The following is a 56,904-nucleotide window of genomic DNA, read 5'->3' as shown; positions in this document are numbered from 1 at the left end:
CTTGCTGGTGATGACGATGCCGCCCGCCAGCGCATTGAGGCCCTGAATCGTCGATTGGGACCGCGCAGCACCTCGACCTGCTGGACGTCCCACATGTCGGTGGGGCCGCCATAGAGCGCCCAGTGCGGAATCGGCGCGCCATCGACATAGACGCTGGCGGCATCCGCCTGCCCGCCCGCGCCAACGCCGGTGTTGCTGACGCCGCGAATCGTGAAGCCGGCCGCGCCATAGGTTTCGGAAAGATTGGCCGTGCGGTTGTAGACGTCCTGGATCGTGATCAGGGCTTCCTTCTCGATCCGCTCGGGCGTGACGACGGCGATGCTGGTCGGCGTCTGCTGCAACGTGCGCGTGCTCTTTTCGCCGGTGACGATGATCTCGCCCGGCGTCGTCGCCTCCTCGTCCACCGCCGGAGCCGTATCGGCCCAGGCGGGTGCGGCAAACGCGACGATGGCAACGCTGGAAAGCAGTGCGAAAAACCGGCTCATGGATCCCCCTGTTCACTCAGGGCGGTCCATATCCGGAAGCTAACGCAAGTCAATCGCAATTAGTGGCCGGAATCGGGACGCCCTGCATATCGGCGATCCGGCGCCGTCGCACGCCTCCCATGCCCTCGCGGCGAGGTGTCATCGACATGTTATGATGGAAATGGCGACCCCGGCGTGACTCGAACACGCAACATCCTGCTTAGAAGGCAGGTGCTCTATCCAGTTGAGCTACGGGGCCGCTGGAGCAATCCGGGCGTGGCCATAACCGGTTTCGCGGCCGCGCGAAACCGTCTGTGGCGCGACCGGGTGAACGATCGCGCCACGGCTGGCCCGGACGGTCCTTATTCCGCGGCGACTGCGGCGGCTTCCGCCTCGGCATCGCTGAGCGGATGTTCGAGGCGGGAGACCATCTCCTTCGGGCAGACCTGCCAGAAATGGCCGCGCCAGCGATCCCAATCATCGAGGATGATGTTGGACCATTTGCTGTCCGTCGCCACCGCATGCTCGGCGATCAGGGCCTTGAGGCGGGTTTCCCAATAAGTGGAGGCCAGCCGCTGCCAGACGATGCTTTCCGGGTTCGCCCGCGACGCGAAGTCGCCATGCTCATCCAGCACGAAGGCCATGCCGCCCGTCATCCCCGCGCCGAAATTCTGGCCGACGCGGCCGAGGATCACGGCGGTGCCGCCGGTCATATATTCGCAGCCGTTGGCGCCGCAGCCTTCGACCACCACGGTCGCGCCCGAATTGCGGACGGCGAAGCGCTCGCCCGCCTGGCCGGCCGCATAGAGGCGGCCCGAGGTGGCGCCGTAGAGCACGGTGTTGCCGAGGATCGTGTTCGACCGGCTTTCCAGCGGCGAGGAGACGGTAGGCCGCACGGTGATGATCGCCCCCGAAAGCCCCTTGCCGACATAGTCGTTGGCGTCGCCGAACACTTCGAGCGTCAGCCCCTTGGCCGCGAAGGCGCCGAGCGACTGGCCGGCCGATCCGCGCAGGCGGACATGGACGTGGCCGTCGGCGAGCTTCTCCATGCCGAAGCGGCGGACGATTTCCGACGAGAAGCGCGTGCCGACCGCGCGGTGCGTGTTGCGCACCGTATAGGTGAGCTGCATCTTTTCACCGCGCTCGAACACGGCCTTCGCGTCCGCGATCATCTGCGCGTCGAGGCTGTCCGGCACCTCGTTGCGGAAGGTGGGGNTGTTGAAGCGGCGCTTGTCGTCGTCCGCATCCACCTTGGCCAGCACCGGGTTCAGATCGAGATCGTCGAGATGCTCGGCACCGCGGCTGACCTGGCGGAGCAGCTCGGTGCGGCCGATCACCTCGTCGAGCGAGCGGACGCCCAGCTTGGCGAGAATCTCGCGCACTTCCTCGGCGATGAAGGTCATCAGGTTGATGACCTTTTCCGGGGATCCGACGAACTTCTTCCGCAGCGCCTCGTCCTGCGTGCAGACGCCGACCGGGCAGGTGTTCGAATGGCACTGGCGGACCATGATGCAGCCCATCGCCACCAGGCTGAGCGTGCCGATGCCGAATTCTTCGGCCCCCAGGATCGCGGCGATCACGATATCCCGCCCGGTCTTGAGCCCGCCGTCGGTGCGCAGCTTCACCCTATGGCGCAGGCCGTTGAGGGTGAGCACCTGGTTCGCCTCGGTCAGCCCCATTTCCCAGGGCGTGCCCGCGAACTTCACCGAGGTCTGCGGAGACGCGCCGGTGCCGCCGACATGGCCCGAGACGAGGATCACGTCCGCATGCGCCTTGGCGACGCCGGCCGCGACCGTGCCGATGCCCGCCTGGCTGACCAGTTTCACGCAGACCCGCGCGCGCGGGTTGATCTGCTTCAGATCGTAGATGAGCTGGGCCAGATCCTCGATGGAATAGATGTCGTGGTGCGGCGGCGGCGAGATGAGCGTGACGCCCGGCGTCGAGTGGCGCAGCTTGGCGATCTGCGCGGTCACCTTGAAGCCGGGAAGCTGGCCGCCCTCGCCGGGCTTGGCGCCCTGGGCGACCTTGATCTCGATCTCCTCGGCCGCGTTCAGATATTCCGCCGTCACGCCGAAGCGGCCCGAGGCGATCTGCTTGATGACCGAGTTGGCGTTGTCGCCATTCTCATAGGGCGTGTAGCGAGACTTGTCCTCGCCGCCCTCGCCCGACACCGCCTTCGCGCCGATCCGGTTCATCGCGATCGCCAGCGTCTCATGCGCTTCGGGCGACAGCGCGCCGAGCGACATGCCGGGGGTGACGAAGCGCTTGCGGATCTCGGTTATCGCCTCGACCGAATCGATCGGGATCGCCTCGCGCGCCCAGTTGAACTCCAGCAGATCGCGCAGATAGACGGGCGGCATATCCTTCACGCCGCGCGCGAATTGCAGATAGGTGGAATAGCTGTCGGTCGCGACCGCCGTCTGCAGCAGGTGCATCAGCTGGGCGGAATAAGCGTGCGCCTCCCCGCCGTTGCGCTGGCGGTAGAAGCCACCGATCGGCAGCGTGGTGACGGCTTCGTCGAAGGCCGCGTCGTGGCGCAGCTTCGCCGAGAGCTGGAGCGAGGCATAGCCTTCGCCCGAGATCTTGGCCGGCATGCCGGGGAAAAGATCGTTGACCAGCGCGCGGGAGAGGCCGACAGCCTCGAAATTGTAGCCGCCGCGATAGCTGGAGATCACGGCGATCCCCATCTTCGACATGATCTTGAGCAGGCCGTCGTCGATCGCCTTGCGCTGCCGCTTCAGGCAATCCTCCAGCGAAAGATCGCCGAACAGGCCGCGCGCATGGCGATCGGCGATCGCCGCCTCGGCCAGATAGGCGTTCACCGTGGTCGCGCCGACGCCGATCAGCACCGCGAAATAATGGGTGTCGAGGCATTCGGCCGAGCGCACGTTGATCGACGCGTAGGAGCGCAGCCCCTTGCGGACGAGATGGGTGTGGACGGCGGCGGCGGCCAGCACCATCGCGATCGCAATGCGATCCGGCCCGACATTCTCATCGGTGAGGAACAGCTCGGTCCGGCCCTCGCGCACGGCCTTCTCCGCCTCGGCGCGGACATGGGCGATCGCCTGGCGGAGCGAATCCGGCCCGCCATCGACCGGATAGGTGCAATCGATCTCCGCCGCGTGGCGGCCGAAATGGCCCTTCAGCCGCGCCCAGTCGGAACAGCTGAGCACGGGCGAATCCAGCACCAGCACATTGCCCTGCTGCGCCTCGACATCGAGGATGTTGGCAAGGTTGCCGAACCGCGTCTTGAGCGACATCACCTGCGTTTCGCGCAGGGAATCGATCGGCGGGTTGGTGACCTGGCTGAAATTCTGGCGGAAGAAGTGGCTGACGAGCCGCGGCTTGTCCGAGATGACGGCCAGCGGCGTATCGTCGCCCATCGATCCGATCGCTTCCTTGGCGTCCTCCACCTGGGGCGCCAGGATCAGCTCCATATCCTCCAGCGTCTGGCCGGCGGCGACCTGGCGGCGGGTCAATTCCGCGCGATCATAGACGGGCCGCGCATCGGCGGCTTCGGGCAGATCATCGATCGACAGGAAATTGCGGACCCATTCGCCATAGGGCTGTTCGGCCGCGATACGATCCTTGATCGCGCGGTCGTCGTAGAGCCTGCCTTCTTCCAGATCGATCGCGATCATCTGGCCGGGCCCCATCCGCCCCTTCCGCACGATCGAGCTTTCGGGCACGACGACCATGCCGGTTTCCGATCCCACGATCAGCAGATTGTCCGCCGTCTGCGTGGTGCGCAGCGGGCGGAGCGCGTTGCGGTCGACGCCCGCCACGGCCCAGCGGCCATCCGTCATCGCCAGCGCGGCCGGGCCGTCCCACGGCTCCATCACCGAGGCGAGATAGGAATACATGTCGGCATGGGGCTGCGGGATATCCGCTTCCTGCCAGGCTTCGGGCACCAGCATCAGCTTGGCGGTCGGCGCGTCGCGGCCCGAACGGCAGATCGCCTCGAACACGGCGTCGAGCGCGGCGGTATCGGAGGCGCCCGCCGGGATCAGCGGCTTGATCTCCTCCGAATATTCGCCGAAGGCCAGCGAGGCCATCTTGATCTCGTGGCTCTTCATCCAGTTCTTGTTGCCGCGGATCGTGTTGATCTCGCCATTATGGGCGAGGTTGCGGAACGGCTGGGCCAGCCACCATTGCGGGAAGGTGTTGGTGGAATAACGCTGGTGGAAGATCGCGACGCGGCTGACGAAGCGCTCGTCCTTGAGGTCCGGGTAGAAGACCGAAAGCTCCTCCGCCAGGAACAGACCCTTATAGACGATCGAGCGGCACGACAGCGAGCAGGCGTAGAAGCCCTGGATCTGCGCCTCGATCACCTTGCGTTCGATGCGGCGGCGGATGAGGTAGAGCTTCTTTTCGAACTCCGCCTCGTCCATCTCCTCCGGCAGCGGGCCGGCGATCATGATCTGCTCGATCTCCGGCCGGGTGGCCTGCGCCTTTTCGCCGATCACCGACACGTCGACCGGCACCTGCCGCCAGCCATAGATGGTGTAGCCGAAATCGATGATCTCGGATTCGACGATGGTGCGGCAGGTTTCCTGCGCGGCGAGATCGGTGCGCGGCAGGAAGATCATGCCGACGGCGAGCCGGTTGGGCAGCGGGCGGTGGCCCGAAGCCTCGATCGCATCGTCGAAGAAGCGCACCGGCAGGTCGACATGGATGCCGGCGCCATCGCCCGTCTTGCCGTCCGCATCGACGGCGCCGCGATGCCACACTGCCTTCAACGCATCGATCGCAGCCGTGACGACGCGGCGGGAGGCCTTGCCGTCCGTCGCCGCGACCAGGCCGACGCCGCAGGCATCGCCTTCCATGTCAGGGTGATACATGCCGTCGGCGGCGAGGCGCGCGCGCTCGGCATCGAGGACGGGGTTCGGCTGGTCGTAGGTCGTCATCATCTCATCCCCTCAGGGGTATCATCTGGCTCGGCCCGCCGGTTCAGGCGGCCACCTTCTCGCGCGCCGCGCCGGCCTTCGCCTTCAGGAAAGCGTGCATCCGGTCGGCCACGTCGCGGCCGTCGCGGATCGCCCAGACCACGAGGCTGGCACCGCGAACGATATCGCCGGCGGCGAACACGCCTTCCAGGCTGGTCTGCATCGTCTTGTGATCGACGCGCAGCGTGCCCCAGCGGGTGACGGAAAGCTCGTCCACGCCGAACGCCCTGGGCAGATCCTCCGGATCGAAGCCCAGCGCCTTGACGACGAGGTCCGCCTCCAGCCGGAATTCGCTGCCGGGGTCCGGCTCCGGCGCGCGGCGGCCCGAGGCGTCCGGCTGGCCGAGGCGCATCTTCGTCGCGCGGACGGCCGAGACGCGGCCGCCCTCCCCGTCCGCCTCGAACGCTTCGGGCGCGGAGAGCCAGACGAACTCGACGCCTTCCTCCTCGGCATTGGCGACTTCGCGCTGCGAACCGGGCATGTTCGCCCGGTCGCGGCGGTAGAGGCACTTCACCGACTTCGCGCCCTGGCGGATCGCCGTGCGCACGCAATCCATCGCCGTATCGCCGCCGCCGATGACGACGACGTTGCGGCCGGCGGCGTTCAGGCTGCCATCCTCGAACGCCGGGACTTCATCGCCGAAGCTCTTGCGGTTGGAGGCGATGAGATAATCGAGCGCGTCGACCACGCCGTCCGATCCCACGCCCGGCGCCTTGATGGCGCGCGGCTTGTAGACGCCGGTGGCGATCAGCAGGGCATCGTGGCGCTCGCGCAGCTCGGCCATGCCCGCATCGCGGCCGACCTCGAACCCCATGTGGAAACGGATGCCGGCTTCGACCAGCCGGGCGACGCGGCGCATCACCACCGGCTTTTCCAGCTTGAAGCCGGGGATGCCGTAGGTAAGCAGGCCGCCGGCGCGATCGTGCCGATCGTAGACATGGACCTCATAACCGCGCGCGCGCAGCAGCTCCGCCGCCGTAAGGCCCGCCGGGCCGGCACCGATGATGCCGACCGACTGGCCGCGATCGGGAAGCGGCCGGATCGGCTCCACCCAGCCTTCCGCCCAGGCGGTGTCGGTGATGAATTTTTCCACCGATCCGATGGTGACGGCGCCATGGCCCGAAAATTCGATGACGCAATTGCCCTCGCACAGCCGATCCTGCGGGCAGATGCGGCCGCAAATCTCCGGCATGGTGGAGGTGGCGTTCGACAGCTCATAGGCTTCGCGCAGCCGGCCTTCCGCCGTCAGCCGCAGCCAATCGGGGATGTGATTGTGGAGCGGGCAATGCGTGGAGCAATAAGGCACGCCGCATTGCGAGCAACGCGACGCCTGCTCCTCCGCCTTCACCATCTCATATTTGCGCGCGATCTCGCCGAAATCCGCGCTGCGCTCTCCCGCCGGGCGCTTGGCCGGATAATCCTGCCCCACCCGGACGAACTTGAGCATGGGGTTATCCGCCATGAACCGTTCTCCTCGAACGGCCCATGACTCATCGAAAGGGCGGAGTCACGTCGAATTTGCGATATAGGTTAGTGTTGATGACCTATTATTTCGACATTCCGTTCGTCCCGGGCGACATCACGTCAAGAGAGCCTTCAAACAAGGTCCGTATCGGCCTTATCTCACCAGCAGCCAGACCAGGGCGATGCCGCCGGCGACGATCCGGTACCAGGCGAAGGGCGCGAAACCATATTTGCTGACAATGCCGATGAACCAGCGGATCACCACGAGAGCGACGATGAAGGAGACGACGAAGCCCACTGCGATCGCCAGCCAGTCGTCGCTGCCGAGCGCGCCGCCGCTCTTGTAGAGATCGTAGCCCGAGGCGGCGAGCATCGTGGGCACGGCGAGGAAGAAGCTGAACTCGGCGGCCGTCCGGCGCTCCACACCCAGGCCCAGCGCGCCCATGATCGTGGCGCCCGAGCGGCTGACGCCGGGGATCATCGACAGGCACTGGACGAAGCCGATGCCCAGCGCCGTCTTCCACCCCATCTCCTCCACGCTGTGGGTGGAAGGCGCGCGCACCAGCCGCTCGATGACGAGGATGGCGACACCGCCGACGATCAGCGCGACCGCCACGATCACCGGCGTCTCCAGCATCGCCTTCACGACCTTGTAGACCATCAGCCCGATCACGGCGGACGGCAGGAAGCCGAGCGCGATGTTGCGGGCGAAGGCGATGGCGCGCGCGTCGCCGCGGACGAGGCCCGCCAGCACATCCCAGAAGCGCCGCCAGTAGAGCACGATCACCGCCAGGATCGCGCCGAGCTGGATGACGATCTCGAACGTGCCGGCGGCGGCCGAGTTGAAGCCCAGCAGCTCGCCGGCAAGGATGAGGTGGCCGGTGGAGGAGACCGGGAGGAATTCCGTGACCCCCTCGACGATGCCGAGGAGGATGACGACGATCAGCGCGGGAAGCATCAGCGGGGGCGTCTTTCGGCCGGGCGGGCCGCCGTGGCGACAGCCGCGATGGGGGAATGCGGGTGAAAAGCAGGGCGGGGCGCGGCCGAAGCCCCGCCCCTGCCCGATCAGGCCGGCTGCTTGGCGAAGCGGCCGTGGCGACGATACTGGACCAGCCAGCCGGGGGCGACGGCTTCCAGCGGGGCCGGCTTGATGCCGAACGCCTCGAAGCCCTCCGCGCCGCCGGCGGCGACATTATCCTTCTGCAGCATCAGCCACTGGTCCCAGGTGATCGGCGCGCCGGGCGCCCAGCCGCCGAGCCGCGCCATCAGCCGGGCCGCGCCATCGGGGATCGACAGGATCGCGGGATCGCGGCCCGCCGCCTTGGCGATCCAGGCGTTGAGATCGGCCATGGAGAGCGTTTCCGGGCCGCCCAGCTCGAAGGTGCGGCCGGCGAAGCGCGCGGGATCGAGCGCCGCCGCCGCGATCGCGCGGGCGACATCGGCGACGAACACCGGCTGCAGCTTCACGCCGCCGCGAATCACCGGCAGCACCGGCATGCGCGCCATCTGGGCGAATCGGTTCACGAAATGATCATCCGGCCCGAAGATGATCGACGGGCGCAGGACGGTCGCCTGCGGGAAAACAGCGCGCACCGCCGCCTCGCCCTGGCCCTTGCTCCGCGCGTAACGGGATTCGGCATCCGCGTCGGCGCCGATCGCGGAGACATGCACCAGCGCGCCCACGCCCGCATCGCGCGCGGCCTCCGCCACGTTGCGCGCGCCGCCGATGTGCACGGCCTCGAAATCGCCCTTCAGGATGCCGACGAGATTGATCACCGCATCCGATCCCTGGACCGCGCGCGCGACGCTCTCGGCGCGGGTGATATCGGCGGCGGCGAACTGCGTCTGCCCCAGCCCGCCCAGCGGCTTGATGAAGAAAGCCCGCTTGGGATCACGCTCCGCCAGGAGCACGCGGGCGCCGGCCTTCAGCAATTCCTGCGCGACATAACGGCCGAGAAAGCCGGCGCCGCCGAACAGGGTAACAAGTGCAGTCATGTCCCGATTCCCGAGTTTTGGAAAAAATTTCGTTCGCAACCGCAATGCCGCCCATGGCGGCTGTTGACAAGCACCGACAGCCTCCCCTAAAGGCCGCCGCCTACCCCGTGCCCAGATGGCGGAATTGGTAGACGCACCAGCTTCAGGTGCTGGCGATCGCAAGGTCGTGGAGGTTCGAGTCCTCTTCTGGGCACCATTTCGGTCCAAAAGCCCGAGTCCCTAGCACCGCCGCCTCTACGCCAGAGGCGGCGGTGAGGGTCCGCAGCAATTCGGTGCGCGTGCCGAGGATTCGCACGTCCGTCTTGCTATGGACCTCGACCCGCTGAGCCACGGCCCGCACATGATTTCGGGCATAGGAACCGTCGTCATGGCGCAGCTTATGCTTGGCGGCCAGCGCGAAGGCGTGAAGGCTCTCGACCGTGATCTCCGGGCTGATCCGCTCAATATGCGCAACCGCGCGCTCGGCATCCCCTCTGGCCTGGTCGCGGATGGCGGTCAGCTCCGCGATGCGTCCCTTGAGCGATGGATCGCCCATATCGACCAGTCCATTCTCGATCGCCTCATAGAGCCGCGAGAGCTTGGTATCCGCCTCCGTCGCCCGCCGTTCCATCTCGGCGACATGCTGGCGGCGCTCAGTCACCCATTCTTCCCGCCGGTCGATAAGCTGGTCCATCATCACTCCGAGCCGTACGGGATCGAGCAGGCGCTTTTCCAGATGCTCGATCACCGCCTCGTTCAGCCGGTCCATCGGGAGCGAGACGCCGGGACAGCCCGTCTTTCCCTTCGTGGCCTTGGTGGCGCAGGTATAGTAACGATACTCCTGACCGCTCCGGCTGGTGCCCGTGCGCAACGTAATCGCGGCACCGCAGCAGGCGCAGAAGCAGATGCCCGTCAGAAGCGTCGATCCGCCTACCGCGCGCGGCGGCATCATCTTCGGGCTGCGCGCCTTCAATGATCGCTGCACGGCCTCGAACTCGGGCACGGTGACGATCGGCGGCACTTCCATGATGGCGTGCTCGGCCTCGGGTTTGTGACGCTTCTTCTTGACCTCATAGGTGTTGAAGCGGTGCTGGCCGATATATGTCGTCCGCGTGAGCACCTGATGCACCATGCCCTTGCCCCAGCGCCCGCCATAGCGGGTGCGGATATTGTTCTCGTTGAGCCAACACGCGATCGCCATGACCCCAACCGGCCCGCGTCCATCGGGGCCTTCCAGCGCCAGACGGAAAATCCGGCGCACAGTCTCGGCATGGATCGGGTCGATTTCCAGCTTCTTCTTGATCTTCGTGCCCCGTTGCTCCGCCTCGACCACGCGGTAGCCGATCGGCGGGCGGGCGCCGTTCCAGAAACCCTGGCGCGCGTTCTCGTTCATGGCGCGCAGCGTATGCTTGGCGGTTTCCTTCGACTGATATTCATCGAACAGCGTCATGATCTTTCGCATCATCTCGCTTGCGGGATCATCGCCGAGAACCTGCGTGATGGAGACAAGCTGGACACCATTCTTCGCCAGCTTGCGGACATAGAACTCGAACTGGAACTGATCGCGGAAAAAGCGCGAGAAGCTATGCACGACCACCACGTCGAACGCTGGAGGCTTCTCCATCGCCGCGTCCATCATCTCCTGGAAAGCAGGGCGACGGTCATCGGTGCCGGTAACGCCCGGCTCGACGAACTCGGCTGCGACTTCCCAGCTTTTTGACAGGCAATATCCCTCAAGCTGGCGGCGCTGATCGGGGATCGACAGGTCATGGTCCGCCTGGCGTGGCGTGGAAACGCGCAGATAGAGCGCGGCGCGAGCGGTCGCCACGACTGGCGGCTCCTCGGTTTCGGCGGGGGCGACAATCGCCATGACACCATCCTTTCATCAATCTGCGGCCCAGAGCGGCGACCGCGACTACATTTTTTCCAGTCCTCGCAGCGCCGAGGACGCCAGCAGGAACATCCGGTTCGGCCGCCGCGGGAACGGCACAAAGCCAAGGCCCTCGTAGAATGCCGCCGCGCGTTCATCCTTGGCATCGACGATGATGGCCAACACAGCCAGCGTCTCGGCGGCGCCGAGAATGCGTCGTATCGCATCCACCGCCAGCACTTCACCGAAGCCCTTGCCACGCATCCGAACGTCCCGCGCAAGGCGTCCGATCAGCGCCGCTGGATAACCGCTCTCGTAGCGCGGCAACTTCCGCGCGATTTCCTCCGGCAATTCGCCCAGTTCCAGCTTGAAGGCGCTCAGGCTGTAGAAGCCAACGACGCCCAGCTCCGAATCCGTGGCGACGAAGACGCGCGCGACATCGCGGCGGTCGTCCTGACCGGCGCGTCGTCGGAACCAGCCATCCAGATCGGCCTGCCCGCAAGAAAAGCGCGACCGATCATGGTGCTTGCCGAGAGCTTCGAAGACGATCGCCAATCGTCAACCCACGAGATCGCGGTGACGGCGCATGGCCGCGATAAGCCGCTCGGACGGCTCCGGGGGGTTCATCAGCGCCTCGAAGAAGGCATCCCGATCTGCGCCGGACAGCACCAGGCGTTGATGCTCGTCCAGCACGCGCCGTGCGCCTTCATAGGCCAGATCGCCGGCCGTCAGGCCAGTGACCGCCGTCGCCTGTTGAATCAAATCCTTGGCCGAGGCGCTTACGCGCAGCTCGATCCGCTCGCGCTTGATCTCGCGCTCCGGTTTCCGGCGTTTCTGAACGGCTGACATGCCCGATCTCCTTTGACCAAAAATGTACGGCATAATACCGTGCCAGTCAACTTCGCCGAAGCGCACCGGCCGCATCATCCGATCGTAGAAACAGGGGGCAGCAGGGACGATTTTCATCATGGCAGCGACCCGAACAGGGCGTCCAGTTCCTCGCGAAAAGCGCCTTCGATGACGCGCAGTTCGGCATCGCCGATGGGAACCTGCTCGGGCCAGTCGTCGATGACGACGATCGGCGTGCTGGTGGCGCTCCTGCGCGCCGACGCGCGCGTCGGCTGCGGCTGCATGTAGTCGTGCAGGTCTTCCAGCCCTTGCGACCAGCCGCGGGGTGCGCGGCGGCGACGTTTGCGAGAGAGTGCCATATGCTCAAGCTGCCGCGCATCTCCCGGGAATCCAGCAAAATCGCCCTCGGGCGCACACATGTCGGACCCGTAGCGGCGGCGGCGGGATTCGGCGCACGGCGGCGCGAGGCGGAGAAAGCGAAGCGTAGCGTAGCAGAGATACGTGCTCGCGGCGGGATCGCGGATGCCGTGCGCATCCCGGTTTGCTATCCTCCCGCACATGGACTCGCGGACGGACATCGACACCGACAGAATCGACGAGGCGGTGCTTGCCCTGCTGTGGCTCAACCTCAGCACCACCGGCACGGCCTGGAAAGGCTTCGACTGGAATGCGATGGATCGACTGCACGAACGCGGGCTGATCTCCGATCCGGCGCGCAAGGCTAAGTCGGTGCATCTGACCGACGAAGGCATGGCCGAGGCCGAGCGCCTGTTCAACGCGCTGTTCGCTCGCCCCAGAATCCTGCCACGCCGATGCGAAAGCCATAACCCGGCCATCGCTGCCGGCTCCGCTGAAATGCCGGGTGCATCATTGTCTCCCGTCCTGCCTGCCCGACCGACCCTCGCGGCCTCCCTCATGGCTTGATCTGATCGTGTCCACCTGGCGGCGCAACGGCGCCGGGCAACTTTTTTCCGCCGCCTTCGGCTTTGCATCGCGAAGCAAAAAAGCTGCCCTTCGGCCGTCCCTGGGCCGCAAGCCCACCCCGCCGCGCAAGCGCGACGGGAACCCCGGGCAGCGATGCGCAGCCGACTGTCCCCGATCTTCGACACGCCACGAGGCCGCGAAGGGCGCGGTCCCGAGTCAAGAAAGGACAGACGATATGATCTGCGGAAACTTCACGGCGACCGATCGCGGCTTCCACGGCGAAATCCGGTTTTTCGGCCTCAGCGAGAAGGTGGAAATCCTTCGGATCGACGACAAGGCAAGCGACAAGTCGCCCGACTATCGCATCGTCGCCGCCGACGATGAGCGCATCGAATTCGGTGTGGGCTGGCTAAAGGCCACCAAGGACCAGAAGCCTTACGCTTCACTCAAGCTCAATCCGGTCCTGGCGCCTGACGTTCATCTTCGGCTTGTCTCGACCGAGACAACCGGCAAGTTCGAGCTGAAGGTCGACTGATCGCGAGAGCGTCCCGCCAGCAATGGCGGGGCGCTCCCTTTCCGGTCCCGGACGGATCTTCGCTATATCCGCCAGCGCCGATCACCCTGGTGGCCCGCCGCGCAATGATCGAAATCCTGGGCCGGGGCTGACCGGGCAGGGATCGGCCTGATGGCCGAGCCGGTATCCCGGCTATCATTTGCGTGAGCGGAAAAGAGGGCGGGACAGGCCCGCGGAGTGAGCCCGCCCAAGCGGGCAGGTTTTCCCGTGCGCCGCCAGAGCGGCGATCGTTGCTAAGGACGTTGTCCTCGCGCCGGTCAAGGGAAGTGGAACCGTCCGGGGCGGTATCCCCACCTTCCGCGCTTCGCTTGTGCAGGCGGGTGATTCCCCTCCGCCCCGGCCGCCCTTGCCCCGTTGCTACCCTTGGCTCGCCGCCGGGCAGAAGTTCAGGCGCGGCATTCCGCTTCGCTGAACTTCAGACCCAAAGGATTTGAGACATGACCAGCAAGGCACAGGCTCCCCGCAATGTGATCTTCAACGGTGATTGCATCGACGTGATGCAGGCTTTCGATAGCGGCACGGTGGATTTCATTCTGACCGATCCGCCCTATGTGACCCGCTACCGGGACCGCCAGGGCCGGAAGGTCGCCAATGACGATAACGGCCGGTGGCTTCGTCCGGCTTTCCGCGAGATGCACCGCGTCCTGAAGGATGGCGGCTTTGCGGTTTCCTTCTATGGCTGGAACAAGGTGGATTTGTTCATGGAAGCATGGAAGGCGGCGGGTTTCCGCGTCGTCGGCCATCTTGTGTTTCGCAAGCGTTATGCGTCGTCGGCCCGCTTTCTCCGCTATGAGCACGAACAGGCTTATTTGCTCGCAAAGGGCAACCCGGCCCGGCCCGCGCGTCCTATCCCCGATGTTCTGGATTTCCCCTATTCGGGCAACCGCCTTCACCCCACGCAAAAGCCGGTTGAGGCGCTGACTCCGTTGATCGAGGCTTTCACGCAGCCGGGCGAGCTTGTCCTGGACCCGTTCAGCGGCAGCGGCTCGACACTGGCGGCAGCCCAGCAGCTCGGTCGCGACTGGACCGGCATCGAACTGGATAACGGCCACTACCACACCGCCAGCAAGCGGCTTGCCGCGCGGCAGCATCACCGGGCGGCCGCATAGGCCGTCCCTCTCTCCCGCAACCCGGAGGCAAGACCATGACGGATATTATCAGAACCTTCCCCCCTGAGCGGATGCCCAGGACCATCACCACGCCGGAAGGGGTGACCTACTATCGCACCAGATATACAGGCGAGACCATTGAAGGAGCGAGGCAATACGGGATCGAACCAGGATGGACGACCTACGAATACTGGATCAGTCCGGGCGACGACAGCAGGCGTCTTTACGCGATCAGTCCGACGCAGTTCTGGCTTGAATGAAGGCGTCGGCGGGCAAGCCCGGCTCGCAGGGGGCCGGGCTTGCCACTACGCGTTAAGGTCCGCTCGGCCGTCATGGCGCGCGCTCGCCGGGCGTCGCCCGGCTCGCAAGAGACAGTAGCCAGAACGGCATCCCCGTCCTAAGAAGGATGTGGGCCGCTACGCGGCGGCCTGGGGTTGGTAGCCCCACGTTTAGCGGTTTGGCGTCGGCCGTGACGGCGCCGCCATCCTTGACCACATGGTCGGGGAGCCTGTGACGTATGCAACAGGCTTCCGGGCTAAAGGTCACAGGGCCGATTGAACGCGGTTTACCACTCCCCGATCAGGGTCAGGAGCAAGTTTGCGGGGGCGCACCGCAGACTAACCGCTTCTCGCGCGGATGCCGACCGTTGCGGAGGACGCGCGGAGCCATGCCCGCCGCGCGCATGGAATCGTCTCCGTTTCGGTCTAAAAGGTTAACGGGGTTGGAGGAACGGGGGCGTCATGACCGGCAAACATTTCGCGGATCGCGCGCCCGACGCGTCGCGGCTCACCGCCTATGACGAGGATCACCTCGCCGACTATATCCGCCTGCTTGATGCGGACGACGATGGCGCCGACTGGTCCGATGCAGCCGCGCTCGTTTTCGGAATCGATCCCGCTGCGGAACCCGATCGCGCGAAGGCGATGCACGCCAGCCATCTCGCACGCGCGCGCTGGATGACCGAAGTGGGCTACGCATATCTGCTCGGCCCGCGCGCCACCGAATAGGTTAACATTCGGACCGAAATGGATTTTTTTGGCCGTGGATTCCGATGCGCGGCCGGCATCGCCCGGCGCGGCCTTCGCGCTGTCGGGACAAAGCGCTTCTACTGATCCTCGATGATCCAGACTCCGCACAATGAGCGGCTGGAGAGGATGATTCCATGCCGAAAACGCCCAAAGGGCGCGTGCGGCGTGCCGGCCGTGCGCCGGACACGCCGGGACGATCCGATTTCGCCGCCGCGTTCCTGCAACGCAACCGCCAGTATCGCGCCGACCAGGCGCGTCTGAACCGCGACGCTGCGGCGAACGAACGAATGGCGTTTGCCCGTCGATGGGGGTTATCCTTTCGCCTATCAGCCCGATGAACTGTCGAACACGGTGATCTGGCGACCGGAATTGACCGCCGTCACCGTAATTCTCGACGCCGCGCCGGAAGGATATGCCGGCGCAAAGGCGATCGACCCGTTGACGCTCGGCGCGCTGCTCGCCGACCGGGCCGGGATCGAAGGCCGCCATATCGTCGTGGCAGACGCGGCCGGCGAGCATCGGCTGTGGCTACGCGATCCGACGCCCGGCCAGCCGCTTGCTGCGATCGTCCCGCTCGACAAGGACTTTCTCAAGCGCATCCTCAGCTTGCTGCGCTTCCATCGCTTCCTGTCTGGAAAGCGGGCTGGCCCATTGCCACGCGGATGGCCACTCACCGCGATTCGGGCGGCCCGGCTCGAACTGATGCTTCGCGCGCTCGATCTGCGTCTCGGCGGGGCGACCTATCGCGAAATCGCGATCGCGCTCGGCAAGAGCGAAGCCGCGCATCTTTCGGCGTCCGACTTCAAGAACTCGGACGTCCGATCCTTTGTTTATCGCCTGGTGCGCGACGCCACCGCCATGATGAAGGGCGACTACCGCAAGCTGTTGCGCTTCCGCTGATCGCGCCGGCCGCGCGACCACCTCCAAGGGGGTGGGCACATCGGCGCGGTTACGAATCTTCGTTCCCCACCCTGCCGTGAGCACTTCGCCATGATCGCCTCCTGCCAGTCCGCTTCGCAGGAGACGCCCCTTGTCCAGACCGCCCGTCACCCTTCCGCCCCGCTTCCTGCGGACGCCCGAAGCGGCGCGCTTCCTCGGCCTTTCCGGCCGCACGCTTGAGAAGCACCGCTATTTCGGAAGCGGTCCGGCCTATCGCCGGATCGGCGGACGGGTGGTCTATTCGGTGGACGATCTGCGCGCCTGGGCCGACCTCGGCACCAAATATTCCACGTCCGACCCCGGCCAGAACGATCTCATGCCGCAGCGGGATGCGGCGATCACGCAGAGCCGCCGATGACGCCGCACGCAGCCCCCCGTTCGGGCGAGCGCGCCCAGCTCGCGCTGTTTCCGTCTCTCGGCGGAGACATCGCGCCCCGCGATGCCCAGGACCTCATGGCCTGGCCGTTCTTCAGCCTCGCCAAGCGCAGGCGGGTGACGCCGATCGATTTCCGCATGGGCGCGACCTGGATATCGGTCGAGGCCGTGCCCGAGCACGGCATGGCGACCATCTGGGACGCCGACGTGCTGATATGGGCGGCGAGCCAGATCGTCGCCGCGCGCGACGCGGGGCTGCCGACCTCGCGGCTGATGGCCACCACGCCACACGAAATCCTCACCTTCACCGGACGGGGCACCGGCAAAGACCATTATGACCGGCTGAAGGCCGCGCTCGACCGCCTGCAATCGACGACGGTCGCCACCTCGATCCGCCAGCAGCACCAGCGCCGCCGCCATCGCTTCTCGTGGATCAACGAATGGCAGGAGCGGCTCGACGGCGACGGCCGGCCGCTTGGGCTGGAGCTGATCCTGCCCGACTGGTTCTATGCCGGGGTGGTCGACCGCACGTTCGTGCTCACCATCGACCGGGCCTATTTCGACCTGACGGGCGGGCTGGAACGCTGGCTCTACCGGATCGTGCGCAAGCATGGCGGCCAGCAGGAAGGCGGCTGGAGCTTCGACGTCTCGCACCTTCACCTGAAATCCGGCGCGCTCTCGCCATTGAAGCAGTTCGCGTTCGAGCTGCGCGGCATCGTCCGCCGCCAGTCCCTGCCGGGCTACGCGCTGGCGATCGAGCGGGCGTTCGGCCGCGAGCGGCTGACCTTCGCGCCCGTGCCCGCCGATCCGTTCGAGAAGGCAGCGCGGCGCATGGGGCTGGCTGTGGATAACCGGCCATGAGACTCGGCCTATTGAAAACCGCCGGACTCGGCCGATTAAAAACCGCTGACTCGGCCTATAAAAAACCCGACCCCCGCACAAGCCTCTGGAATCGCTCGCGGAATCGGCTCCCTTCTAACTATGCTAACAGTAAAGAATACTTCGTATTCTTGCTAACGCGGTTTCGCGTTGTGGATAATTCGCGAGACGACGCGAAGTATCAGGCAGTAAAGCCGCCGTTTCCCCTACGCTATGCTACTACGCCTTTTGCGTGCGGCGATCAATCCCGGCGTCGTGTTGCGCGGCGCGGGCCGGAACGCCGGCCATGATCGCCGTCCAGCACTTCGGCAGCATCTCGGGCGGCAAGGACAGCCAGGCCGTGCTGTGCCGGATGGTCGAGCGGATCGAGCGCAAGGGGCTTGCCGCGTTCGGCAACCGCGCGCCGCGCTTCCTCTCGGCCGACAACGGCCACGAGAATCCGATCACGCTCGACCATATCGCCTATCTCGACGACTGGCTGGGGCAGCGTCTCGGCCTGCGCATCGAGACGGTTTCGGCGAACGACGTGCCCGGCCTCACCGATGCGGCGGCCTTCGCCCGCAAGCGCGCGATGCTGCGCGAGGAATGGTCGAAGGAGAAGCGCCGCACCCGCCACAAGGGCGCCTGCAATCGGCACCGGGACGCATGGCGGGCCGGCGCGATCACGAAAGGCGAATGGCTCGCCGCATGCGAATGCCCCGTCATGGTGTCACCGCCCGTCCCCGATCATCTGATCGAACGCGCGCTCGAGCTGCTGCATCCGACCGGTATCCCGTTCCTCGACATGGCGATGCTGCACGGCCGGTTTCCCAGCACCAAAGTCCGCTTCTGCACCAGCGACACCAAGCTCATTCCCCTCATGCACCGCAAGCGCCTGCTGCTCGACGCTGGCGTTTCGGTGATCGACTGGATCGGCGAGCGCGCCGACGAGAGTCCGGCGCGGGCGAGGAAGAAGCCCATCCAGTCGGTGCGCTACCCGTCCGGCGCGCGCAATATCCTCTATCGCCCGATTTTCCGCTGGTCGGCGGCGGACGCCTTCGCCATCTCCGCGCGCCACGGCCTCAGGCATAACCCGCTCTACACGATGGGCATGAGCCGCGTCGGCTGCTCGACCTGCATCATGGTCAGGAAGCGCGAGCTGCGCCAATGGGCCATGCGCTTCCCGGCCGAGGTCGACCGGGTGCGCGAATGGGAACGGCTGGTCGGCATCGTTTCGCGGCGCACGGCGGCGCTCGGCACGCCGGCATCGCTGCTTGCCGCGGCGACGGTCCCCGGCGATCCAGACGATCACGGCCGGGCGACCATCGACAGGGCGATCGACTGGTCGCGCACCAGCAGGGGCGGCCGCAACTACGACCTGTTCCTCGCGCAGGAGCAGCGCGACGCCGACGAGGACGGCCTGCTCTGCGACAGCGAATACGGGCTGTGCGAGTGATGCGCGCGCTCGACCTGTTCAGCGCGGCGGCCGGAGGCTGGTCGCTCGGCCTGCACCGCGCCGGCTTCGTCACCGTGGCCGCCTGCGAGATCGTCGAGTGGCGCCGCATCCTCTACGCGGAGAACAACCCCCATGTCCGCCTCTACGCCGACGTGCGCGACCTCACGGCAGCTCGACTTCTTTCAGACCTTGGATTCCTTCCCGACATCATCGTCGGCTCGCCGCCGTGCCAGGACATTTCCAGCGCCAACACCAAGGGCCGGGGCATCGAAGGCGAGCGATCCGGCCTCTACCTCGAAGCCGTCCGCCTGGTCGGAGAGTGCCGCCCTCGCTGGTTCGCTTTTGAGAACAGCGCTAATCTCAGAACTCGCGGCGCTGACCGGCTGCTCCTTCTCCTGGAAACGCTCGGCTACGCCTGCGAACCGTGCGTGGTGGCTGCTGAAAATGTCGGCGCCAACCATGTCCGCAAGCGGTCATGGCTCATTGGCTACGACCCCGGCCAGCTTGCCGACGCCGCGCACCAGCGATGCGGCGCATGGCCCGGAGATGTGCAAGGTCCGGGGCGAGAAGCGGACGGGCATGAACCTGCCGACGATGATGCACCCCGCGGCATTGAACAGGCTCCCGACCCCGATGGCGACGGACGGGATGACGGACGGAGCCGGGGGGGGCGCGGGATCGACATATCCGCTGCGGATGATCCTGGCCACGCCGCGCAAATCGGATGCGGACAAGGGTGGCCGGGGCGACGTGCTCAGCCAGTTGCAGGGCCATGCGAGCCGCCATGCGGGCATGATGCCGACGCCGGTGAAGCCGAATGGCGGGCGCAGATTGAGCGCGCGGGAGATCGAAACGGGACGCCGGGCGAACGGCGCGAAGGCGCAGATCGACACACCGAACCTGCTGCGCCATGCGGCGGAAATCCTCCCCACCCCGACGAAGCGGGACAGCCGGATGGACAGCTGGAGTCCGGCCTACGATCGCAGGAAATCGCCGACGATGGATGCGGTGATGGACGGCGCCATGACGGATCGCGCACCGGACAAATGGGCGGGCGCCCGCGCGCTGGCGGCGATGCTGCGGAGCCGTGGGCTGACTGGAACGGCGGCCTTGCCCATCACCTATGGCTGGATGATGGGCTTTCCGCCTGGGTGGCTGGCACGCGCATTGCGCTCGGCGGTCCACGCGGGACGGCTGCGGCCAGTCTGATCGTCGAGGCGTTCGGCGACGCCGTTCTTCCGCAAATCCCCGAAGCCATCGGCCGCGCCATCCTGCGCACCGAAGCCGCACTCGACCTCGCGTTCGGGCGTACCCCCATCGACAGCACCGGAGACGAACGATGAGCGATCCCGCGCGCCCGGAGCGCATCGACTTCAGCGGGTTTGAAGCCGCGCTGCGCCGACAGGCGGCGGAGCGGGCGCAAGCCGCGCGCACGCCGACCGTTCCAACCGCCAACGCCTCCCGATCCCGGCTGACCGAGGTCGAACTGAGCTGGATCGAGAAAAGACAAGAGCACTGGATACGCTTCGGCCGCGTCGCGCAGGAACGCATCCTCACGCGCCGGACGCGCGTGATGAGCTTCCGGCCGGGCGCCATCTTCGCCTTCGTCCGATGGACCGCCAACGACTATGGCACCGTCACCTCGCGCATCGACGTGGTGCGCGCGGTCGCACCGGGCGAGCCATACACCACACTGCCCTTCGTCCGTCCGGGTGGCGACATCCTCCTGCACATCGAGAGCTGGCCCAAGGTCCAACAGGTGCTCGCCGCGATCGACGCGGTGGAGATGGCGGGCGTCGATCCCTGCGACGCCGCGCCTGACCACTGGCGCCACGTCCACAACCGCATCGCCGCGGGACACCAGCCGCGCCCTTACACGCTGGAGCGGCATCGCGCCTGGCTCAAGCGCCGGGAGATCGAAGGATGACGCGCCGCCGCTATGTCATCGCGACGGCCATCGCCGCGTCCGCCGTCGCCGCGGCGTTCGTCGCGATCGCCGTCGCCGATCCTTTCCCGCGCGTGATCTGGAACGCCAGCGCCAGCGCGCCGATCGGACTCTACCGCATCCATCCCGACCGCGATCCTGCCATCGGGACGCTGGTCGCCATCATGCCGCCAGAGCGGCTTTCCGGCTGGCTTTCTGCGCGCGGCTATCTGCCCGAGGGCGTGCCGCTGTTGAAGCATGTCGCGGCAAAAGCCGGGCAGCGGATTTGCCGCAAGGGCGCCGTGGTAAGTGTTGACGGCCATCCCGTTGCCAGCGCCCGCGCGCGTGACGGCCGTGGCCGCCCGCTGCCGGTCTGGCAGGGCTGCCGCACGCTCGAATCCGGCCAGCTATTCCTGCTCAACCCGTCCGTCGCGGACAGCCTGGACGGCCGCTATTTCGGCCCGCTTCCGGCCTCGACCGTCATCGGCCGCGCAACGCCGCTGCATCTGCGCGCGCCGTCGCAACCGCCTTCGCCCCCCCAAGCCAAGGAGATCGGCCATGCAAGTGAATATCTTTGAATCCACCGCCAACGGCTATGCCGGACGCGCTCGCTACTTCGGCATCAACGAGTCGATCGTGCTTGTCGCGATCGATCCGGGCGACGCCGAGAACGCGCCCGACTACCGCGTCCACCTCGACGACGAGGACGGCCCCGAAGTCGGCGGCGCGTGGAAACGCGTCGGCGAACGGGCCGGCGATTACATCGCGCTGGAGATCGACAGCCCGCTATTCGGCTCGCCATTCCGGCCGGTGCTGTTCCGCGCCGACGACGATGGCCGGACGTTCCGCCTGACGTGGAAGCGTCTCCGACCGCGCGACGATCGGAGCTGATCGGTGGCTGTTCCGATCATCATCCCTTCGTTCGCGGAAAAGCGTTCGCGGTTCAAAATGCTCCCCCGGAGCATTTTGTCGGCAGCTTCGCCGCCGTCACCGCTCACCCCATCCGTCCCGCTCGGTCGCAGGTCGGCCGACGCGTCGCGCGCACCCTTTACCGGAGCGAGCACGCTGGCAGGCTGGCGGCGGAGCGGGGGCGGATTGACCGCCACGCTCGCGGTCCTGCTGCTCGCACCGGGCGCCATGTCCGCTCCCGCGCTGGCGCAGGACACACCGGCCGAACGCGCGGCAACCAGCCATCCTTATGCCGGTCACGTCGCCGACGCCGCCCGGCGCTTCGGCATCCCCGAAACATGGATATGGGCCGTCATTCGCGTCGAGAGCAACGGCGACTCCCGCGCCGTTTCCTCCGCGGGCGCGATGGGCCTGATGCAGATCATGCCCGCGACCTGGGCCAGCCTGCGCGCACGCCACGGGCTGGGGCGCGATCCCTACAATGTCCGCGACAACATCATGGCGGGCGCGGCCTATCTGCGCGCGATGCACGACCGCTACGGCAACGCGACCGCGATGCTGGAGGCCTATAATGCGGGTCCGGGCCGCTACGACGAATATCTGTCGCGCGGCCGTCCTCTGCCCGCCGAGACGCGCGCCTATCTCGAAAAGCTGGCGGCGATCACAGGCGGTTCGGACGACAGCCAGCTTGCCGCCGCGCCGCCGTCCGACCGCTTCGCCTGGCGCCGGGCCGCATTGTTCGCGGCGCGGCCGAACGACGGTCCGGCCGCACCGGAAACGTCGCCGCGCGAGCGCGCGGCCGACATGCGCGGCGCGGTCGAACCGCCCGCGAGCAGCCTGTTCGTCGCGCTGTCGGGGCGGAGGCAGCCGTGAAGATCGCCTACGCCGATCCGCCCTATATCGGCTGCGCGCATCTCTATCGCGGCCACCCCGACTATGCGGGCGAGGTCGATCATGCCGCGCTGATGGAGCGGCTCCAGCGCGACTATGACGGCTGGATATTGCACGCCGCCGCGACGCCGGAATCGGTCGCCGTGCTCGCGCCGCTCGTGCGCGAAACCGGCGCGCGGTGGATGGCCTGGGTCAAGGGATTCGCCGCGTTCAAGCGCAACGTGCCGGTCGCCTGGGCGTGGGAGCCGGTCATCGTGAAGCCCGCGCGCAAGCCGGTCGTGAGCAAGCGGCTGGTCCTGCGCGACTGGATCGAATGCCCGATCACGCTGCGTCGCGGTCTCACCGGAGCGAAGCCCGAAGCAGTTTGCCATTGGTGTTTCGAGACGGTCGCAGCGCGTCCCGACGACACGCTCGACGACCTGTTTCCCGGCACCGGCGCCGTCGCCGAAGCGTGGCGGACCTGGCGCCTCAAGTTCGCGCTGCCGGACGATCCCGTTGCAGCGCCGCCGCGGCCGAATTGCACGGCGGCTGCACGTCGGGAGGGGGCCGGCACGCCATGACCGCCCCCGTTTTCAGATTGGCGCAAGTCAGGGATCAAGTAGCTGGAAGGGCAGGAAAAGGCCGAAGGAAGGGACGGCAAGATAGAAAGCGCACCCCAAATTCGCTGAAAGCCTTTGTCTTTCAACGATTTGGCGCGGGTGCGTCCGTCGGCGAGCGTGCCGCTCGGAAGAAAAAAGCAAGCAAATTCAAAGCGCGCAATGGCACCACAGGCCATTTCCGGCGGAAAGCGGCCCGGCCGTGAGCGAGGACGAGGATTTCCGCGTCCGGCCGGGCAAGGTCAGGAACAGGGGAGCCGGCCACGGCCGCAAGGCGCAAGGACTTGTCGTTCAGGTGCTCCGCGTCGCCGCGCGCAGCGGCGGCGGCCGGCGAACGGCCGGCTGGGGCGGATCGCGCCAGCGCGGGCAATCGAATTTCGGCCGGGGCCGCACGTCCTTCGCGCGGAGCCGGCTGTTCGGATCGGGCCGGCGCGTGCTGGTCAAGATCGTGCCCGTCACCCGTTTTCACCGGAATGGGCGCCCCAGGGCGCCGCTGTCCGCGCACATCGCCTATCTCAAGCGCGAGGGCGTCACCCGCGACGGATCGCCCGCGCGGATGTTCGACGCCAATGGCGATGGCGCCGACGACCGCGCCTTCGCCGATCGGTGTAAGGACGACCGGCATCATTTCAGGATCATCGTCTCGCCCGAGGATGCGGCGGACCTCACCGACCTTCGCGAATATACCCGCGATCTCGTCCGCCAGATGGAAGCTGATCTCGGCACGCGCCTCGAATGGATCGCGGTCGATCACTGGAACACCGACAACCCGCATGTCCATCTGCTGGTCCGCGGCGTCGATGACCAGGGCGCCGACCTCGTCATCAACCGGGAGTATATCAGCCACAATCTGCGCTCGCGCGCCGAAGAACTGGCCTGGGCCGAGCTTGGCCCGAAGCCCGAGCATGAAATCCAGCGCGCGCTCGACCGGGAGGTGACGGCCGAACGCTGGACGAGGCTGGACTCCGAGATCGCGCGCTCGGCCGACGAGCTGGGTGTCGTCGATCTGCGCCCCGAGCATCCCGGCCCGGATGATCCCCGCGTGCGCCGCCTGATGATAGGCCGGTTGCAGCATCTGGAGACGATGGGGCTCGCCGCCCAGGCCGAACCCGGCCAATGGGTGAAGGCCGAGGGCGCGCAGGCCAAGCTGCGCGATCTGGGCACGCGCGGCGACATCATCCGCACCATCGGCAAGGCGCTGAACGATCGCGGCCTGCAGCGCCCGCTCGACAGCTACGAGATCGTCAGCGGGGCGCCGCAAAAGCCCATCGTCGGCCGGTTGATCGACAAGGGGCTCCACGACGAGCTGCATGGCTCGGCCTATGCCGTGATCGACGGCATCGACGGGCGCACCCACCATGTCCGGTTTCCGGGCATCGAGGCGCTGGAGCATAGCCCGGACATCGGCGGCATCGTCGAGCTGCGCGCTACGGCCAAGCCGGGCGAGCGGAATCCGACTCTGCGCCTCGCCACGCGCTCCGATCTCGACCTTGCCACGCAGATGAAGGCGCCGGGCGCGACCTGGCTCGATCATCGCCTGATCGAGCGCGGCGCCGGTGTTGCGGACGGCGGCTTCGGGGCGGAAGTGCGCCGGGCGATGGACGAGCGCACCGACCATCTCGTGCGCGAAGGACTGGCGCGGCGCTACGGCGAGCGCGTCGTCTTCCAGCGCGGTCTTCTCGACACCCTGCGCCGCCGTGAACTGGATGCGGCGGGCGCCGAGATCGCGGGCCGGACGGGGCTCGCATACCGGCCCACCAATCCCGGCGACAAGGTCGCCGGCACATGCCGCCAGCGCCTCGCGCTCGCCTCGGGCCGCTTCGCCATGATCGACGACGGGTTGGGCTTCCGGCTCGTCCCCTGGTCGAACGACCTCGAACGCCAGCTCGGCCGGCAGATCGCAGGCGTCGCCCGCGACGGCGGCGGCATCGGCTGGTCATTGGGCCGCAAGCGCGGCCTCGGCATCTGAACAAGGAGACAAGCCATGCCCGCGACCAAAATCCTTTGGGGACAGATCATCGTCGTCTTCCTGATCGTGCTGACCGCGATCTGGAGCGCGACGCAATGGACGGCGACGGCGCTGGCGTATCAGCCCGAGCTTGGCGAACCCTGGTTCATGGCGCTCGGCTGGCCGGTCTATCCGCCCTACGCCTTCTTCTGGTGGTGGTTCAGCTACGACGCCTATGCGCCCGCCATCTTCCAGACCGGCGCCTGGATCGCCGCGTCGGGCGGCTTCGTGGCGGTCGCCGTCGCCATCGCCATGTCGGTCTGGCGCGCGCGCGAGGCGAAGAACGCGGAAACCTATGGCTCGGCGCGCTGGGCGACCGAGGACGAGGTGCGCGCGGCCGGACTGCTCGGCGACGACGGCGTGGTGATCGGCAAGCTTGGCCGCGCATATCTGCGCCACGACGGCCCCGAGCATGTGCTGTGCTACGCGCCGACCCGCAGCGGCAAGGGCGTCGGGCTGGTTGTGCCCTCGCTCCTGACCTGGCCGGCGTCGGCGATCGTCCATGACATCAAGGGTGAGAACTGGACGCTGACGGCGGGCTTCCGCGCACGGCATGGCCGCGTCCTGCTGTTCGACCCGACCAACGCGGCCTCGGACGCCTACAACCCGCTGCTGGAGGTCCGGCGCGGCCAGTGGGAAGTCCGCGACGTGCAGAACGTGGCCGACGTGCTGGTCGACCCGGAAGGCTCGTTAGAGAAGCGCAACCACTGGGAAAAGACCAGCCATGCGCTGCTGGTCGGCGCGATCCTGCATGTTCTCTACGCCGAGCCCGACAAGACGCTGGCGGGCGTCGCCGCCTTCCTGTCCGATCCGGCGCGCGCAATCGAGCAGACGCTGGCCGCGATGATGGCGACCCCGCATCTCGGCGAGGCGGGCGTCCATCCCGTCGTCGCCAGCGCCGCACGCGAACTGCTCAACAAGAGCGACAACGAACGCTCGGGCGTGCTCTCGACCGCCATGTCGTTTCTCGGGCTTTACCGCGATCCCGTCGTCGCACAGGTCACGCGCGCCTGCCACTGGCGCGTCATGGATCTCGTATCGGGCGAGCAGCCGACGACGCTCTACCTCGTCATTCCGCCCAGCGACATCTCGCGGACCAAGCCGCTCATACGCCTGATGCTCAACCAGATCGGGCGGCGGCTGACCGAGGAACTGAACCAGGGCAACCGGCATCGCCTGCTGCTGATGCTCGACGAGTTTCCCGCGCTGGGGAGGCTCGATTTTTTCGAGTCCGCGCTGGCGTTCATGGCCGGCTATGGTCTGAAATCCTTCCTCATCGCCCAGTCGTTGAACCAGATCGAGAAAGCCTACGGGCAGGACAATGCCATCCTCGACAACTGCCATGTCCGGGTGAGCTTCGCGACCAACAACGAGAAGACGGGCGAGCGCGTGTCGAAGGCGCTCGGCACCAAGACCGAGATGCGGGCCATGAAGAATTATGCCGGGCACAGGCTCTCGCCCTGGCTCGGCCATCTGATGGTCTCGCGCTCCGAGACCGCCCGGCAGCTGCTGACGCAGGGCGAGGTCATGCAACTGCCGCCCGACGAGGAAATCGTCATGGTGTCGGGCGTCCAGCCGATCCGCGCGAAGAAGGCGGCCTATTACGCCGATCCCCGTCTCGCCGCGCGGATCATGCCGCCGCCCGATCCGGCCGCATCGGGGGCTCGGGAAATCCGTCCCGACGACTGGACGGGGCTCGCCGCTTCGGCCGATCCCGCCGAGATCGCGGCGATCATCCGGCGCCAGGAGGATGCCGCCAACAGCGGGCTGCGCCGCGAGCCCGAGCTTCCCGATCATGTCGCCATCGTGAAGGAGACGGCGCCCGCGCCGCCCGCGCAGGAATTTTCCATCGTCGAGGACGAGCCCGAGGACGCCGCGCGCCAGGCGGCGGCGCGGCGCCGGATGCAGGGCATCGCGCGGCAGGCCTCGCTCGATCCCGACGACGGCATCGAATTGTAGGAGCATCCCATGCGCGTCCGTCTCAACGTCTATTTTCCGCCTGACCTCGCCCGCCAGGTGAGCGAGCTGGCGATCCGCCGCCGCATCTCGCGCTCGGCGATCGTAGAAGCGGCCGTCACCTCCTGGATGTCGCCGGACGGCGCCGACCGGATGGAGGCTGCCTTCGCACGCCGTCTCGACCGGCTCTCGCGCCAGGTCCAGCGGCTCGAACGCAACACGGGCCTCACGACCGAGGCGCTGGCGCTGTTCGTCCGCTTCTGGCTGGCGGTCACGCCGCCGCTGCCCGACGAGGATCAGGCGGCGGCCCAGGTGAAGGGCCGCAAGCGCTATGAGGGATTTGTCGAGACGCTCGGCCGACGCTACGCCAGCGGCAAGAGCCTGCTCGACGAAATCCCCGAGGATATTACAGGTCGTGAGGGCGGCTCCGCCGACACATGACAGTGCAGCGAACCAACCGGAGCCGGCCATGCGCGACTCGGCCAGCTATACTCGCGAAAATAGTGTGGGCGGATATCGGCGATTAAAGTGCCCCACCGCAACGCGCACTTATCTACCGCCGTCACTACTACGCCCTGACATAGTTGTTGCCTCGCGCTATTTCCTGTCTCTCTTGATGTGCCCCTGACGCCGGGCGGCGGTTCGCCCGGCCCAATTCAGGGGCCGTTACTTGTCCGTCCAGCCGATCCGATCCGAAGGTTTCACCCGTGGCGCGCGGATGCTGCGCACGGCGCTGGGACCGTCGATCGCGGCCTGGCTCGACGATGCCGCCGTGATCGAGGTGATGCTGAACCCGGACGGCCGGCTCTGGATCGACCGGCTCGGCGAGGGGATTTCCGACACCGGCATGACGATGGGCGTGGCGGATGGCGAGCGCATCGTCCGCCTGGTCGCGCACCATGTCGGCGTCGAGGTTCACGCGCGCAGCCCCCGCGTTTCGGCCGAACTGCCTGAAGGGGGCGAGCGGTTCGAGGGGCTGCTGCCGCCTGTCGTCGCCGCGCCTGCCTTCGCGATCCGCAAGCCCGCCGTCGCGGTATTCACCCTCGACGACTATGTGGCAGCCGGGATCATGTCATCGGCTCACGCCGAGGCGCTGCGGCACGGCGTCGAAACCCGCGCCAACATCCTCGTCGCGGGCGGGACCGGCAGCGGCAAGACCACGCTGGTCAACGCACTGCTCGCCGAGGTGGCGAAGACCACCGACCGCATCGTCCTGATCGAGGACACGCGCGAGCTGCAATGCGCCGCGCCGAACCTCGTCGCCATGCGGACCAGGGATGGCGTCGTAACGCTGTCCGATCTCGTGCGGTCCAGCCTGCGCCTGCGCCCCGACCGCATCCCGATCGGCGAGGTGCGCGGCGCCGAGGCGCTCGACCTTCTCAAAGCCTGGGGCACCGGCCATCCGGGCGGCATCGGCACCATCCATGCCGGAACCGCGCTCGGTGCGCTGCGCCGCATGGAACAGCTCATCCAGGAGGCCGTCGTCACGGTCCCGCGCGCGCTGCTGGCCGAGACCATCGACCTGATCGCCGTGCTCGTCCGCGACGGACACGGCCGCCGCCTCGCCGAGCTGGCCCGCGCCGAAGGGCTCGACGCCGCGACCGGCGACTACCGCCTCATGCCGCTCACCACCCCCCAGACCGGAGACCTGCCATGACCAACGATCCCAAACCTGTCAGGACCATGAAGGGCCGCCTGCTCGGCGGCACCATGCTCGACCGCCTCGGCCATATCGGCATCACCGCCACCGGCCTGCTCTACGCGATGCCCGCCCATGCGGGCGGATCGTCGATGCCGTGGGAAGCGCCGCTTCAGTCCATTCTCGAAAGCATCGAGGGGCCGGTCGCCAAGATCATCGCGGTGATGATCATCATCGTCACCGGCCTGACCCTGGCCTTCGGCGATACGTCGGGCGGGGCGCGGCGCATGATCCAGATCGTGTTCGGTCTCTCGATCGCGTTCGCCGCGTCGAGCTTCTTCCTCTCGTTCTTTTCGTTCGGCGGCGGAGCGATGGTGGCATGACCGGCGCGGCCGATCATGGCGAGCCCATCGCGGGCTATTTCGCGCCAGTCCATCGGGCGCTGACCGAGCCGATATTGCTCGGCGGCGCCCCGCGTTCACTCGCCATCGTCAACGGGACGCTGGCGGGCGCGATCGGGCTCGGCCTGCGGCTCTGGATCGCCGGCCTCGCTATCTGGGCGATCGGCCATGCGCTGTCGGTATGGGCCGCGCGGCGCGATCCGCAATTCGTGGACGTGGCCCGGCGCCACCTTCGCTACCCGACATGGATGCAGCCATGATGTCCTTGCGCGAATACAGGAACGGCGCCGCGCATCTGGCCGACTTCCTGCCCTGGGCGGCGCTGATCGGCGAGGGCGTCGTTCTCAACAAGGACGGCTCGTTCCAGCGCACCGCACGTTTCCGGGGACCGGACCTTGATTCCGCCACGCCGGCCGAGCTGGTGGCGACCACCGCGCGGCTGAACAACGCGCTCCGCCGCCTCGGTTCGGGCTGGGCGATCTTCGTCGAGGCGCAGCGCACGCCCGCGCTCGACTACCCGGAATCCGAGTTTCCCGATCCTGTGTCGGCGCTGGTCGACATGGAGCGGCGCGAACAGTTCCGCGAGGAAGGCGCGCATTTCGAGAGCGGCTATTATCTGACGCTACTCTGGATGCCCCCGGCCGAGGACGCCGCCCGCGCCGAAACCTGGCTCTATGAAGGCCGTTCCGGCACGGGCGTCGATCCTTGGGAACTGCTCAAGGGCTTCACCGACCGCAGCGACCGTGTGCTCAACCTAGTCGATGGCTTCGTGCCCGAGGTTCGCTGGCTCGATGACGCCGAGACGCTGACCTACCTGCACAGCACGATCTCGACGCGGCGCCAGCGCGTGCGCGTCCCCGAAACGCCGATGCACCTCGACGCCCTGCTGGCTGATGAACCGCTCACAGGCGGGCTGGAGCCGAAGCTGGGCGACCATCATCTCCGCACGCTCACTATCACCGGATTTCCAAGCGTCACCTTTCCGGGCCTGCTCGATGAACTGAACCGGCTCGCCTTCGAGTATCGCTGGTCAACCCGCGCGATCATGCTCGACAAGACCGACGCGACCAAACTGCTGACGCGCATCCGCCGCCAGTGGTTCGCCAAGCGCAAGTCGGTCGCCGCGATCCTCAAGGAAATCATGACCAACGAGGCATCGACGCTGCTGGACAGCGACGCCTCGAACAAGGCCGCCGATGCCGATACCGCCTTGCAGGAGCTTGGCGCCGACTATGCCGGCATGGCCTATGTCACCGCGACTGTGACGGTGTGGGACCGCGATGCGGCCGTTGCCGCCGATAAGCTGCGGCTGGCCGAGAAGGTCATCCAGGGCCGCGACTTCACCGTGATCCCCGAAGGGATGAACGCGATCGAGGCATGGCTGGGGAGTCTCCCCGGCCACACCTATGCCAATGTCCGGCAGGCGCCGGTCTCCACCATCAATCTCGCCCACCTGATCCCCCTGTCAGCGGTATGGGCGGGGCCGGAACAGGACGAGCATTTCGGTGCTCCCCCCTTGCTCTACGGCAAGACCGAAGGCTCGACCCCGTTCCGGTTTTCCCTTCACGTCGGCGACGTCGGCCATATGTCGATCGTCGGGCCGACCGGCTCGGGCAAAAGCGTCCTGCTCGCGCTGATGGCGATGCAGTTCCGCCGCTATCCGGGCGCGCAGGTCTTCGCGTTCGACTTCGNCGGGAGCATCCGCGCCGCCGCGCTCGGCATGGGCGGCGACTGGCAGGATTTGGGCGGGATGCTCGCCGACGAGGCCGGCGACGGCGTGCAGCTCCAGCCGCTCGCGCGGATCGACGATCCGGCCGAGCGCAGCTGGGCGGCGGGATGGCTGGCCGCGATCTTCGCCTCCGAAGGCGTCACCGTCGATCCGCAGGCCAAGGATCACATCTGGTCTGCGCTGACCTCGCTCGCCACCGCGCCGGTTGCCGAACGCACCCTGACCGGGCTCGCCGTTCTCCTCCAGAGCCAGCAGCTCAAGCAGGCGCTCGCGCCCTGGTGCGTCGGCGGCGCATGGGGCCGGCTGCTCGATGCCGAGACCGAGCGGCTTGGCGAAGCCACGATCCAGGTGTTCGAGACCGAGGGACTGATGGAGAGCGGCGCGGCGCCCGCCGTGCTGTCCTACCTGTTCCACCGCATCGCGGGGCGGCTCGACGGCAGCCCCACGCTTATCATCATCGACGAAGGCTGGCTGGCGCTCGGATCGCCCGCGTTCGCCAAACAGCTTTCGGAATGGCTGGTGACGCTGCGCAAGAAGAATGCCAGCGTCATCTTCGCCACGCAATCGCTCGCGCAGATCGAGGGCAGTCCGATCGCGCCCGCCATCGTCGAGTCCTGCCCGACGCGCATCTTCCTGCCCAACGAGCGGGCGGCCGAGCCGCAGATCGCAGGCGTATACGAACGCTTCGGGCTCAACGACCGCCAGATCGAAATCCTCAGCCGGGCGACCCCGAAACGGGATTATTATTGCCAGAGCCGCCGCGGCAACCGGCTGTTCGAGCTGGGGCTGGGCGAGGTCGCGCTGGCCTTCGCCGCCGCCTCGTCGAAGACCGACCAGCTCGCCATCGCCGACATCATCACCGCCCACGGCCAGGCCGCGTTCGCCGCCGAATGGCTGCGGCATCGCGGCTGCGCCTGGGCGGTCGAGCTTCTTCCCGANCCCCGATCCGACCCGCTGGCCGGACACCGGGAAGATACCGGCCAGCTCCCCCTTGCCTTGAAGGACATGATCCCATGAGAGCCTCCCTCCTGCGCCGCGCCATGCTGGCCGGCGCCATCGCCACGTCCAGCATGGTCGGCATCACCGCCGCGACGCCCGCGCACGCCCAGTTCGGCGGAATTGTCTACGACCCGACCAACTATGCGCAAAACGTGCTGACGGCCGCCCGGTCACTTCAGCAGATCAACAACCAGATTCAGCAAATCCAGCAGCAGGCGACCAGCCTCATCAACGAGGCGCGCAATCTCGCCAGCCTGCCGCTCTCGACGGTCGACACGCTCCAGCAGCAGGTCCGGCAGACGCAGCAGCTGCTCGGGCAGGCCCAGCGCATCGCCTACGATGTCCAGGACATCCAGAGCGCCTTCACCGACCGCTACAAGGGGACGGCGCTCACCGGCACCAACGCGCAGATGATCGCCAACGCCAACGCGCGCTGGGAGGACAGCGTCGGCGCGTTCCAGGACGCCTTGCAGGTGCAGGCCGGCGTGGTCGGCAATATCGAGGGCGCGCGCACCACGATGAACGGCCTGGTCTCGGCCAGCCAGTCGGCGACCGGCGCGCTCCAGGCCGCGCAAGCGGGCAACCAGCTTCTCGCGCTGCAATCGCAGCAGCNCGCCGACCTCACCGCCGCGGTCGCCGCGCAGGGCCGGGCGCAGTCGCTCGACGCCGCGCGGCAGGCCGCGATCGAGGCGGAGGGGCGCGAACGCTTCCGCCGCTTCTTCGGCCGCGACTGACAGGAGCCGTCCGATGTCGCGCAATGCAAAGATCGCGGGTGTCGCCGCGCTCGGCGGCATCATGCTGGCCGTGGCGGTGGTGGCCTCACGCGAACCGCAGGGCCTGCCGCGCGAAGCGGTCCTGCCCGCCCGTGAGCAGGGCGAGCAGCAGAAGCGGCTGGCGCGCGAACTGGAGCGCTGCGCCACGCTCACCATGCCGGACTCCGGGTGCGAGCAGGCATGGGCGGAGAAGCGCCGCCGTTTCTTCGGCAAGGATGCCGACGCGCCCGCGCCGGGCGAGCATCCTGCGCTTCCCGCCGCATATGACAGCACGAACGATGACAGCGACGGCAACCGGGCGAATGAGGCGATCCGGCCGGAGCTTCCCGGCCCCTTTGTTCCCGCCGATCAGGCCGGGAGCGGCACGCGATGAGCGACACCGGGATCGTCGATACCTTCCTCGACACCTTCACCACCTATATCGATTCGGGCTTCGGCCTCCTGGGCGGCGAGGTCGGATTCCTGTCCTCGACCCTGATCGCGATCGACGTGACCATCGCCGGGCTGTTCTGGGCCTGGGGCGCCGACGAGGACGTGATCCAGCGGCTGGTCAAGAAGACCCTCTATATCGGCGCCTTCGCCTTCATTATCGGTAATTTCCAGACGCTGGCGACGATCCTGTTCGAGAGCTTCGCGGGGCTGGGCCTCAAGGCGAGTGGTGATGCGCTCAGCCTCGCGGAGTTCATGAAGCCCGGCAGCATCGCGGCCAAGGGGCTCGACGCCGCCCAGCCGCTGATCGACGCGATGGAAGCCTACAACAGCCTCTGGTCTGTGTTCGCCAATGTCGCGATCATCGCCGTGCTGCTGCTGGCCTACCTTATCGTCGTCCTCGCCTTCTTCATCATCGCCATCCAGGTCTTCATCACCCTGATCGAGTTCAAGCTGGTGACGCTGGCCGGATTCGTCCTGCTGCCCTTCGCCTTCTGGAACCGCACCGCGTTCATGGCCGAGAAGGTGCTTGGTCATATCGTCTCTTCCGGCATCAAGGTGCTGATGCTCGCGGTCATCACCGGGATCGGCACCACGCTGTTCAGCACGTTCACGGCGACGGTCGGTCCCGAGCCAGATGCGCGGGAAGTGCTGGCGATCGCGCTCGGCGCGCTGTCGTTGCTCGGCCTGTCGATCTTCGCCCCCGGCATCGCCAACGGCATCGTCTCGGGCGGCCCGCAGCTCGGCGCGGGCGCGGCGGCCGGCACCGTGCTGGCGGCGGGCGGCGCGCTGGTCGGTGGCGCCGCGGCCGCGAAGCTGGGTGTGGGCGCCGCCGCCTCGACTATCGGCGCGACGGGCCGGATGACGGGCGCCGCCGCGCGTGGCGGCGCGCGCATGGCAGGCGGCGCGGCGGGCGCCTACAGCGTCGGCGCGCTCGGCAAGAGCGGCGCGGGCGCTGTCGCGGGCGGCATGGCCGCTGTCGGGCAGACGGCGGCGAGCGGGGCCGTCAATGCCGCGCTCTCGCCGCTGCGCCGGATGGCCGGCAAGGCGAGCGCATCCATGAAGGACAACTTCCGCACGGGCGCCCGCGCCGGGCTGGGCGTCGCGCCCGCATCGGGCAGCCCCGCGCCAGCGGCATCGCCGGCAGCCCCGGCTTCCGGCCCGCCCGCATGGGCATCGGCCATGAAGCAGCGCCAGTCCGCAACCCACGGCGCGACCGTCCTCGCTCACACCATGAAGGCGGGCGACAGCCACGGCGGGGGCGGCGGTCCCGACATCAAGGAAAGAGAGTAGCGCCCATGTTCCGACGTCCCACCATCCGCTACAGCCAGACCCCCGAACCCGCGACGCCCTACCAGCGCGCCGCGCAGGTCTGGGACGACCGCATCGGTTCCTCCCGCGTGCAGGCGCGTAACTGGCGGCTTGCCTTTTTCGGCGCGCTTGCCTTGTCGGGCGGACTCACCGCAGGCCTCGTCTGGCAATCCGCCCGCGGCCATATCGTGCCCTGGGTTGTCCAGGTCGACCGGCTCGGCGAGGCGCAGGCGGTCGCGCCCGCTGAATCCGGCTACCGTCCGACCGATCCGCAGATCGCGTTCCATCTCGCCCGCTTCATCGAGCAGGTCCGCGCGATCCCTGCCGATCCGGTGATCGTGCGCCAGAACTGGCTGCGCGCCTACGACTTCACCACCGACAAGGGCGCGCTCGCGCTCAATGACTATGCCCGCGCCAACGACCCGTTCGCTCAGGTTGGCAAGGTCCAAGTCGCGGTGGACGTGTCGAGCGTGATCCGGGCATCGGGCGACAGCTTCCGCGTCGCATGGACCGAGCGGCGCTATCAGGACGGCAGCCTCGCCGAGACGACGCGCTGGTCGGCGATCCTCACCGTCGTCGTGCAGCCGCCGCGCACCCCCGATGCGCTGCGCAAGAACCCGCTCGGCCTGTTCGTCAACGCCATCAACTGGAGCAAGGAGTTGTCGCAATGACCTGGCAATCCGCCCGCCATGCCGCCAGCGCGGCAATGCTGCTTTCCGCAACCGCGCTTGCCGGCTGCGCCACCACATCGGCAAAGCCGCCGGCCATCGCCTATGACGATCCGCCGCGCGAGATCGCCGCGACGCCGGCCGCGCAGCCGCCGCGCGCCGTCGAAGTGGTGACGATCCCCGAGCCCCTGCCGCTGCCCGGCCAGTTGAAGCCGGTCGGGACCGGCGCGCGGCCGTCCGAGCCCGCCGATCCGCGCAGCCGCGTCGGCGCGGCCAATGCCGCCGCCCGCGTGCAGCCTGTGCGCGACGGCTTCCTTAATGCGATCCAGCAATATCCGTGGACGGACGGGGCGCTCTATCAGGTCTACGCCGCGCCCGGCCAGGTGACGGACATCGCCTTGCAGGAAGGCGAGCAGCTCGTGGGACCGGGGCCGGTCGCGGCCGGCGACACCGTGCGCTGGATCATCGGCGACACGGTGAGCGGCAGCGGCCCGACCGCGCGCGTGCATATCCTCGCGAAGCCCACCCGGCCCGACATTTCCACGAATCTCGTCATCAATACCGACCGCCGCACCTACCACATCGAACTGCGCGCGACGGCCTCGACTTACATGGCGTCGGTCTCCTGGACCTATCCGCAGGACCAGCTCATCGCCCTGCGCGGCGCCAATGCCGCCGCAGCGTCCGCCGCGCCGGTCGCCACCGGCATCGACATCGCGGCGCTCAATTTCCGCTATCGGATCGCGGGCGACCGTGTGCCGTGGAAGCCGGTGCGCGCTTTCGACGATTCTTCCCAGGTGTTCATCGAATTCCCGGCCGGGATCTCGCAGGGCGAGATGCCGCCCTTGTTCGTGACCGGCCCGGCCGGCGATGCCGAGCTGGTCAATTACCGCGTGCAGGGCCGCTACATGGTGGTGGACCGGCTGTTCGCCAGCGCGGAACTGCGCCTCGGCGACAAGCGCACCGAGCGGCGCGTCCGCATCGTGCGCGACGGCGCGGAACCGCGCCGCAGGGGGCGGTGATGACCGATCCCGCCGATACGCGCGTCCAGCCGGTGCCGCAGGCATCCCCGCAACCCGCATCCGCGAATCCCGCCGCCTTCCAGCTTCGCGGGCCGACACCACGTGTCATGCGCCTGTCGAGGAAGGCGCTGGCCACGCTCGGCGTCGTCGCTGGGCTCGGTATCGGCGGCTCGCTGATCTATGCGCTCAAGCCGCCGGGCGAAAGGCAAGCGGAGGAACTCTATAGCACCGACAGCCGCGCCGCGTCCGAAACCATCACATCGGGGCCGAAGGACTATGGCCAGGTCCCGAAGCTCGGGAAGCCGCTCCCCGGCGATCTCGGCGGGCCAATCGTCGCGGCGCGGGAGCGCGGGGAGAATGTGCCCGTGCCCCCGGTCGGCACGCAGCCCGATCCGCGCGTCCAGGCCGCCGAAGCCGCGCGCCAGCGCATCGCGCAGGAACGCGACGCCGCCCGCACCAGCACTATGTTCCTCGGCGGCAGCGGCGCCGGGGCCGCTGCGATGCCGTCTCTGCCGAACCTCGCAATTGCAGCGCCGGACGCTGCTGCTCCGCAGCCTGCCGAGACAGTGCAGGGCGACCAGGCTGGAAAGCGCGCCTTCATGGCACAGGCAGCCAATCAGCGCATTGTTAGCGCCGAGCGGCTGACAGCGCCCGCATCGCCCAACATCGTGCAGGCCGGCAGCATCATCCCCGCCGCGCTCATCACCGGCATCCGCTCAGACTTGCCCGGTCAGATCACCGCCCAGGTGACGCAGAACGTCTATGACAGCATCACCGGGCGTGTACTGCTCATTCCGCAGGGTGCGCGGCTGATCGGCGAATATGACAGCGAGGTCGCCGCGGGGCAGACCCGCGTGCTGCTCGCCTGGGACCGGCTGATATTGCCGGATGGCCGCTCGATCGTTCTCGAGCGCCAGCCCGGTGCCGATGCGGCCGGCTATGCCGGCTTACAGGATCGCGTGAACCAGCATTGGGGGAACCTGCTCAAGGCGGCCGCCGTCTCGACCCTGCTCGGCGTCGGCGCCGAGTTGGGCGCCGATAGCGAGGATGACCTGACCCGCGCGCTGCGCCGCGGCTCGCAGGACACCATCAACCAGACCGGCCAGCAGATCGTGCGGCGGCAGCTCAATGTCCAGCCGACGCTCACCATCGGGCCGGGGCATCCGCTCAGGATCGTCCTGACCCGCGACCTTGTATTGGAGCCCGTTGGAGGCGCACGATGACGAAACTGAAGCTGGGGCCGATCCCCGAGGACAAGCCCGTCAAACTCGCCGTGGAACTGCCCGCGCCGCTGTTCGAGGATTTGCGGCGCTACGGCGAGATTTTAGGCGAGGGCAGCCCGATCCCGCCCGCTCGGCTGATCGCGCCGATGCTGGAGCGGTTCATGGCCACCGACCGGGCCTTTCGCCGGCACCGCGCGCAGGGGAACTGAAGGCCGCGCCAATCCGGCCTCAATTTCCGAAGAACCGCTTGTGCCGCGCCCTGCCGTCTGCCTCGGTGACGGCCATCTCGGCATTGAAGCATTCGTCGCCGCGAACCGAGCCTTTCGCGCACTGCGTCAGAACCTGCCGGGCTTCGTCTAGATGCGCCGCGAAATATTGCTTGCCGCGCGGCTCCGCGGGCGCGGCGGCGGCGGGCGGCGGACTGGCTACCGCTGCTGTCGGCTCGACCGGCGCGATCACCGGGCGCAGGATGAAACCTGCCCCAAACCCGATGACTAGCGTCACCAGCGCGATGATGAGTGTTTTGCCTTGTGTCATGACGGTTCCTTTCCCAAAGGTGGTCAAATCAGGCTGTCTGCTCGTTGCGATAGCGCCTGTTAACGTCGTATGTCCGTGGCGCCGTCGCGAATCACGGCGAGCTATCTCGACCTCATGGAATATCGAAGGGCAGCGCATAGCGGTCGCGCACGAAGGCGAGGAACCGCCGCAACGCAGGATTGCAGTTGTCCTCCCGCCAGTAGCCGGAATAATGGACGAACGCCGGTCCCTGCTCGCCCAGGACGGGACGATAAACGACGTCGGGATAGCGCGCGCCCGTCGCGCCCTCGCAAACGATCGAGACGCCCAGGCCGCCGCCCAGCACGCTCAGGATCGCCTCGCGGCTCGCCTGGTACATCCTGATGTCGGGAGGCTCGCCCGCCACCATCAGCCGGCCGAGCAGCAGATCGCGGATTTCAGGGCCGGGATCGGCGGCGGGTAGCAGGAAGCGCTCTCGCCGCAGATCGGTCCAATGGACGGCATCGTGGGCGGCAAGTGAATGATCGGCCGGAATGGCGACCATCAGGCGCTCGTTCCAGAAGGCCGCGCGCCGGAGATCGGCATGGCTCGCTTCGCCGATGAGGATGGCGATGTCGATCTCGCCTGTGTCGAGACCCGCGAGCAACGCGCTCCGGTCGGCTTCCACGCCGTCCATTTCGACATCGGGATGGCCCGCCCGCCAGCCCATCATCGTCGCGCGCAGATGGCCAGCCGAGATCGCGCTGTTGTGGCCAATCATGAGGCCGCCAGCGCGACCCTGGCCCGCTGCCCGCATCGTTGCTACTATCTTCTCTGCGCTCGCCACCATCGGTCGCGCCGCGCGGATGAACTGCGCACCGGCAAGCGTCAAGCTAACGCCGCCTTGCGAGCGGTTGAAAATCCGGCCACCGACCACGCGCTCCAGCTTCAGGATGGCTCGGCTCAGAGTTGATTGCTCGACGTCTAATGCTCGGGATGCGCGATAGAAGCTGCCGTGATCGGCGGCTGCAATTGCGTAGCGAAGCTGGCGGATGTCGAACGGCACGAGTATCTCAAGAAATGCAGTGATTGAGAGTGGCTGCTATATGGCGATCGCAGGGATGAGAGCGCCCGATGGGAGCCAACGGGCGCGACGAGGGCGTGTTTGCGCCCGCCGTTGTGGCGGCCGCCGAACGGCGAAATGAAAGTTGCGCGCGCCCCCGGCCTCGAACAGCGCCCGTTTGGCCGAGAAGTGGAGCGGTACATTGACCATAAGACCGTTTGCGGACATCGATTTGTAGGTCTTGAGTCCGTGGATGGTGAGCGTACCTTGATCACGTTGTGGTCGATCTACCGTAGAGTGGCGTCTTCCTTCATCGTCGTTGTATGATCGCGCGCGATGAACTCTGCGGGCACTGGAGAGGATGCCGCCAATCTCTTCCAGTTCAAGAAATTTGTAGGTCGATTTGTGAATGGGGCTTGGATTGATGGGGACGCCATCGAGGAGATCGGTCGTGGCCAGGTCGCGGATCTCCTGCTTGTCGGCGGTATCAACAAAGGACTTCATGGTTTTCTGCCTCTCCCTGGGCGTTGTTCAGTCCGGTGTTGCGACCGCGTAGGCGCGTGCGGCGAGACGCGGCGCAATCAATGCACAGGCGATGAGTTGCAACTGGTGAAACAGCATGACGGGTAGCAGCACGATCCCGACCTGCGCTGCCGGGAACAGCACGCCCGCCATAGGCACGCCGGACGCGAGGCTCTTCTTCGATCCGCAGAACAGCAGCACTACGGCATCCTCGCGCGATAAACCCATGGCACGACCAAGCAGAGTCGTAATCCAAAGGACGATGCCGAGCAGGATCAGGCAGAGGACGGTGAGCAGGGCTAGGCCGCTCGGCGCAATGCGTTGCCAAAGTCCCTCTTTCACCGCTGCGCCGAATGCGGCGTAGACCACCAGCAGGATCGACCCGCGATCCACCCGCCCCAGCCATTGTTTGTTGCGTACAACGAAGCCGCCAATCCACGGCCGCAGCAGATGGCCGAGAACGAACGGCAGCAGGAGCTGGAGCAGGATCCTCTGGACCGACGCCCAGGACACTCCGCCCGTCGTCCCGCCCATCAGTAGCGCGACGAGCGCGGGCGTGGCGATAATGCCGAACAGGTTGGAGAAAGAGGCTGCACAGACTGCCGCAGCAACATTTCCGCGTGCGATGGCGGTAAAGGCGATCGAGGATTGAACCGTGGATGGCAGCAGAGTCAGGAACAGTAGACCGGCGGCGAACGTCGCGGGTACGAAGGGCAGCAGCCGGAACGCCAGTCCGAGCAAGGGGAACAGCAGGAACGTCACGCCGAGGGTTGCGAGATGCAGCCGCCAGTTGCGCATCCCCGTCAGAATTGCTTCGCGTGACAGCTTGCCGCCATGCAGGAAAAACAGCAGCACGATCCCCGCATCCGCGGTGCGATCCGCCACCGTTGCCCAGACTCCGCGTGCGGGAAAAACGCTTGCCAGCAGCACCGTGCCCAGCAGTGCAATGATGAACGGTTCGACAAAAGCAAGAATGCGACGAATCATGCGGCGCCCGCTGCAAAGGCATCGAGCCCGGCAAGCTGGTCGACGATGGCTACATCGTCGAGGAAGCGGATCACCATCAGCTTCCCCTGTAAGTCGAATAGCCATAGGGCGAGACCAGCAGCGGCACATGATAATGGCCGCCGCCCGGCGCGATGCCGAAATCGATCTGCACCAGGTCGAGGAACGGCGGGGCGGGGAGAGAGACGCCGCGTTTCCGGAAATAACCCGCGACATCGAACTCCAGCCGGTAGCGACCGGGCATCAACGGCGCACGTACGAGGCCGGGGCAGCGTCCATCATTGTCGGTGTTTCCTGCGCCGATCGGACCTTCCGGGCCGAGAAGCGTAACGCCCATATCGCGGGCGGGCACGCCATCGGCGGTATCGAGCACATGGGTGGAGAGGGTCGCGCCACTCATGCCGCCGCCCCCGTAGTGTCGCACGGCCAGGTCGCTGTGAACTCGATCTCGTCATAGGCGAGGAAGGCGTCGACCATCGCCGGGGCATCGTCGAGGAACAGCTGGTCGGCGACCCCTCTTGCAAGGCGTGGCAGCGCGTGGCGCAGCCCGGACAGTGCCGATGCCGACAGCCCGATGCTGGCAAGCGCGGAATAGTTGAAGGCGAACAGGCCGTGGAGCAGGTCTGCATCCGCAGGATCGCGCGGCAGCAGTTCGAATGCCGGTCCCAGATAGGGGTGCGCATCGAGCAGCGCATTTCGCTGACCTTCAGGCGGCGTGTAGCGATCGGCCCAGCGCGCGATCCTGGGCGCCAGCGCGGCCAGTTCCGGGCGCAGGCCGGGATCGGAGAGCAGGCCGGTCGACAGCACAAGAAAATCGAAATCGAACGTGCCCAGCGGTGTCGTCACTCGCGCGCCTTCGCCGACCTGCTCCACCGCCAGCCAGGGCGCGCCCAGATGCAGCGCGAAGCCGTCATGCGCCGAGGCTGCTTCGAACATATCGGTCGTCGGTGGCTGGTTCTTGGCGAGGAAATCGGCCATCGCGCGATATTTGTCGGCATTGCTCAGCGCGGGATAGCGCGGTGCCAGGTTGACCCGCTCCATGAAACGGATGGGATTGATGCGCGGTAGCTCGCTGCGCCGCGCGAACACATCCACCTGCGCCGCGCCAGCCTCCAGCGCGGCATTGGCATTGTCGAACGCCGAGGCGCCTATCCCCAGCACACCGATCCTTTTACCCGCGAGCGCGGCATAATCGATCGCTGCGGACGTATGGGCATAGAGATGGGCCGGCAGCGCGGTCTTCACGAAATCGGGCACATGCCATTCGCCGCCGCCCTGGATGCCGGTCGCCAGTACCACCTTGCGCGCCAGCAGCGTTTCGCCGGTTGCCAGCGCCACACGGAACAGAACCGGCTCGACCGGTTCGATTGCCACCACCTTTGCCTCGTTGCGCACCGGAAGGGCGAGCACCCGGCGATACCAGCGCAGATAGTCCATCCACTGCGCCCGCGGGATCTTGCCTAACGCTGTCCAGCTTTCGACGCCGAACTGCGCCTCATACCAGGCCCGAAAGGTCAGGCTGGGAATGCCGAGGTCGATGCTGGTGAGTTGCTTGGGCGTGCGCAACGTGCGCATGCGCGCATAGGTCAGCCACGGTCCCTCCAGCCCTTGCGGATTTTCGTCGAGGATCAGGACATCGTTCACGCGCTCCTGCTGCAGTGCGAACGCGGCTGCCAGCCCGCTTTGTCCGCCGCCGACAATCAGCACGTCATATATATGGCCGCCTGGTCGGTCGCGCGCGATCGTCCAGTCGGGGCCGCGCCACTGGATCAGTTCCAGATCGCGCGCGACACGCGCATCGAGGTCGGCGAGGGTCATTGCATATCCTTCAGGCGCAGGGCGGTGATCTTGCCGATCTCCGCAATGGCGGTGGCGATTTCTGTGTCGCGGTCGTTGGCGAGGCGGCGTTCCATCGCGGCGAGGATGCCCGCCTTGTCGGTCAGCCGGACGCAGATAATGAAGGGGAAGCGGAAACGAGTCCGATAAGCCGCGTTCAGGTCGTTAAACCGCGCGAACTCCTCAGGCGTCAGCCGATCGAGTCCGGCCGACGCCTGTTCCGCCGCTGACGCATCGGTCAGCGTGCGGTCGATTGCCGTCTTGCCCGCCAGCTCCGGGTGCGCGCGGATCAGCGCCAGACGTTCCTCATCGGTCGCTTCCGCCACCACCGCCATCAGGTCCGCATGGCGGTCGCCGGACGAGGCCCGTGCGTCGGCGCGCTGCTCCACCCAGGGGGAATGCTCGAACAATGCCTGATGGTTTGGGGCGCTCAATGCGTGTTGCCCTCAAGGCTGACGTGCGCGGACACGATCTTCCAGCCATCCGGAAACTTCACCCAGCTCTGCGTCTGCCGGCCGCGCCGGTCGGAGCCTTCGCGGAAGAATTCCGCGTCCGCCGTCGCAAACCGGTCGCCATAGACGGTGATCGCCACTTTCCCCAGCTTGCGCTGCGGCGATCCGCCACGCCCCTTGCGGAAATCGCGGATCTCCTCGATGCCATACAGCACTTCGCCGACGCCAAAACGATTGGTGGTCGGCGCATCGTGAAACAGCCGGTCCATCGCCGGGATGTCGTCTTCCATCAGCGCGCGCTCATATTCGTGGGACGCCGCCGTCACTTCGGTGAGAAGCACGGGATCGTCGATCGTCACGTCATCGGTCATTGCCGGGTCGATCATTGCGGGTGAACCTCCAGCCAGTGTCGGGCGATATCGATGCGGCGGGCGATCCAGGCGTCACCGCTGGCGATGACATGGTCGATGAAGCGCGCCAGCGCGCGGGCGCGGCCGGGGCGCCCGGCGATGCGGCCATGCAGCCCGACCGACATCATCCGCCCGCCTTCCCCGCGAAGCTGGTCGAACGTGTCGCGCAGGTAGCGGAAGAACTGCTCGCCCTCGGTGAAGCCATTGAGCGCCACGAACTTCATGTCGTTGGCGTCCAGAGTGTAGGGCACGATCAACTGGCCGCGATAATAATAGGGCAGATCGTCGGCATAGCTGTCGGCATCATAGGCGAAGCCGCCTTCCTCCCGCACCAGCCGCGCGGTGTTGGGCGAGGTGCGCCCCTGATACCAGCCGAGTGGGCGCTGGCCAGTGAGCTTCGTATGGAGCGCGATCGCCTCGGCAATATGCGCGCGTTCCACTTCCTCGGGCACGTCCTGATAGTCGATCCAGCGCAGGCCATGGCTGGCGATTTCCCAGTCTGCGGCCAGCATCGCCTCGACCGCCGCCGGGTTGGCCTCCATCGCCTTCGCCACGCCGAATACCGTCACCGGCACGCGGCGTTCGGTCAGCATGCGGTGCAGCCGCCAGAAGCCGGCGCGGCTGCCATATTCGTAGAGGCTCTCCATCGCCATCGCGCGCGCGGAGTGGCGCGCGGCGCCGACCATTTCGGACAGGAAACCTTCCGACAGCGCGTCGCCGTTGAGGACGCTGTTTTCAGCGCCTTCCTCATAATTGACGACGATGTTGACTGCGACGCGCGCGCCCGCAGGCCAGCGGGCTTGTGGAGGCGTGGCACCATAGCCGACGAGATCGCGCGCGCTCATGGCGCCGCCTCCCACGCGGCCAGCGCCGCCGGCACCGCCTCGCCCACCAGGCAGGAATAGCCTTCCGCGCGCAGCACCGCCTCCAGCGCGCCCAGCGTCAGCAGCACCTTGTGCTTGCGCGCATTGTAGCCCATCGCGCCGAAGCGCCACATCTTGCCGGCGAGACGGCCGAAGGCGGTGCCGATCTCGATCTCGAAATCCTCCCGCATCCGGCGGCGCACGGTCTCGCCATCGATGCCGTCAGGAATGCTGGCGGCAGTGACGTTGGGCATGCGGTAACGATCGTCGCCGAACACCGGCAGCCCCAGCGCGCGCAGCCCCGCCGTCATCGCCGCACCCGCCCGGCGATGGCGCAGGTAACGGGCCTCCAGCCCTTCCTCGAGCATCAGCCGGGCGCATTCGCGCGCGCCGTAGAGCATCGTCGTCGCCTCTGTATGGTGGTTGAGGCGCTTCTCGCTCCAATAATCCATGATCATCGCGAGATCGAAATAGTTGGAGCCGATGCGCACGCCCTCGCCATCGTCGATGTCGTCGCGGCGGATTCCCTGTTCGACATGTTTGCGGCGCTGAATGTGCGCCGCCGCGCGATCCGAGATGGTGATCGGTGCCGAGCCGGAGGGACCGCCGAGGCATTTCTGCAAGCCGCCGGTGACGATATCGACACCCCAGCGATCGGCGGCGATCTCCATGCCGCCGATGGTCGCGGTGGCATCGACATAGGAAAGCGCGCCTGCGTCAGCGCAGAGCCGGCCCAGCCCGTCGAGCGGCTGCGCCATCGTCGTCGATGTGTCGCCATGGACGGTCGCCACCAGCTTCGGTCCCGTGCGGGCAATCGCATCGGCGATGGCGCCGAGCGGCACCACCTCGCCCCACGGCGCGTCCACGGTCTCGATCCGCGCGCCGATGCGGCCGAGGATTTCGGTGAGGAGCAGCCCGAAGCGCCCGAAATTGGCCACCAGCACCGTGTCGCCTGGCGCCACCATGCTGACCAGCGCCGCCTCGATCCCCGCCCGCGCTGTGCCGTCGACGAGGAAGGTCCAGCGGTTTTGCGTCCCGAACACTGGGCGATAGAGCGCCATGACCTCGTTCATGTACGCGGTCATTTCCGGGTCGAACTGGCCCAGCAGGTCGGCCGACATCGCGCGCAGCACGCGCGGGTGTGCGTTGACGGGGCCTGGTCCCATCAGCAGCCGCTGCGGCGGGTCGATCTCGCCATAGGTCGCAGTCACGAGACGCGTCCTTCCAGTCGTTCGATAAAGCCCAGCATGACCGCCAGCGCGGCGTCGGAATCCGCGGCCTCGACATGTTCGGCTGGGTTGTGACTGATCCCGCCCTTGCAGCGGACGAACAGCATCGCCGTCGGGCACAAAGCCGCCATGACCATCGCGTCATGCCCGGCGCCGGAAACGAGCCGGAAAGGCGCGATGCCCTGTTCCGCCACCGCCGCTTCCAGAAGATCGGTCAGCGCCGGATCGCAAGGAGACGCGGCAAGATCATTGGTCTGCTCGATCGCGATGGCGAGTCCGCGCCGGTCGGCGATCGCGCGGAGCCCGGCGAGGATCGATGCCGCCGCCGCGTCGCGCCGGGCATCGCTCCCGGCGCGTATGTCCAGCGTAAAGACAGCGCGGCCGGGGATGACATTCGGCGCCCCCGGTGCGACCTCGATCCGCCCGACCGTCGCGACAAGATCGGAGGCGTCGTCGCGCGCGATCCGCTCTGCCGCCAGCATCATCTCCGCCGCGCCGGCCAGCGCGTCGCGGCGCAGCGGCATCGTCGTGGTGCCGGCGTGGCCCGCCGTCCCGGTGAGGGTGACGACATAGCGTAGTTGCGCGGCTATGCCGGTGACGATTCCTACCGGTAGACCTTGCGCTTCGAGCGCCGGACCCTGCTCGATATGCGTTTCCAGATAGGCGAGCGCAGGAGCGTGCCGCGCCTCGGCCATGCCGTCCGGCGTAGCGCCGACCGCCTCCAGCGCGTCGGCCAGCGTTACGCCGGCCGCATCCGCCATGTCGGGAACGGGGTCCAGCGTCCCCGCGACCGCGCGGCTGGTCAGCATCGCGGCGGGAAAGCGCGAGCCTTCCTCATCCCCGAAAGCGATCACCTCGATGGGGAAGGGCGGCCGTCGGCCTCCCGCATGGAGCGCGGCCACGGTCTCGATCCCCAGCAGCACGCCCAGCGGTCCGTCGTAGCAGCCGCCGTCGCGCACGCTGTCGATGTGGCTGCCGATGATGAGTGCGGGGCCGTCCTGCGTGCCTTCGTAGCGACCGATGATGTTGGTCGCCGCATCGGTGGAGACGGTCATGCCGGCCTCCGCCATCCATTCCGCCAGTCTTTCCGTTGCGGCGCGCCATGCCGGGGTCAGCCAGCCGCGATAAAGGCGGCCGTCCATGTCGCTATAAGGTGCGACGGCCAGTGCGGTGCACCGTGCCACGGCCCGCGCGCCGCCGGGGGCCGGATCGCTCACCATGCCGCGACGCCACCATCGCTGCGCGGATCGGTCGCCCCTTCCAGCCGTCCGTCGGCATGGCGCACCACGGCGCCGGCATGACCCATCGTCGCGGTCGGCGGCCCGACGCGCTCGACCTGATGCCCGGCCGCCGCCAGCTCCTCATAGAGCGCGTCGGCGAACCCATCCTCGATCTTGAGGCTGGTCGACTGCTCGCCCCAGGTCCGCCCGAGCAGCCAGCGCGGGCCGCTGATCGCCTCCTGCAAATCCACGCCGAAGCGCGCATAACGGCTGAACAGGGCGGCCTGCGTCTGCGGCTGTCCCTCGCCGCCCATCGTGCCATAGGCCATCACCCGTCCATCGGTGAACTTGGCGAGCGCGGGGTTGAGCGTGTGGAACGGCCTGCGTCCAGGCTTCAGGGCGTTCCAGCCGCTTTTTGCCAGCCGGAAGCTCGCGCCCCGGTTCTGCCAGGTGATGCCGGTCCGGGGCAGCACCAGCCCGGAGCCGAACTCGAAATAGGTCGACTGGATGCACGACACGACCTGTCCGCGCGCGTCCGCCGCCCCGAACCAGCAGGTATCGCCCCATTGCGGCGGCGGCGGCCAGGGCAGGGCCGTCGCCGGATCGATCCGCGCCGCCATGGCGTCCAGCGCGGCGCCATCGTCAAGCAGGGCTTGCGGATCGGCTTTCATGAAGGCCGGGTCGCCGCAATGACGGTCGCGCCAGAGAAAGGCCTGCTTGGTCGCCTCCACCAGCCCATGGATATGGGCCAACCCGTCCACCGCTTTTACCTCCAGCCGGTCGAATAGGGCGAGGATCAGCAGCGAAGCGATGCCTTGCGTCGGCGGTGCGCTGTTGAAGAGGGTGCCTTGGCGGATGGCGACATGCAGAGGCGCCGACCGGGTGGCGCGGTGGCGGGCGAGGTCATCGGCGGACACCGGGCTGCCCAGCCCGGCGAGGTCCGCAGCGATGTCGGCGGCCAGCGCGCCGGCATAGAAGCTCTCCGGTCCTTCTTCTGCCAGCCTGTGCAGCGTGGCGGCCAGCGCGGGCTGGCGGATACGGTCGCCCTTCGTCAACGGACGGCCTTCCGGCTCGAAGATTGCGGTGTAGGCGCCGGGCTGGACGCGCAGTTCTGCGCTCTTGGCCGCCGCGATGCCCGCTCCACCAATAGTGACGGCGACGCCCTCGGTCGCATGATGGATGGCGTCGCGCAGCAGCCGGCCGAGCGGCAGGGTGCCGCTGTCGCCTCCAAGCGCCACCGCCCAACCCGAGACGGTGCCCGCGACCGTGTTCGCGGCCAGTGGCCCGCGCCAGGGGATCGCATCCAGCCCGGCATAGAGATCTAGCGTCGCCGCCTTGGCCGCCGCCCCGCAGCCATGGACTCCATGAACATGCCCGTCCGGCTCATGGATCAGCCAGAAGCCGTCGCCGCCGATCCCGGTCATATGCGGATAGACTACAGCCAAGGTTGCAGCGGTGGCGACGCAGGCTTCCACTGCCGTCCCACCGTCGCGCAACACCGATAACCCAGCCTCCGCCGCAAGATAGTGCGGCGCGGTGACGATGCCGTGACTGGACGCTCTGGTGCCGGTCATGTGCTCGCCTCGCCTCGGCTCGGGAGAGCAGTTGTACCGACGCGGCCGCTGCGCTCGAGTATGGCGGCCGCCTGAAAAATCTTCACCTCCCCCCAGGGCGGGCCGATGATCTGCACGCCGATCGGCAGTCCCGGCAGCCGGACCGGAGCAGCGATCACGGGTAACCCGATGAAGCTGATCGGTTGTGTATAGAGGCCGAGATTGGCGCGGACGGGAATCTCACGGCCGGCGATCATGACGGTCGATTCACCGATCCTGGGCGCGGTGCAAGGCGTCGCCGGTGCAAGCAGGACGTCGACCTCGCGAAAGAGGTCTACCGCTTCCCGCATAAATTTCCGGCGCACACGACGCGCCTGAAACGTGAGATTTGCAGGAAGCATCAGACCGGCAAGAAGACGATCGCGTACTGCCGGATCGAAATCCATGGCCCGGTTCTTCAAGCGATTCGCATGCAGGCTTCCGCCAGCCATGCCGGTCAGGCAGAAGGCGGCGGAGCGTGCGGCCTCGGTCCCTTCGAGCACGACCTTCCTGATTTGCGGAAAAGCCGAGGCTACATGGTCGACGGCGGCCAATGCCTCGTCACTCGCGCCTTGGCGGAACCATCCCTCCAGAACCCCCACTTGCAAGTCCGGCAATGACCTTTCCAGCAGCGGCGCGACGAGGTCGCACGGTCGCTCCGCGCAAGCCGGATCCAGGGGATCGGGGCCCTGCAGATGGTCATAGACCACAGCGAGCAGGTTGAGGTCGCGCGCTAACGGACCGATATGATCGAGATCCGCCACGAAGGGAAAGGAGCCTCCGCGCGAAAGCCGGCCATAAGTGGCCTTCAAACCATATATGCCGCATAGGGAGGCCGGTACGCGAATCGACCCGTTGGTATCGGAGCCAAGCGCTGCTGGCACGATTCCTGCCGCGACGGCGGCGGCCGACCCACCTGAAGATCCTCCTGCTATGCGCGTGGGATCGTGGGGATTGCGTGTGGGACCATAATGGGCGTTCTCGGTGCTGAAACCGTAGGCATATTCGTCCATGTTGGTCAGACCGACCAGGTTCGCGCCAGCGTCTGTCAAACGGCCGATCGCCGTGGCGTCTCTCCGCGCGGGCGGATGGTCGAGATTGATCCGTGAACCGGCGAGCGTCGGCCGGCCAGCGACATCGAACAAGTCCTTCGCGGCGAAAGGTAGACCCGCCAAAGGAAAGCGATGAGGCTCAGCGTCGATCCGGGCGGCCATTTCGGTGGCCCGTGTTTCGAGAACGGCGGTGAAGCAATTGAGATGCCGGTCGGCTTCGATATGACAAAGCGCGTCTCTGGCCCAGCTCGAAGCCGTTCCGGCGCTGCGGATTTTTGCGATGATCGAACGTGCGCTCACGGCTGCAGCACTTCCGCAGGATCGAGCAGCGCATCATCACCCTTGGCGACTATCGTGGCGTGGCTCAAAAGGAGAGCGAGGTTAGCCAGAACCCCCGTCATGCACTCCGGCGGTATCGTCAAGTCCAGCAGCCGTGCCGTAGCCAGAACATATTCCGGATGGTTCTCGCGCAACATTTACTCACCCTGACCGCACTCACACCAAGTCGGCAACCGGGTATAGATGTGCCCAAAGTCCTCTCAGCCAAGAAGCTCAACTTCTCGCTCTCATCGATGCCAAAATTAGTGCGGTGGAGGGTTTGACACGCCGCGCCTTCGATTCGGGTTGTATCAGACCCCAACTGGCGGCAGTGGTTTCACTGCCGCACCGCAATACAGGGTATTGGCTCGGAAAACTGAATCCGCTCCATGGGAGCAGACTTTCCTCACTGACGCGACGCCCCGAATTAGTCGCACCAAACTCATAGATCGCTCAATGTGACGTCACATGCACGCCTGACCTCCTGCGGCGTGGCGGGAGCGTCAAGACGAAACAGCGCCAGTTTGCCACGCTCCTTACGAGAAGCGCGGACCGCGTCCTTGACGGCAAAGAATACAGAAATAGCCAGAACGAGCGGCGGCTCTCCGACTTCCTTGGCCGAAAAAATTCCCTGATCATCAGGCGGAATGTTTATGACCGATGGATCGTTGCGTGGGAAAAGATAGACATTCATTTCCAGTGGGATGGTTACATGAGCAGGTATTTTGTACCGCCAGGTGTTTACCGTATTGAGCTTGCCCTCACGGTAGTTCGCGGCGATGGGCTTCGATTGTGTGACCAGTTCTTCTGTCAGAAGGTAACCCACTCCCTGTATGAAAGCGCCTTCGACCTGGCCAATGTCGAGTGCCGGATTGAGGCTCCAGCCCATGTCATAGACGATGTCCGAACTCAGGATTTTCGTCTCACCAGTGAGCACGTCGATTTCGACGACCGAGCAGGCAGCCGAGTAGGTGTAGCCGACGAACTGATTAAGTACCCCGCTCGGATCTGTCGAACTCGGTGTGATCCCTGGGATTTGCGGCTGCTTGTCCGCCGGCTTGAACCCAAGTACCGGCATGTCGAAATCACCTTGCGGAATATCAATGTTAAAGGTAGCGGTCAGGCCCAATCGGTAAACATAGGCTAGATTAACAATATTCTGCCAGATAAGCGCGGGTGCCATATTCGGAGGGCTGACTTCTGCCGCCCAGCCCTGCAAGCCATAATTCCAGAAATCAATGCCATGAGCTTTACACCAATCGTCGCCATTGTCCTTTAGCAATTGATATCCGAAATCCATAAGTCGTTTGCGCAGAATTTCAGCGGTGCGCTTCACTGCTTCGCAGCTGTATGGCGTTCCCGTCGAGGCGCCGCTGCTGGTGGTATTCGGGGTGGTATCCGTCTGCGGGCTCTCGACGTGAATGAGATCAAGAGGAATGTTGAGGACATAGGCAGCCACTTGCTGAACCTGAGTCAGCAGGCCTTGTCCCATTTCGACTCCGCCTTGATGGATCACAATCGAGCCATCCGCCTGGTTCGCAACAATGATGGCGGTGGATTGTTTCAGCTGCTCGAAGTTGTAGCCTGAACCATATTTCACCGGTATCATCGATATGCCGCGCTTCCGCCATTTATTTTTACTATTGAAATCCTCTACATCCGACACCTTTTTGTCGTAGTCGCATTTCTCCTTGAGATAAGCCCAGACCTCCTTGATATAACAGGCTGTGAGTACCTGCCCGTAGGGAGCCATATCTCCTCGAACATAGAAGTTCTTTTCGCGTATTTCTTCCGGACGAATACCAAGCTGAGCGGCCGCATCATCGATCGCGTTTTCGAGGACCGTCTTTCCCTGAATATCTCCGAAGGAGCGCATTGCCGTGTTGGGAGCGGTGTTGGTGCGGCAAACGTCGATCTGGCTTTCGAAATTCGGGATCATGTATGCGTTGTCAATGCGCGTCTGGATGCAATTCGAGACGATATAGGAGCAATCATAATAGGCTCCGCCGTCGGCCCACATAGTGAGATGAAGGCCGCGGATCAGCCCCTTGTTCTTGTTGTCAACCGTACCATCGTCCACGGCGATCTGACATTCGCCATAGAGGGCATGGCGCTTGCCGATGAGGGCCGTGTCCTGATCTCTCGGCACGATCAAACGAACAGGCCGGTTCAATACGCGGGCCGCGACCGCTGTTGGCGCAGCAACAAACCTGGTCTGCTCAGTCTTGCCTCCGAAGCCCCCTCCCAGCAAGGCAGTTTGGATCTTGACCTTGTTATAGTGGCTGCTCAGCGCCATTGCGACAGACTGCTGTATCTCAAGTGGGCTTTGGGTGGAGGAATGCACAACCATGCGCCCTTCGTCCGATGGGATCGCCAGAGCCGCCTGCGTTTCCATGTAAAAATGCGCTTGCCCACCGGTCCGTTGGCTATTCGCAATACGCGTGCAGGATATGCCGCCAACGTCGATATGCTCGGCGACAACTATATCGGGGTGTCGCGGAGCGCCATCTTCGGTGGCCATCCAATCAAATTGGCTGTGTGGTCGGGTAATCTTCCAGACGTGCATCACCCATGGCGCAGTCGCGGGCGAATCCGGGAAGATGCTGCCGCGATCGATGGCATCTTCAAGCGTCAGGACAGGCAAGTTCCAAGGCTGATCCCACTCGGCCTGCGTCACATCCACGCACTGCTCATTGACCAACCGGGTGATTCTTAGCGCTGCCTCTTCTGTTTCTGCAATAAGAAGCCCGAGACATTGGCCGACATATAGAACAATGGCGTCTGCAAATAGCGGTTGATCCAGTCCAATTCCTTGATAGTTGACGCCGTATTTTGGTATGTCGCTATATGATATAATACTAACAAATTCGGGGAACTGTTCTCGTAAATATTCAGAGAGATCATCCATGGTCAGTGTGGCGTCTAGGTCACCAGGCCGCTTAAAAGCGGCCTTGCCCAATGCGGCATTCGCCTGAACCACGCCCGCATAGAGCGTGCGGGGAGGTGGCGCGATCTCCTGTGTATAGTGGGTCTGTCCAGAACATTGAGCCAGAGCGGTACCTTTAATATAGGGTTGGGATACAGGCTTCTTGAAATCCTGAACGGTATAATATTGGCGCCCAGTGCTGCTAGGCCAGTTTCCCCAATATTCGTTTCCAGCCGATTCCAGATGCGGCGGAACCTTCCCGCCTCGTTTAACGAGAGCGTTCAGCATCGCCTTGTAAAACATGCTGACTGCTGACGAGGCTTTGTAATTGTCCGTAAATCCTTCGTCAGGAACATTGGCAAATGCATCTTGCCACTGTGCAAGTGCGGCCCGAACCTCTTCATCGAGTATGCTGCAAAGTTTGCTTATGAGGTCCAGGGAAAGCTCGTTGCCCTGGAGAGCGCTTTCCGTCCTAGACGCACGCCAAGGGAAAGAAGCGATATTGCCGAAGATCAACCTGGCCGTAGCAACATTGAGGCCATCACCAAAAGAGAGGTTGGTAGCCGCGTTAACGATCGCATGGGAATTCACCTCACGAAGCGCCACCTTTTGCGAGAGGACCACCCCATTGTCTTTGCTTAGCGGAACAGAATATGACATTAGAATATAGCGCCGCAGGTTCTGACTCTGTTCCGATGGCGGAGGGTTGGCGACGATCTTCTGCACCATTGCCTCAAGCGTACTGCTCTGCTTGACAGCCTGTGCACTGCCATCCGGCTGCAGGACGATTTCATAATATTCAACCTCCGCGTCGAGCGCGAACAGTGTTGTCACGAAGTCGGACGGAAATGGCGTATCTCCGTGGATGTTATGGAGCACGAGCATTGTATTGCCGCCAATTGTTGCGGCATTGCGGACAATCCGTCCAGCGGTACGACGTGCCATGTAGAGCAATGCTTCAAGAGACGGGTCAATTACCTGTCCAATGCCGGGATAGGTCAGAACATGATCTATGAACTGGCTGTATGTTAACGTCGCCCCGAAATAGAATGAATCTCCTGCAAAACTAGGAGCAATATTGATATCCGATATGCCTCGCAGATCAACTACCGCCGGAGCATCGTCACGGGTAAACCATTGGTCATATATCCCGAAAGATGTTCCCCCATGAATGAAGCGCGGTGGGTTTTTCCACCAATCGTCCTGCCAGAGGACCATCAGTTCTTCTACAGTGGTCGGAGCATGCCAAGCCGGAATGCCGTCGGCACCGTCCGTGGACAACGGGATGACCTTCGGCCACTTGTTCGGAACGGGGATCGAGACGGTGCTACCAAGGGGATCATCGACCGGCGGGTCCTCCAGGCACTGCATTACCGTTTGCGATTCAGGGTCTTCCTCCCAGTCTTTGGCAAAACTTTTCATGCCGGTGAGAATCGGACGATATCCCGTACATCGGCATAGATTTCCGTCGAATATGTCCTCGATCTCTTTCTTGCTCGGTGACGGGTTGGTCCTGATGAACTCGGACATGTTCATCACAAAACCTACGCTGCAATAACCGCACTGACTACCGTTGTTCTTAGCCAGTGCGTGAGCGACGGGATTGGGGTGATCGCTAGCTGCCACCGCTTTTTGCCCTGCAATACTCGCCGAGGCTGTTGCATTCTGCTGTCGGGCAAGTGTGATCGTGTCGAGAAGCGCTGGCGCGATAGGATCGTCTATCCTCGGGCCGGCACGGGAACCTGTCGGATGGTGGAGCAAGTAGCGGCTTGGGTTGGGTGGGATGGAGCCGGTGCCCTCAATGGTGGTGATTGCCAGACCGTTGAGAGAACAGAGCCGCCTGAGACAGGAGTTGATGGCGCGATGCTCCACTCTGCCATCTTGCCCGGCTTGCCCGCCAAATATCGGCGTGGACAAGATAACAGTGCAACCACCACAGCCGCCTTGGCCACATGGCTTCTTCGTTCCGGTAAGCCCCACGTCAGGCGACCGCAGGTAATCAACCAGCAGCGTTTCGGGCGAGGGGTTGGATATCCATATATCTTTCCCGTTTAGAATAAAGTGAAGCTCACCCGACATCTGCCGCTCCTGTTTTGGTAACCCTTCAATGAAGTAGCAACAATCGCGTGGGCCTGCCGGAAATAGCTCTAGCTTGTTCCTGGTTTGAAAAATTACGGCGCTTGCGGACGCGCGAAGTTGGCTCCTCTGAAGGAAATTGTGCCCTCAGAATGTTATTCACCAGCGCCATTTTGCGGCCAGCCTGCTCTATCAATTCGCTCGCTCGGCACCAATTCTGCGCAAGCGGTGGATCGCTTTCTTGCTGTGAGACCGGTAGGGTTTTGGTATCCGAATTCAAGGACGAGGTAGCGTTAGAACTACCGCTGTTCACGAAGCTTTGGCTTAATTTATTCCGATGAGTTCAACGCTCTTACTCGTGCCAATACGATTGGCTCCAGCATCAATCAGCACCTCTGCTTGTGAGCGGTCTCGGATGCCTCCAGAAGCTTTAACGCCCACGGATGGGCCGACGGCGGCGCGCATAAGCGACACATGCTCAGGCGAAGCCCCAGCATGAGAAAATCCAGTGGACGTCTTCACGAAATCGGCGCCGGCCTCGACCGCCCCGTGGCAGGCCGAGGCGATCTCCGCATTTGTCAGCAGGCACGTCTCAAGAATGACCTTGAGGCATACGCCGTGGCAAATCGATTTTAGCAGAGCGATCTCCTGCGTGATCGCTGCAAAATTTCCTTCCTTCGCGGCGGCGATATTGATCACCATATCAACTTCGCGGGCGCCCTGCTGAATGACCCATTCGGTTTCGAACGCCTTGAGGACGCTCGGCACGGCACCGAGCGGAAAACCTACGACCGCGCATGGGAGTACGGTGCTGCCTTGCAGGCTGCTGGCAACCAGCGGGATGTACAGAGGGTTCACGCACACTGCCTTGAAGCCGTGGGTCAGGGCCTCACGGCAATAGTGCTCCACCTCGCTTCCTCTCGCGTCGGGGCGTAAGAGGGTGTGATCGATCATGGCCGCCAGGGCCTCTCGCGTAAGCGACATTCATTCTTCCTGTTGGATCACGGCCCGCCCATGCAGGGCGAGCCGGAACTACGACATGCTTGGTTTACAAAGGGCCTGGGGACTAAGCGGCTATGGCCGGATACAGGTACGCCTTGCCCTTCTCCGCCTTCTTACTGTCCCACCCCGCGAGAATAGCAACGGCCCTGGCGGCAACTTTCGCGCACCTCGCGATCGAAGGAGTGGTGTCCGCGCGCTGCTCCGTGATTCGATTGGCACCGACGGAGCAGATCATGCCGCCCCGGAAACCAAACAACTGAGCGAGCGTGAAAATCGTCGCTGCTTCCATCTCGAAATTGGCGACCTTCGCTTGCCTTAGGTCGTCAATCACATGATCCATGCGAGCCTGCCGGAACCCCCCCGGCATCTGATTCACCTCGCCTGCGTAAAAGCTGTCAACGCTGGCGGAGAGGCCGACATGGTACTTCTCGCCAAGTTCTTCTGCAGCCTGGATCAAGGCCATTACGACTTCGTAGCTAGCGATCGCCGGATAGGATTTGTCGACATAGGCATCGACCGTTCCGGTGAGCCTGAGAGCACCCGTCGAGATGATAAGGTCACCAGGCTCCATCTCCGGTTGTAGCGCCGCGCATGATCCGACGCGGATGAAAGTGTCGGCACCACAGTTCGAAAGCTCGACAATGGCGATGTCGGTGGACGGGCCGCCAACACCATGTGAGCAAGCGCCAATCTCGACGCCATCAATCGTCCCGCGCGCGGTTCGATACTCACGGAAATGAGCGACGTCCTCGTAGCTGTCCCACGCCTTGCCCAGAACCGGTACGCGACCGGGATCGCCCGGGGTGAGGACGTATCGCGGAACATCTCCCGGACGAATCTTCAGATGCATCTGTAGGCCGCCCGGGTGAAGAGGGGAATCGGTAACGCTCATTCTATTGTCCTTTTTTCGATGGCAGGTAATCGGTGGAATAGATGTTCTGGATATCGACCCGTCGCTTCAATCCACCGAATTGCGTCAGAATGTCCTGCGTCTGGCTAATAACACTTGGCTGAAATGCGCAGGTGCCATGGGCGCGCGAGAATTCGGTGTAGATGTAGGCGGCCTGGTGCTTGAGTTGGGCGGCCTGCTGAGCCGGATCGAGTTGAGGGTTCGCGAGCATCAGCGCGCCTACAGTTTCCTGCTGATGGCTATAGGCATAATCGTAACCGCGCACGGTGGCCGCGACGAACCGGCGTACCAGATCGGGGTCGGATTTGAGGATTTGCGGGCGGGTGAAAATGGCCTCGGCGTAACTATTCACCCCATAGTCTGAAGGCAGGATCGCAGACGTGCTGTATCCCATGCGCTCCAGCGCCAGTTGCTGATTCACAGTAAAGCCGGTTCGGGCGTCGACGCTACCGTTTATGAGCAGTTCGGTGCTGGGGGAAACCACCAGATGTATCTTGCTCAGAGTCTGATTCAAAACTATCGGGCCTGATTTCATGCTCTTGCGATGCGGCGAGTAAGGAGCTGGATCGAGGCGATGAACAGCCACGCGGTTGCCGATGCGACGGTCTGCTCGAAGTCCTTGGCG

General features: G+C 65.6%; 55 protein-coding genes, 2 tRNA genes and 3 pseudogenes (1 of these 60 cut by a window edge). 31 read left to right on the top strand and 29 right to left on the bottom strand.

The annotated features are described in order from the left end of the window. From BHE75_RS03520 to BHE75_RS03495, 6 genes and pseudogenes are all read right to left on the bottom strand, one after another. Positions 1 to 485: pseudogene (locus BHE75_RS03520) on the bottom strand (TonB-dependent receptor) (it extends 1,800 nt beyond the left edge of the window). Between the two features lie 161 nt (positions 486 to 646). Then, positions 647 to 723, bottom strand: a tRNA-Arg gene (locus tag BHE75_RS03515). 103 nt (positions 724 to 826) lie between these two features. Next, on the bottom strand, positions 827 to 5,371 hold the full coding sequence (gltB, locus tag BHE75_RS03510; RefSeq protein WP_139181630.1) for a glutamate synthase large subunit: 4,545 nt from the start codon (positions 5,369 to 5,371) through the stop codon (positions 827 to 829). A gap of 43 nt (positions 5,372 to 5,414) precedes the next feature. Next, positions 5,415 to 6,872, bottom strand: coding sequence for an NAD(P)-dependent oxidoreductase (locus tag BHE75_RS03505; RefSeq protein ID WP_070932446.1), 1,458 nt, complete (start codon positions 6,870 to 6,872; stop codon positions 5,415 to 5,417). A 156-nt stretch (positions 6,873 to 7,028) separates the two neighbouring features. Beyond that, on the bottom strand, positions 7,029 to 7,832 hold the full coding sequence (locus BHE75_RS03500) for an undecaprenyl-diphosphate phosphatase (protein ID WP_015459301.1): 804 nt from the start codon (positions 7,830 to 7,832) through the stop codon (positions 7,029 to 7,031). Positions 7,833 to 7,939: 107 nt separating this feature from the next. Beyond that, entirely contained in the window at positions 7,940 to 8,869 is a 930-nt protein-coding gene (locus BHE75_RS03495; protein ID WP_070932444.1) for a complex I NDUFA9 subunit family protein, read from the bottom strand. Positions 8,870 to 8,978: 109 nt separating this feature from the next. On the opposite strand from BHE75_RS03495, the gene BHE75_RS03490 reads away from it, so the two are divergent. Next, a tRNA-Leu gene (locus BHE75_RS03490) sits at positions 8,979 to 9,065 on the top strand. A 576-nt stretch (positions 9,066 to 9,641) separates the two neighbouring features. Here the strand turns inward: BHE75_RS03490 and BHE75_RS24850 are convergent. From BHE75_RS24850 to BHE75_RS03470, 4 genes and pseudogenes are all read right to left on the bottom strand, one after another. After that, positions 9,642 to 10,718 (bottom strand): annotated as a pseudogene (locus BHE75_RS24850) (recombinase family protein); the annotation flags it as partial. Positions 10,719 to 10,763: 45 nt separating this feature from the next. Continuing rightward, complete coding sequence (locus BHE75_RS03480) at positions 10,764 to 11,273, bottom strand: GNAT family N-acetyltransferase (protein WP_070932442.1); 510 nt, start codon at positions 11,271 to 11,273, stop codon at positions 10,764 to 10,766. A gap of 3 nt (positions 11,274 to 11,276) precedes the next feature. Then, on the bottom strand, positions 11,277 to 11,687 hold the full coding sequence (locus BHE75_RS03475; protein ID WP_217494707.1) for a DUF1778 domain-containing protein: 411 nt from the start codon (positions 11,685 to 11,687) through the stop codon (positions 11,277 to 11,279). Continuing rightward, positions 11,684 to 11,986 carry a hypothetical protein gene (locus tag BHE75_RS03470; RefSeq protein ID WP_139181629.1) on the bottom strand — a complete coding sequence of 101 codons (303 nt, stop codon included), beginning with the start codon at positions 11,984 to 11,986 and terminating at the stop codon, positions 11,684 to 11,686. The genes BHE75_RS03475 and BHE75_RS03470 overlap by 4 nt, the downstream gene beginning before the upstream one ends. A gap of 82 nt (positions 11,987 to 12,068) precedes the next feature. On the opposite strand from BHE75_RS03470, the gene BHE75_RS25275 reads away from it, so the two are divergent. From BHE75_RS25275 to BHE75_RS03320, 30 genes are all read left to right on the top strand, one after another. Next, positions 12,069 to 12,491, top strand: a complete 423-nt coding sequence (locus BHE75_RS25275) for a DUF6429 family protein (RefSeq protein ID WP_336965463.1) — start codon at positions 12,069 to 12,071, stop codon at positions 12,489 to 12,491. 7 nt (positions 12,492 to 12,498) lie between these two features. Beyond that, positions 12,499 to 13,026: a DUF736 domain-containing protein gene (locus tag BHE75_RS24845; protein ID WP_254684350.1), complete on the top strand. Its 528-nt coding sequence runs from the start codon at positions 12,499 to 12,501 to the stop codon at positions 13,024 to 13,026. A gap of 476 nt (positions 13,027 to 13,502) precedes the next feature. Further along, a complete protein-coding gene (locus BHE75_RS03455) occupies positions 13,503 to 14,174 on the top strand; it encodes a DNA methyltransferase (protein WP_070932435.1) in 672 nt (223 codons plus the stop codon). A gap of 35 nt (positions 14,175 to 14,209) precedes the next feature. After that, on the top strand, positions 14,210 to 14,434 hold the full coding sequence (locus BHE75_RS03450) for a hypothetical protein (RefSeq protein WP_139181628.1): 225 nt from the start codon (positions 14,210 to 14,212) through the stop codon (positions 14,432 to 14,434). Between the two features lie 480 nt (positions 14,435 to 14,914). Next, the gene (locus tag BHE75_RS03445; RefSeq protein WP_070932432.1) at positions 14,915 to 15,181 is read left to right on the top strand and encodes a DNA -binding domain-containing protein; all 267 of its coding nucleotides are present in this window, start codon (positions 14,915 to 14,917) and stop codon (positions 15,179 to 15,181) included. Between the two features lie 155 nt (positions 15,182 to 15,336). Beyond that, a complete protein-coding gene (locus BHE75_RS23045) occupies positions 15,337 to 15,540 on the top strand; it encodes a transcriptional regulator domain-containing protein (protein ID WP_084652902.1) in 204 nt (67 codons plus the stop codon). Between the two features lie 31 nt (positions 15,541 to 15,571). Further along, positions 15,572 to 16,102, top strand: coding sequence for a DUF2285 domain-containing protein (locus BHE75_RS03440; RefSeq protein ID WP_254684349.1), 531 nt, complete (start codon positions 15,572 to 15,574; stop codon positions 16,100 to 16,102). A 130-nt stretch (positions 16,103 to 16,232) separates the two neighbouring features. Further along, the gene (locus BHE75_RS03435) at positions 16,233 to 16,499 is read left to right on the top strand and encodes a helix-turn-helix transcriptional regulator (protein ID WP_070932429.1); all 267 of its coding nucleotides are present in this window, start codon (positions 16,233 to 16,235) and stop codon (positions 16,497 to 16,499) included. After that, a complete protein-coding gene (locus BHE75_RS03430) occupies positions 16,496 to 17,377 on the top strand; it encodes a replication initiator protein A (RefSeq protein WP_070932427.1) in 882 nt (293 codons plus the stop codon). Before BHE75_RS03435 ends, BHE75_RS03430 begins: the two co-directional genes overlap by 4 nt. 304 nt (positions 17,378 to 17,681) lie before the next feature. After that, positions 17,682 to 18,830: a phosphoadenosine phosphosulfate reductase domain-containing protein gene (locus BHE75_RS03425; protein ID WP_070932425.1), complete on the top strand. Its 1,149-nt coding sequence runs from the start codon at positions 17,682 to 17,684 to the stop codon at positions 18,828 to 18,830. Beyond that, positions 18,830 to 20,173 carry a DNA cytosine methyltransferase gene (locus BHE75_RS23040; RefSeq protein WP_084652900.1) on the top strand — a complete coding sequence of 448 codons (1,344 nt, stop codon included), beginning with the start codon at positions 18,830 to 18,832 and terminating at the stop codon, positions 20,171 to 20,173. Before BHE75_RS03425 ends, BHE75_RS23040 begins: the two co-directional genes overlap by 1 nt. Further along, positions 20,170 to 20,757 (top strand): DUF2840 domain-containing protein, encoded by a 588-nt coding sequence (locus BHE75_RS03410; RefSeq protein WP_084652898.1) that lies wholly within the window; start codon positions 20,170 to 20,172, stop codon positions 20,755 to 20,757. Before BHE75_RS23040 ends, BHE75_RS03410 begins: the two co-directional genes overlap by 4 nt. After that, entirely contained in the window at positions 20,754 to 21,332 is a 579-nt protein-coding gene (locus BHE75_RS03405) for a S26 family signal peptidase (RefSeq protein ID WP_070932421.1), read from the top strand. The genes BHE75_RS03410 and BHE75_RS03405 overlap by 4 nt, the downstream gene beginning before the upstream one ends. Continuing rightward, positions 21,313 to 21,645, top strand: coding sequence for a DUF736 domain-containing protein (locus BHE75_RS03400; RefSeq protein WP_070932419.1), 333 nt, complete (start codon positions 21,313 to 21,315; stop codon positions 21,643 to 21,645). The genes BHE75_RS03405 and BHE75_RS03400 overlap by 20 nt, the downstream gene beginning before the upstream one ends. Positions 21,646 to 21,891: 246 nt before the next feature. Then, complete coding sequence (locus tag BHE75_RS03395; RefSeq protein WP_254684530.1) at positions 21,892 to 22,536, top strand: lytic transglycosylase domain-containing protein; 645 nt, start codon at positions 21,892 to 21,894, stop codon at positions 22,534 to 22,536. Further along, on the top strand, positions 22,533 to 23,114 hold the full coding sequence (locus BHE75_RS03390) for a hypothetical protein (RefSeq protein WP_070932417.1): 582 nt from the start codon (positions 22,533 to 22,535) through the stop codon (positions 23,112 to 23,114). The genes BHE75_RS03395 and BHE75_RS03390 overlap by 4 nt, the downstream gene beginning before the upstream one ends. Positions 23,115 to 23,352: 238 nt before the next feature. Next, positions 23,353 to 25,119 carry a relaxase/mobilization nuclease domain-containing protein gene (locus BHE75_RS03385; protein WP_070932415.1) on the top strand — a complete coding sequence of 589 codons (1,767 nt, stop codon included), beginning with the start codon at positions 23,353 to 23,355 and terminating at the stop codon, positions 25,117 to 25,119. A gap of 15 nt (positions 25,120 to 25,134) precedes the next feature. Beyond that, positions 25,135 to 27,117, top strand: a complete 1,983-nt coding sequence (locus tag BHE75_RS03380) for a conjugal transfer protein TraG (RefSeq protein WP_070932413.1) — start codon at positions 25,135 to 25,137, stop codon at positions 27,115 to 27,117. A 9-nt stretch (positions 27,118 to 27,126) separates the two neighbouring features. Continuing rightward, positions 27,127 to 27,555 (top strand): CopG family transcriptional regulator, encoded by a 429-nt coding sequence (locus BHE75_RS03375; RefSeq protein ID WP_070932411.1) that lies wholly within the window; start codon positions 27,127 to 27,129, stop codon positions 27,553 to 27,555. Between the two features lie 229 nt (positions 27,556 to 27,784). Further along, entirely contained in the window at positions 27,785 to 28,771 is a 987-nt protein-coding gene (gene trbB / locus BHE75_RS03370; RefSeq protein WP_070932410.1) for a P-type conjugative transfer ATPase TrbB, read from the top strand. Between the two features lie 53 nt (positions 28,772 to 28,824). Then, positions 28,825 to 29,136 carry a TrbC/VirB2 family protein gene (locus BHE75_RS03365; RefSeq protein ID WP_070935441.1) on the top strand — a complete coding sequence of 104 codons (312 nt, stop codon included), beginning with the start codon at positions 28,825 to 28,827 and terminating at the stop codon, positions 29,134 to 29,136. Then, positions 29,133 to 29,414: a VirB3 family type IV secretion system protein gene (locus BHE75_RS03360; RefSeq protein WP_021244356.1), complete on the top strand. Its 282-nt coding sequence runs from the start codon at positions 29,133 to 29,135 to the stop codon at positions 29,412 to 29,414. Before BHE75_RS03365 ends, BHE75_RS03360 begins: the two co-directional genes overlap by 4 nt. Beyond that, positions 29,411 to 31,900, top strand: coding sequence for a conjugal transfer protein TrbE (gene trbE, locus BHE75_RS03355; protein ID WP_070932408.1), 2,490 nt, complete (start codon positions 29,411 to 29,413; stop codon positions 31,898 to 31,900). The genes BHE75_RS03360 and trbE overlap by 4 nt, the downstream gene beginning before the upstream one ends. Next, complete coding sequence (gene trbJ / locus BHE75_RS03350) at positions 31,897 to 32,616, top strand: P-type conjugative transfer protein TrbJ (protein WP_070932406.1); 720 nt, start codon at positions 31,897 to 31,899, stop codon at positions 32,614 to 32,616. The genes trbE and trbJ overlap by 4 nt, the downstream gene beginning before the upstream one ends. 13 nt (positions 32,617 to 32,629) lie before the next feature. Then, positions 32,630 to 33,028 (top strand): putative entry exclusion protein TrbK-alt, encoded by a 399-nt coding sequence (trbK-alt, locus tag BHE75_RS03345; RefSeq protein WP_070932403.1) that lies wholly within the window; start codon positions 32,630 to 32,632, stop codon positions 33,026 to 33,028. After that, complete coding sequence (gene trbL, locus BHE75_RS03340; protein ID WP_070932401.1) at positions 33,025 to 34,377, top strand: P-type conjugative transfer protein TrbL; 1,353 nt, start codon at positions 33,025 to 33,027, stop codon at positions 34,375 to 34,377. Before trbK-alt ends, trbL begins: the two co-directional genes overlap by 4 nt. 5 nt (positions 34,378 to 34,382) lie before the next feature. Then, the gene (gene trbF / locus BHE75_RS03335; RefSeq protein WP_070932400.1) at positions 34,383 to 35,066 is read left to right on the top strand and encodes a conjugal transfer protein TrbF; all 684 of its coding nucleotides are present in this window, start codon (positions 34,383 to 34,385) and stop codon (positions 35,064 to 35,066) included. Continuing rightward, positions 35,063 to 36,085 carry a P-type conjugative transfer protein TrbG gene (gene trbG, locus BHE75_RS03330; protein ID WP_070932398.1) on the top strand — a complete coding sequence of 341 codons (1,023 nt, stop codon included), beginning with the start codon at positions 35,063 to 35,065 and terminating at the stop codon, positions 36,083 to 36,085. Before trbF ends, trbG begins: the two co-directional genes overlap by 4 nt. Beyond that, a complete protein-coding gene (locus BHE75_RS03325; protein ID WP_070932396.1) occupies positions 36,085 to 37,308 on the top strand; it encodes a TrbI/VirB10 family protein in 1,224 nt (407 codons plus the stop codon). Before trbG ends, BHE75_RS03325 begins: the two co-directional genes overlap by 1 nt. Beyond that, on the top strand, positions 37,305 to 37,517 hold the full coding sequence (locus tag BHE75_RS03320; protein WP_070932394.1) for a DUF2274 domain-containing protein: 213 nt from the start codon (positions 37,305 to 37,307) through the stop codon (positions 37,515 to 37,517). The genes BHE75_RS03325 and BHE75_RS03320 overlap by 4 nt, the downstream gene beginning before the upstream one ends. A 19-nt stretch (positions 37,518 to 37,536) precedes the next feature. On the opposite strand, the gene BHE75_RS03315 is transcribed toward BHE75_RS03320, so the two are convergent. From BHE75_RS03315 to BHE75_RS23890, 19 genes and pseudogenes are all read right to left on the bottom strand, one after another. Next, positions 37,537 to 37,845 (bottom strand): hypothetical protein, encoded by a 309-nt coding sequence (locus BHE75_RS03315; RefSeq protein ID WP_070932392.1) that lies wholly within the window; start codon positions 37,843 to 37,845, stop codon positions 37,537 to 37,539. A 112-nt stretch (positions 37,846 to 37,957) separates the two neighbouring features. Continuing rightward, positions 37,958 to 38,869 carry a LysR family transcriptional regulator gene (locus BHE75_RS03310; RefSeq protein ID WP_070932390.1) on the bottom strand — a complete coding sequence of 304 codons (912 nt, stop codon included), beginning with the start codon at positions 38,867 to 38,869 and terminating at the stop codon, positions 37,958 to 37,960. 36 nt (positions 38,870 to 38,905) lie between these two features. Continuing rightward, on the bottom strand, positions 38,906 to 39,370 hold the full coding sequence (locus tag BHE75_RS23895) for a hypothetical protein (protein WP_139181626.1): 465 nt from the start codon (positions 39,368 to 39,370) through the stop codon (positions 38,906 to 38,908). Between the two features lie 27 nt (positions 39,371 to 39,397). Then, positions 39,398 to 40,375 (bottom strand): bile acid:sodium symporter family protein, encoded by a 978-nt coding sequence (locus tag BHE75_RS03305; protein WP_070932388.1) that lies wholly within the window; start codon positions 40,373 to 40,375, stop codon positions 39,398 to 39,400. Positions 40,376 to 40,451: 76 nt separating this feature from the next. Continuing rightward, the gene (gene uraH / locus BHE75_RS03300; protein ID WP_070935439.1) at positions 40,452 to 40,793 is read right to left on the bottom strand and encodes a hydroxyisourate hydrolase; all 342 of its coding nucleotides are present in this window, start codon (positions 40,791 to 40,793) and stop codon (positions 40,452 to 40,454) included. Next, a complete protein-coding gene (locus BHE75_RS03295) occupies positions 40,790 to 42,211 on the bottom strand; it encodes an NAD(P)-binding domain-containing protein (protein ID WP_070932386.1) in 1,422 nt (473 codons plus the stop codon). The genes uraH and BHE75_RS03295 overlap by 4 nt, the downstream gene beginning before the upstream one ends. Continuing rightward, a complete protein-coding gene (gene uraD / locus BHE75_RS03290; RefSeq protein WP_254684348.1) occupies positions 42,208 to 42,618 on the bottom strand; it encodes a 2-oxo-4-hydroxy-4-carboxy-5-ureidoimidazoline decarboxylase in 411 nt (136 codons plus the stop codon). Before uraD ends, BHE75_RS03295 begins: the two co-directional genes overlap by 4 nt. A 41-nt stretch (positions 42,619 to 42,659) precedes the next feature. Further along, a complete protein-coding gene (gene hpxZ / locus BHE75_RS03285) occupies positions 42,660 to 43,040 on the bottom strand; it encodes an oxalurate catabolism protein HpxZ (protein WP_070935437.1) in 381 nt (126 codons plus the stop codon). 23 nt (positions 43,041 to 43,063) lie between these two features. Further along, positions 43,064 to 43,936, bottom strand: coding sequence for an allantoinase PuuE (gene puuE, locus BHE75_RS03280; protein WP_070932382.1), 873 nt, complete (start codon positions 43,934 to 43,936; stop codon positions 43,064 to 43,066). Next, positions 43,933 to 45,120 carry a pyridoxal-phosphate-dependent aminotransferase family protein gene (locus BHE75_RS03275; protein WP_084653437.1) on the bottom strand — a complete coding sequence of 396 codons (1,188 nt, stop codon included), beginning with the start codon at positions 45,118 to 45,120 and terminating at the stop codon, positions 43,933 to 43,935. The genes puuE and BHE75_RS03275 overlap by 4 nt, the downstream gene beginning before the upstream one ends. 41 nt (positions 45,121 to 45,161) lie before the next feature. Further along, entirely contained in the window at positions 45,162 to 46,403 is a 1,242-nt protein-coding gene (locus tag BHE75_RS03270; protein WP_070932379.1) for an allantoate amidohydrolase, read from the bottom strand. Next, positions 46,397 to 47,977, bottom strand: a complete 1,581-nt coding sequence (locus tag BHE75_RS03265) for a gamma-glutamyltransferase family protein (protein ID WP_070932377.1) — start codon at positions 47,975 to 47,977, stop codon at positions 46,397 to 46,399. The genes BHE75_RS03270 and BHE75_RS03265 overlap by 7 nt, the downstream gene beginning before the upstream one ends. Continuing rightward, positions 47,974 to 49,347, bottom strand: a complete 1,374-nt coding sequence (locus BHE75_RS03260) for an AtzE family amidohydrolase (RefSeq protein ID WP_070932375.1) — start codon at positions 49,345 to 49,347, stop codon at positions 47,974 to 47,976. Before BHE75_RS03260 ends, BHE75_RS03265 begins: the two co-directional genes overlap by 4 nt. After that, complete coding sequence (locus BHE75_RS03255; RefSeq protein WP_070932373.1) at positions 49,344 to 49,523, bottom strand: DUF4089 domain-containing protein; 180 nt, start codon at positions 49,521 to 49,523, stop codon at positions 49,344 to 49,346. Before BHE75_RS03255 ends, BHE75_RS03260 begins: the two co-directional genes overlap by 4 nt. A gap of 284 nt (positions 49,524 to 49,807) precedes the next feature. After that, positions 49,808 to 54,370, bottom strand: a complete 4,563-nt coding sequence (locus tag BHE75_RS03250; RefSeq protein ID WP_070932371.1) for a molybdopterin cofactor-binding domain-containing protein — start codon at positions 54,368 to 54,370, stop codon at positions 49,808 to 49,810. 321 nt (positions 54,371 to 54,691) lie between these two features. Continuing rightward, positions 54,692 to 55,351, bottom strand: a complete 660-nt coding sequence (gene deoC / locus BHE75_RS03245) for a deoxyribose-phosphate aldolase (RefSeq protein ID WP_070932369.1) — start codon at positions 55,349 to 55,351, stop codon at positions 54,692 to 54,694. An 82-nt stretch (positions 55,352 to 55,433) separates the two neighbouring features. Then, positions 55,434 to 56,261, bottom strand: coding sequence for a nucleoside phosphorylase (locus BHE75_RS03240; RefSeq protein ID WP_070932367.1), 828 nt, complete (start codon positions 56,259 to 56,261; stop codon positions 55,434 to 55,436). A 1-nt stretch (position 56,262) separates the two neighbouring features. Continuing rightward, a complete protein-coding gene (locus BHE75_RS03235; protein WP_084652896.1) occupies positions 56,263 to 56,814 on the bottom strand; it encodes an ABC transporter substrate-binding protein in 552 nt (183 codons plus the stop codon). Beyond that, positions 56,811 to 56,904 (bottom strand): annotated as a pseudogene (locus tag BHE75_RS23890) (IS5/IS1182 family transposase); the annotation flags it as partial. The pseudogene BHE75_RS23890 and the gene BHE75_RS03235, both read right to left, overlap by 4 nt.

It is taken from the genome of Edaphosphingomonas haloaromaticamans (assembly GCF_001853345.1).
GTDB lineage: Bacteria > Pseudomonadota > Alphaproteobacteria > Sphingomonadales > Sphingomonadaceae > Sphingomonas_E > Sphingomonas_E fennica.
The sequence above is the reverse complement of the archived record's forward strand: the minus strand, read 5'-3'. Positions and strand labels throughout refer to the sequence as shown.

Excerpts from the sequence above, each read along its gene's own strand:
- BHE75_RS03275 (WP_084653437.1), bottom strand. The coding sequence starts at position 45,120 with ATGGGACCAGGCCCCGTCAACGCACACCCGCGCGTGCTGCGCGCGATG.
- trbK-alt (WP_070932403.1), top strand. The coding sequence starts at position 32,630 with ATGTCGCGCAATGCAAAGATCGCGGGTGTCGCCGCGCTCGGCGGCATC.
- BHE75_RS03500 (WP_015459301.1), bottom strand. The coding sequence starts at position 7,832 with ATGCTTCCCGCGCTGATCGTCGTCATCCTCCTCGGCATCGTCGAGGGG.
- BHE75_RS03395 (WP_254684530.1), top strand. The coding sequence starts at position 21,892 with ATGTCCGCTCCCGCGCTGGCGCAGGACACACCGGCCGAACGCGCGGCA.
- BHE75_RS03430 (WP_070932427.1), top strand. The coding sequence starts at position 16,496 with ATGACGCCGCACGCAGCCCCCCGTTCGGGCGAGCGCGCCCAGCTCGCG.
- BHE75_RS03320 (WP_070932394.1), top strand. The coding sequence starts at position 37,305 with ATGACGAAACTGAAGCTGGGGCCGATCCCCGAGGACAAGCCCGTCAAA.
- puuE (WP_070932382.1), bottom strand. The coding sequence starts at position 43,936 with ATGAGCGCGCGCGATCTCGTCGGCTATGGTGCCACGCCTCCACAAGCC.
- BHE75_RS03455 (WP_070932435.1), top strand. The coding sequence starts at position 13,503 with ATGACCAGCAAGGCACAGGCTCCCCGCAATGTGATCTTCAACGGTGAT.
- BHE75_RS03475 (WP_217494707.1), bottom strand. The coding sequence starts at position 11,687 with ATGATGAAAATCGTCCCTGCTGCCCCCTGTTTCTACGATCGGATGATG.
- BHE75_RS03410 (WP_084652898.1), top strand. The coding sequence starts at position 20,170 with ATGAGCGATCCCGCGCGCCCGGAGCGCATCGACTTCAGCGGGTTTGAA.
- uraH (WP_070935439.1), bottom strand. The coding sequence starts at position 40,793 with ATGAGTGGCGCGACCCTCTCCACCCATGTGCTCGATACCGCCGATGGC.
- BHE75_RS23895 (WP_139181626.1), bottom strand. The coding sequence starts at position 39,370 with ATGAAGTCCTTTGTTGATACCGCCGACAAGCAGGAGATCCGCGACCTG.
- trbF (WP_070932400.1), top strand. The coding sequence starts at position 34,383 with ATGTTCCGACGTCCCACCATCCGCTACAGCCAGACCCCCGAACCCGCG.
- BHE75_RS03365 (WP_070935441.1), top strand. The coding sequence starts at position 28,825 with ATGCTCGACCGCCTCGGCCATATCGGCATCACCGCCACCGGCCTGCTC.
- BHE75_RS03315 (WP_070932392.1), bottom strand. The coding sequence starts at position 37,845 with ATGACACAAGGCAAAACACTCATCATCGCGCTGGTGACGCTAGTCATC.
- BHE75_RS03405 (WP_070932421.1), top strand. The coding sequence starts at position 20,754 with ATGACGCGCCGCCGCTATGTCATCGCGACGGCCATCGCCGCGTCCGCC.
- BHE75_RS03305 (WP_070932388.1), bottom strand. The coding sequence starts at position 40,375 with ATGATTCGTCGCATTCTTGCTTTTGTCGAACCGTTCATCATTGCACTG.
- trbG (WP_070932398.1), top strand. The coding sequence starts at position 35,063 with ATGACCTGGCAATCCGCCCGCCATGCCGCCAGCGCGGCAATGCTGCTT.
- BHE75_RS03325 (WP_070932396.1), top strand. The coding sequence starts at position 36,085 with ATGACCGATCCCGCCGATACGCGCGTCCAGCCGGTGCCGCAGGCATCC.
- BHE75_RS03270 (WP_070932379.1), bottom strand. The coding sequence starts at position 46,403 with ATGGTGAGCGATCCGGCCCCCGGCGGCGCGCGGGCCGTGGCACGGTGC.
- trbL (WP_070932401.1), top strand. The coding sequence starts at position 33,025 with ATGAGCGACACCGGGATCGTCGATACCTTCCTCGACACCTTCACCACC.
- BHE75_RS03265 (WP_070932377.1), bottom strand. The coding sequence starts at position 47,977 with ATGACCGGCACCAGAGCGTCCAGTCACGGCATCGTCACCGCGCCGCAC.
- BHE75_RS03505 (WP_070932446.1), bottom strand. The coding sequence starts at position 6,872 with ATGGCGGATAACCCCATGCTCAAGTTCGTCCGGGTGGGGCAGGATTAT.
- BHE75_RS03495 (WP_070932444.1), bottom strand. The coding sequence starts at position 8,869 with ATGACTGCACTTGTTACCCTGTTCGGCGGCGCCGGCTTTCTCGGCCGT.
- BHE75_RS03295 (WP_070932386.1), bottom strand. The coding sequence starts at position 42,211 with ATGACCCTCGCCGACCTCGATGCGCGTGTCGCGCGCGATCTGGAACTG.
- BHE75_RS23045 (WP_084652902.1), top strand. The coding sequence starts at position 15,337 with ATGCCGAAAACGCCCAAAGGGCGCGTGCGGCGTGCCGGCCGTGCGCCG.
- BHE75_RS03425 (WP_070932425.1), top strand. The coding sequence starts at position 17,682 with ATGATCGCCGTCCAGCACTTCGGCAGCATCTCGGGCGGCAAGGACAGC.
- BHE75_RS23040 (WP_084652900.1), top strand. The coding sequence starts at position 18,830 with ATGCGCGCGCTCGACCTGTTCAGCGCGGCGGCCGGAGGCTGGTCGCTC.
- BHE75_RS03360 (WP_021244356.1), top strand. The coding sequence starts at position 29,133 with ATGACCGGCGCGGCCGATCATGGCGAGCCCATCGCGGGCTATTTCGCG.
- BHE75_RS03255 (WP_070932373.1), bottom strand. The coding sequence starts at position 49,523 with ATGTTGCGCGAGAACCATCCGGAATATGTTCTGGCTACGGCACGGCTG.
- deoC (WP_070932369.1), bottom strand. The coding sequence starts at position 55,351 with ATGTCGCTTACGCGAGAGGCCCTGGCGGCCATGATCGATCACACCCTC.
- BHE75_RS03375 (WP_070932411.1), top strand. The coding sequence starts at position 27,127 with ATGCGCGTCCGTCTCAACGTCTATTTTCCGCCTGACCTCGCCCGCCAG.
- BHE75_RS03450 (WP_139181628.1), top strand. The coding sequence starts at position 14,210 with ATGACGGATATTATCAGAACCTTCCCCCCTGAGCGGATGCCCAGGACC.
- BHE75_RS03235 (WP_084652896.1), bottom strand. The coding sequence starts at position 56,814 with ATGAAATCAGGCCCGATAGTTTTGAATCAGACTCTGAGCAAGATACAT.
- BHE75_RS03250 (WP_070932371.1), bottom strand. The coding sequence starts at position 54,370 with ATGTCGGGTGAGCTTCACTTTATTCTAAACGGGAAAGATATATGGATA.
- BHE75_RS03445 (WP_070932432.1), top strand. The coding sequence starts at position 14,915 with ATGACCGGCAAACATTTCGCGGATCGCGCGCCCGACGCGTCGCGGCTC.
- BHE75_RS03400 (WP_070932419.1), top strand. The coding sequence starts at position 21,313 with ATGCAAGTGAATATCTTTGAATCCACCGCCAACGGCTATGCCGGACGC.
- BHE75_RS03240 (WP_070932367.1), bottom strand. The coding sequence starts at position 56,261 with ATGAGCGTTACCGATTCCCCTCTTCACCCGGGCGGCCTACAGATGCAT.
- BHE75_RS03380 (WP_070932413.1), top strand. The coding sequence starts at position 25,135 with ATGCCCGCGACCAAAATCCTTTGGGGACAGATCATCGTCGTCTTCCTG.
- BHE75_RS03470 (WP_139181629.1), bottom strand. The coding sequence starts at position 11,986 with ATGTGTGCGCCCGAGGGCGATTTTGCTGGATTCCCGGGAGATGCGCGG.